General features: G+C 61.3%; 53 protein-coding genes and 1 tRNA gene (1 of these 54 running past the window's edge). 23 read left to right on the top strand and 31 right to left on the bottom strand.

What is annotated here, in order from left to right; all coding sequences use genetic code 11:
• Both LXM96_RS14125 and LXM96_RS14120 read right to left on the bottom strand, forming a co-directional pair.
• A protein-coding gene (locus tag LXM96_RS14125) for an ATP-binding protein (protein WP_239999210.1) crosses the window boundary here: on the bottom strand, positions 1–2,650 show its 5' portion. The gene continues 794 nt to the left of window position 1, outside the view; 2,650 of the gene's 3,444 nt are visible here — the first part of the coding sequence; the start codon lies at positions 2,648–2,650; its stop codon lies off the left edge, out of view.
• Complete coding sequence (locus LXM96_RS14120) at positions 2,650–3,885, bottom strand: metallophosphoesterase family protein (protein WP_239999209.1); 1,236 nt, start codon at positions 3,883–3,885, stop codon at positions 2,650–2,652. Before LXM96_RS14120 ends, LXM96_RS14125 begins: the two co-directional genes overlap by 1 nt.
• 109 nt (positions 3,886–3,994) lie before the next feature.
• On the opposite strand from LXM96_RS14120, the gene LXM96_RS14115 reads away from it, so the two are divergent.
• Positions 3,995–4,981, top strand: coding sequence for an aldo/keto reductase (locus LXM96_RS14115; protein WP_239999208.1), 987 nt, complete (start codon positions 3,995–3,997; stop codon positions 4,979–4,981).
• A 69-nt stretch (positions 4,982–5,050) separates the two neighbouring features.
• Here LXM96_RS14115 and LXM96_RS14110 read toward each other — a convergent pair whose 3' ends face one another.
• From LXM96_RS14110 to clpP, 5 genes are all read right to left on the bottom strand, one after another.
• Positions 5,051–7,246 (bottom strand): esterase-like activity of phytase family protein, encoded by a 2,196-nt coding sequence (locus LXM96_RS14110; RefSeq protein ID WP_239999207.1) that lies wholly within the window; start codon positions 7,244–7,246, stop codon positions 5,051–5,053.
• Positions 7,247–7,410: 164 nt separating this feature from the next.
• Positions 7,411–7,689 carry a DNA-binding protein HupB gene (gene hupB / locus LXM96_RS14105; RefSeq protein ID WP_239999206.1) on the bottom strand — a complete coding sequence of 93 codons (279 nt, stop codon included), beginning with the start codon at positions 7,687–7,689 and terminating at the stop codon, positions 7,411–7,413.
• Positions 7,690–7,890: 201 nt separating this feature from the next.
• A complete protein-coding gene (gene lon, locus LXM96_RS14100) occupies positions 7,891–10,308 on the bottom strand; it encodes an endopeptidase La (protein ID WP_239999205.1) in 2,418 nt (805 codons plus the stop codon).
• Positions 10,309–10,666: 358 nt separating this feature from the next.
• Positions 10,667–11,944 (bottom strand): ATP-dependent Clp protease ATP-binding subunit ClpX, encoded by a 1,278-nt coding sequence (gene clpX / locus LXM96_RS14095; protein ID WP_239999204.1) that lies wholly within the window; start codon positions 11,942–11,944, stop codon positions 10,667–10,669.
• A gap of 271 nt (positions 11,945–12,215) precedes the next feature.
• The gene (gene clpP / locus LXM96_RS14090) at positions 12,216–12,848 is read right to left on the bottom strand and encodes an ATP-dependent Clp endopeptidase proteolytic subunit ClpP (RefSeq protein ID WP_239999203.1); all 633 of its coding nucleotides are present in this window, start codon (positions 12,846–12,848) and stop codon (positions 12,216–12,218) included.
• Between the two features lie 321 nt (positions 12,849–13,169).
• Between clpP and LXM96_RS14085 the strand changes: the two genes are divergently transcribed.
• From LXM96_RS14085 to LXM96_RS14075, 3 genes are all read left to right on the top strand, one after another.
• Entirely contained in the window at positions 13,170–14,423 is a 1,254-nt protein-coding gene (locus LXM96_RS14085; RefSeq protein ID WP_239999202.1) for a GGDEF domain-containing protein, read from the top strand.
• A 104-nt stretch (positions 14,424–14,527) separates the two neighbouring features.
• Positions 14,528–16,285 (top strand): gamma-glutamyltransferase, encoded by a 1,758-nt coding sequence (ggt, locus tag LXM96_RS14080; RefSeq protein ID WP_239999201.1) that lies wholly within the window; start codon positions 14,528–14,530, stop codon positions 16,283–16,285.
• A gap of 46 nt (positions 16,286–16,331) precedes the next feature.
• On the top strand, positions 16,332–17,579 hold the full coding sequence (locus LXM96_RS14075) for a cytochrome P450 (RefSeq protein WP_239999200.1): 1,248 nt from the start codon (positions 16,332–16,334) through the stop codon (positions 17,577–17,579).
• Here the strand turns inward: LXM96_RS14075 and LXM96_RS14070 are convergent, their stop codons facing one another.
• Both LXM96_RS14070 and LXM96_RS14065 read right to left on the bottom strand, forming a co-directional pair.
• A complete protein-coding gene (locus LXM96_RS14070) occupies positions 17,580–17,924 on the bottom strand; it encodes a cupin domain-containing protein (protein WP_239999199.1) in 345 nt (114 codons plus the stop codon).
• 5 nt (positions 17,925–17,929) lie between these two features.
• The gene (locus LXM96_RS14065; RefSeq protein ID WP_239999198.1) at positions 17,930–19,213 is read right to left on the bottom strand and encodes an O-acetylhomoserine aminocarboxypropyltransferase; all 1,284 of its coding nucleotides are present in this window, start codon (positions 19,211–19,213) and stop codon (positions 17,930–17,932) included.
• A 119-nt stretch (positions 19,214–19,332) separates the two neighbouring features.
• On the opposite strand from LXM96_RS14065, the gene LXM96_RS14060 reads away from it, so the two are divergent.
• The gene (locus LXM96_RS14060) at positions 19,333–19,758 is read left to right on the top strand and encodes a DUF6455 family protein (protein WP_239999197.1); all 426 of its coding nucleotides are present in this window, start codon (positions 19,333–19,335) and stop codon (positions 19,756–19,758) included.
• A 6-nt stretch (positions 19,759–19,764) separates the two neighbouring features.
• On the opposite strand, the gene LXM96_RS14055 is transcribed toward LXM96_RS14060, so the two are convergent.
• Positions 19,765–20,193: a CoA-binding protein gene (locus LXM96_RS14055; RefSeq protein ID WP_239999196.1), complete on the bottom strand. Its 429-nt coding sequence runs from the start codon at positions 20,191–20,193 to the stop codon at positions 19,765–19,767.
• 146 nt (positions 20,194–20,339) lie between these two features.
• On the opposite strand from LXM96_RS14055, the gene LXM96_RS14050 reads away from it, so the two are divergent.
• The 5 genes from LXM96_RS14050 (at position 20,340) to argC (ending at position 23,978) form a co-directional block, all read left to right on the top strand.
• Entirely contained in the window at positions 20,340–20,765 is a 426-nt protein-coding gene (locus LXM96_RS14050; protein WP_239999195.1) for a PaaI family thioesterase, read from the top strand.
• 222 nt (positions 20,766–20,987) lie between these two features.
• Positions 20,988–21,452, top strand: coding sequence for a 50S ribosomal protein L13 (rplM, locus tag LXM96_RS14045; RefSeq protein ID WP_239999194.1), 465 nt, complete (start codon positions 20,988–20,990; stop codon positions 21,450–21,452).
• A 2-nt stretch (positions 21,453–21,454) separates the two neighbouring features.
• Positions 21,455–21,922: a 30S ribosomal protein S9 gene (gene rpsI, locus LXM96_RS14040; RefSeq protein WP_239999193.1), complete on the top strand. Its 468-nt coding sequence runs from the start codon at positions 21,455–21,457 to the stop codon at positions 21,920–21,922.
• A 108-nt stretch (positions 21,923–22,030) separates the two neighbouring features.
• A complete protein-coding gene (gene speB, locus LXM96_RS14035; RefSeq protein WP_239999192.1) occupies positions 22,031–22,984 on the top strand; it encodes an agmatinase in 954 nt (317 codons plus the stop codon).
• A 64-nt stretch (positions 22,985–23,048) separates the two neighbouring features.
• Positions 23,049–23,978 (top strand): N-acetyl-gamma-glutamyl-phosphate reductase, encoded by a 930-nt coding sequence (gene argC / locus LXM96_RS14030; RefSeq protein ID WP_239999191.1) that lies wholly within the window; start codon positions 23,049–23,051, stop codon positions 23,976–23,978.
• A gap of 58 nt (positions 23,979–24,036) precedes the next feature.
• Here argC and LXM96_RS14025 read toward each other — a convergent pair whose 3' ends face one another.
• Positions 24,037–25,137, bottom strand: coding sequence for a COX15/CtaA family protein (locus LXM96_RS14025; RefSeq protein ID WP_239999190.1), 1,101 nt, complete (start codon positions 25,135–25,137; stop codon positions 24,037–24,039).
• Between the two features lie 141 nt (positions 25,138–25,278).
• Between LXM96_RS14025 and LXM96_RS14020 the strand changes: the two genes are divergently transcribed.
• Together LXM96_RS14020 and LXM96_RS14015 are read left to right on the top strand one after the other, a co-directional pair.
• Positions 25,279–25,491 carry a DUF2842 domain-containing protein gene (locus LXM96_RS14020; RefSeq protein WP_239999189.1) on the top strand — a complete coding sequence of 71 codons (213 nt, stop codon included), beginning with the start codon at positions 25,279–25,281 and terminating at the stop codon, positions 25,489–25,491.
• Positions 25,492–25,657: 166 nt separating this feature from the next.
• A complete protein-coding gene (locus tag LXM96_RS14015) occupies positions 25,658–26,806 on the top strand; it encodes a GNAT family N-acetyltransferase (RefSeq protein ID WP_239999188.1) in 1,149 nt (382 codons plus the stop codon).
• A gap of 3 nt (positions 26,807–26,809) precedes the next feature.
• On the opposite strand, the gene LXM96_RS14010 is transcribed toward LXM96_RS14015, so the two are convergent.
• Positions 26,810–28,954 carry a GumC family protein gene (locus LXM96_RS14010; RefSeq protein WP_239999187.1) on the bottom strand — a complete coding sequence of 715 codons (2,145 nt, stop codon included), beginning with the start codon at positions 28,952–28,954 and terminating at the stop codon, positions 26,810–26,812.
• A 185-nt stretch (positions 28,955–29,139) separates the two neighbouring features.
• Here LXM96_RS14010 and LXM96_RS14005 point away from each other — a divergent pair, with 185 nt between their 5' ends.
• From LXM96_RS14005 to LXM96_RS13975, 7 genes are all read left to right on the top strand, one after another.
• A complete protein-coding gene (locus tag LXM96_RS14005) occupies positions 29,140–29,688 on the top strand; it encodes a polysaccharide biosynthesis/export family protein (RefSeq protein ID WP_394801966.1) in 549 nt (182 codons plus the stop codon).
• A 5-nt stretch (positions 29,689–29,693) separates the two neighbouring features.
• The gene (locus LXM96_RS14000; protein WP_239999185.1) at positions 29,694–30,839 is read left to right on the top strand and encodes a glycosyltransferase family 4 protein; all 1,146 of its coding nucleotides are present in this window, start codon (positions 29,694–29,696) and stop codon (positions 30,837–30,839) included.
• A 92-nt stretch (positions 30,840–30,931) separates the two neighbouring features.
• Positions 30,932–32,479: an undecaprenyl-phosphate glucose phosphotransferase gene (locus LXM96_RS13995; RefSeq protein WP_239999184.1), complete on the top strand. Its 1,548-nt coding sequence runs from the start codon at positions 30,932–30,934 to the stop codon at positions 32,477–32,479.
• Positions 32,476–33,717 carry an O-antigen ligase family protein gene (locus LXM96_RS13990; protein WP_239999183.1) on the top strand — a complete coding sequence of 414 codons (1,242 nt, stop codon included), beginning with the start codon at positions 32,476–32,478 and terminating at the stop codon, positions 33,715–33,717. The genes LXM96_RS13995 and LXM96_RS13990 overlap by 4 nt, the downstream gene beginning before the upstream one ends.
• Before the next feature lie 31 nt (positions 33,718–33,748).
• Positions 33,749–34,039 (top strand): helix-turn-helix domain-containing protein, encoded by a 291-nt coding sequence (locus LXM96_RS13985; protein ID WP_239999182.1) that lies wholly within the window; start codon positions 33,749–33,751, stop codon positions 34,037–34,039.
• 90 nt (positions 34,040–34,129) lie between these two features.
• The gene (locus tag LXM96_RS13980) at positions 34,130–34,318 is read left to right on the top strand and encodes a hypothetical protein (protein ID WP_239999181.1); all 189 of its coding nucleotides are present in this window, start codon (positions 34,130–34,132) and stop codon (positions 34,316–34,318) included.
• A 178-nt stretch (positions 34,319–34,496) separates the two neighbouring features.
• Positions 34,497–34,829, top strand: a complete 333-nt coding sequence (locus LXM96_RS13975; RefSeq protein WP_239999180.1) for a hypothetical protein — start codon at positions 34,497–34,499, stop codon at positions 34,827–34,829.
• A 60-nt stretch (positions 34,830–34,889) separates the two neighbouring features.
• Here LXM96_RS13975 and LXM96_RS13970 read toward each other — a convergent pair whose 3' ends face one another.
• Positions 34,890–35,990 (bottom strand): AI-2E family transporter, encoded by a 1,101-nt coding sequence (locus LXM96_RS13970; RefSeq protein WP_239999179.1) that lies wholly within the window; start codon positions 35,988–35,990, stop codon positions 34,890–34,892.
• A gap of 94 nt (positions 35,991–36,084) precedes the next feature.
• A complete protein-coding gene (locus LXM96_RS13965; protein ID WP_239999178.1) occupies positions 36,085–36,351 on the bottom strand; it encodes a hypothetical protein in 267 nt (88 codons plus the stop codon).
• 272 nt (positions 36,352–36,623) lie between these two features.
• Here LXM96_RS13965 and LXM96_RS13960 point away from each other — a divergent pair, with 272 nt between their 5' ends.
• The 3 genes from LXM96_RS13960 (at position 36,624) to LXM96_RS21735 (ending at position 40,386) form a co-directional block, all read left to right on the top strand.
• The gene (locus tag LXM96_RS13960; protein ID WP_239999177.1) at positions 36,624–38,894 is read left to right on the top strand and encodes an FdhF/YdeP family oxidoreductase; all 2,271 of its coding nucleotides are present in this window, start codon (positions 36,624–36,626) and stop codon (positions 38,892–38,894) included.
• Positions 38,895–38,968: 74 nt separating this feature from the next.
• A complete protein-coding gene (locus LXM96_RS13955) occupies positions 38,969–40,072 on the top strand; it encodes a helix-turn-helix transcriptional regulator (protein WP_239999176.1) in 1,104 nt (367 codons plus the stop codon).
• Between the two features lie 104 nt (positions 40,073–40,176).
• Positions 40,177–40,386, top strand: coding sequence for a DUF6719 family protein (locus LXM96_RS21735; protein WP_317208251.1), 210 nt, complete (start codon positions 40,177–40,179; stop codon positions 40,384–40,386).
• 107 nt (positions 40,387–40,493) lie between these two features.
• Here LXM96_RS21735 and LXM96_RS13950 read toward each other — a convergent pair whose 3' ends face one another.
• From LXM96_RS13950 to LXM96_RS13895, 12 genes are all read right to left on the bottom strand, one after another.
• On the bottom strand, positions 40,494–41,003 hold the full coding sequence (locus tag LXM96_RS13950) for a DUF6692 family protein (protein WP_239999175.1): 510 nt from the start codon (positions 41,001–41,003) through the stop codon (positions 40,494–40,496).
• A complete protein-coding gene (locus LXM96_RS13945) occupies positions 41,003–41,452 on the bottom strand; it encodes a DUF305 domain-containing protein (RefSeq protein ID WP_239999360.1) in 450 nt (149 codons plus the stop codon). The genes LXM96_RS13950 and LXM96_RS13945 overlap by 1 nt, the downstream gene beginning before the upstream one ends.
• A gap of 32 nt (positions 41,453–41,484) precedes the next feature.
• Positions 41,485–42,231 (bottom strand): c-type cytochrome, encoded by a 747-nt coding sequence (locus LXM96_RS13940; RefSeq protein ID WP_239999174.1) that lies wholly within the window; start codon positions 42,229–42,231, stop codon positions 41,485–41,487.
• A gap of 187 nt (positions 42,232–42,418) precedes the next feature.
• Positions 42,419–42,495: transfer RNA gene (locus LXM96_RS13935), tRNA-Pro, on the bottom strand.
• A gap of 238 nt (positions 42,496–42,733) precedes the next feature.
• The gene (locus tag LXM96_RS13930) at positions 42,734–43,606 is read right to left on the bottom strand and encodes a lipid kinase (protein ID WP_239999173.1); all 873 of its coding nucleotides are present in this window, start codon (positions 43,604–43,606) and stop codon (positions 42,734–42,736) included.
• 605 nt (positions 43,607–44,211) lie between these two features.
• Positions 44,212–44,628 (bottom strand): BA14K family protein, encoded by a 417-nt coding sequence (locus LXM96_RS13925; RefSeq protein ID WP_239999172.1) that lies wholly within the window; start codon positions 44,626–44,628, stop codon positions 44,212–44,214.
• 97 nt (positions 44,629–44,725) lie between these two features.
• Entirely contained in the window at positions 44,726–45,265 is a 540-nt protein-coding gene (locus LXM96_RS13920; RefSeq protein ID WP_239999171.1) for a MerR family transcriptional regulator, read from the bottom strand.
• 143 nt (positions 45,266–45,408) lie between these two features.
• Positions 45,409–45,747 (bottom strand): integration host factor subunit alpha, encoded by a 339-nt coding sequence (locus LXM96_RS13915; RefSeq protein WP_239999170.1) that lies wholly within the window; start codon positions 45,745–45,747, stop codon positions 45,409–45,411.
• A 131-nt stretch (positions 45,748–45,878) separates the two neighbouring features.
• Positions 45,879–46,850 (bottom strand): beta-ketoacyl-ACP synthase III, encoded by a 972-nt coding sequence (locus LXM96_RS13910; protein WP_239999169.1) that lies wholly within the window; start codon positions 46,848–46,850, stop codon positions 45,879–45,881.
• A gap of 18 nt (positions 46,851–46,868) precedes the next feature.
• Positions 46,869–47,915: a phosphate acyltransferase PlsX gene (gene plsX, locus LXM96_RS13905; protein WP_239999168.1), complete on the bottom strand. Its 1,047-nt coding sequence runs from the start codon at positions 47,913–47,915 to the stop codon at positions 46,869–46,871.
• Positions 47,916–48,008: 93 nt separating this feature from the next.
• Complete coding sequence (locus LXM96_RS13900; protein WP_239999167.1) at positions 48,009–48,578, bottom strand: YceD family protein; 570 nt, start codon at positions 48,576–48,578, stop codon at positions 48,009–48,011.
• 8 nt (positions 48,579–48,586) lie between these two features.
• Complete coding sequence (locus tag LXM96_RS13895) at positions 48,587–49,123, bottom strand: ubiquinol-cytochrome C chaperone family protein (protein WP_239999359.1); 537 nt, start codon at positions 49,121–49,123, stop codon at positions 48,587–48,589.
• Positions 49,124–49,352: 229 nt separating this feature from the next.
• Here LXM96_RS13895 and LXM96_RS13890 point away from each other — a divergent pair, with 229 nt between their 5' ends.
• Complete coding sequence (locus tag LXM96_RS13890) at positions 49,353–49,835, top strand: outer membrane protein assembly factor BamE (RefSeq protein ID WP_239999166.1); 483 nt, start codon at positions 49,353–49,355, stop codon at positions 49,833–49,835.
• A gap of 74 nt (positions 49,836–49,909) precedes the next feature.
• Here LXM96_RS13890 and LXM96_RS13885 read toward each other — a convergent pair whose 3' ends face one another.
• From LXM96_RS13885 to LXM96_RS13865, 5 genes are all read right to left on the bottom strand, one after another.
• Complete coding sequence (locus LXM96_RS13885) at positions 49,910–52,048, bottom strand: sodium-translocating pyrophosphatase (protein ID WP_239999165.1); 2,139 nt, start codon at positions 52,046–52,048, stop codon at positions 49,910–49,912.
• Between the two features lie 169 nt (positions 52,049–52,217).
• Positions 52,218–53,441, bottom strand: a complete 1,224-nt coding sequence (locus tag LXM96_RS13880; RefSeq protein ID WP_239999164.1) for an MFS transporter — start codon at positions 53,439–53,441, stop codon at positions 52,218–52,220.
• Positions 53,442–53,477: 36 nt separating this feature from the next.
• Positions 53,478–53,960, bottom strand: a complete 483-nt coding sequence (gene nusB / locus LXM96_RS13875; RefSeq protein ID WP_239999358.1) for a transcription antitermination factor NusB — start codon at positions 53,958–53,960, stop codon at positions 53,478–53,480.
• A gap of 4 nt (positions 53,961–53,964) precedes the next feature.
• Positions 53,965–54,420: a 6,7-dimethyl-8-ribityllumazine synthase gene (gene ribH / locus LXM96_RS13870; protein ID WP_239999163.1), complete on the bottom strand. Its 456-nt coding sequence runs from the start codon at positions 54,418–54,420 to the stop codon at positions 53,965–53,967.
• 187 nt (positions 54,421–54,607) lie between these two features.
• Positions 54,608–54,958: a DUF2200 domain-containing protein gene (locus LXM96_RS13865; RefSeq protein WP_239999162.1), complete on the bottom strand. Its 351-nt coding sequence runs from the start codon at positions 54,956–54,958 to the stop codon at positions 54,608–54,610.
• Positions 54,959–56,105: the final 1,147 nt, after the last annotated feature.

Genomic DNA, 56,105 nt, shown 5'->3' with positions numbered 1-56,105 from the left:
CCCGCGGCAGCTCCTCCACCGGTCTCGAAAGACGCGCTGCAATGTCTTCGGCTTCCGCCGCCAGTTCCTTCTCCTCCGCGCCAAGCCGCGTGAGCGAGAGCGCGACGCGCTCGAGGTCAGCGGAAAGCGCCGCCCTGTGCTTGTTCTCCGCCGTTGCCGCCAACATCCGCTCGTGCATCAGGCCCGTCGCGACATCGGCCGGAACACCGACGAGGTCCGGTGCCACGGAGGCGACAAGCTTCTGGGCCGCCTCCTCAAAGGCTTCCATGTCACGCGCCATGCCGCGAACTCGTCTTTGGCGGTTCTGGCGCTCGTCGAGCAGGTCCGGCACGCTGCGCCACGCCTCAAGTGCTGCAATCGCCATCGCTGGATCGGCATCTTCGGACAAACCGACCGCAACTGCCGCCGCAGCGAACTGTCCGTGCCAGCGGGCGACCTCGTCGAGAAGGGCGAGTTCGCGTTCCGCGAGCCGCGCAACTTCCTCCTCTGCCATGGCCCGCTTGGTTTCGCCGGCGCGGCTGTCGGTCCATTCCTGGCCAATCTCGCCAAGCTTGCGCTCCAGCCCCCGGCCGATCGCGACCGTCGGTAGGGCAACGGCCGCCAGCCCCACGGCATCGGCGAGCGCAAGCAGTGCCGGCCGCGCCTTCTCTTCCTTCAGCCGCAGCGCTTCCAGTTCGTCGCGCAGGAGGTCGATCTCGCGCAGCTGGCGAAAGCCCTCCTCCACAGCCCGGCGCCACTCGATCATCCGCTCGGGAGCGGAGGGGCGGATGCCGGAGGCACGGAAGGCATCTTCGTAATCCGTCAGGGCATCAGACAGTGCGATATCGGCCTGCCTCGCCTCGCCCCGTGCCGTCTTCAGGGCCTGCTCCAGCTCGCCCCTCCGCAGCGTCAGCTGCGCATGCTGGCTGACACGCTCGGCATCCGCCAGCGCCGCATCCGCCAGCCGGTCGGCCTTGGTGATGCCCGCGGCCAGGCGATCGAAGCCTGCGGGCTCCGGAGCCTCCCGAAGGCTCGCCAGCATGCCGTCACGCTCCGATCGGCTCGCCGCAATGTCCTCACGCGAGACGATGCGCCCGGCACCTTCCAGCGCCTCCAGCTGATGCCGGAGCTTCCCGTCTTCCTCTTCCAACGCACCCACACGCGCCGCTGCGGCTTTGGCTTCCCCTTTGACCTCGTCGATCAGCCGGCGATGATTCGAAAGCTCCGCCGCCTCCGGCAGCGGGGCTGACGCCAGTGCGCGGATGTCGGCAACACGCGGATCGAGCCGCCCGACGGCCGCCGCGAGGTCCGCCTCTGCACGGTTCAGCTTGACCTGCAGGGTTTCCGTGCGTTGCAGTTCCGCGAGGTCGGGCTGCAGCGCTGCCAGTTGGTCCGCCCAGGGCTTGGGATCGACCGCGCGCCGCGCTTCGCGGCCCAGCTGCATCCGCCTCAGCGCCTCGTGCTGTTCCTCCATCCGCTCCCGCACATTACGCAGGCTGCGGTCGAGACCGGTCCCCTCCTCCACCAGCGCGCGCAGGCGAGCGAGATCGGCATCCGGTGGCTGACGGCTTTCCAGCTCGGCGGTGCCGGCGAGCCCCAGACCGCGGGCCGCCTTCGCCAGGCGCTGGTCGAACTCCTCCACTTCGGCCCGCACGCGAGCGATATCGACGCGTGCCTTCTCGTAGACGCCCTTATCCGCGTGGGCGGCCATGATGGCGGCGGAGGCCGTAAGCAGCGGATCATTGACGTGAACGGCGGCAATATCGTCGCGCAGGCGCGCCAGATCCGCCTCGCCCCGCCGACGCGCGGCCTCGTTTTCCCGCCGACGCTCCAGGAGCGCGGCGAGCTGTCGCTCGAACTCGGCGGGAAGACCCGCCAGCCACTCGTATTGCGCCAGTTGTTCGCGCTCGCGGTCGATCTCGCGGATGATCGGATCGAGCCGCTGCAGCATGCGCAGCCGGTCGAGCGCACGCCGCGTTTCCTGCCGCTCAGAAAGTACGGCGGCCAATTCCGTTTCAAGCTCCGTCTGTTCGGCGATCAGCTTTTTCCAGTCGCCGGACTTCAGCTCGTTGTCGCGCTCGGCCCGCCGCGCCTCGTCGTGTGCGTCGAGCACCTGGTAGAACAGCCGGTCCTTGGACTTGCGCGGCGCATAGATCGCGTCGGCCTCGGCTTCCAGGCTCTTGCGCATGTCGGCAAGTCCGGTGAGGCCGGAGGCGGCGGAAAACAACAGGCTGCCGATCTCGCCGCCGCTCTTCAGCATGCTTTCGCCGCCGGCCCTGAGCAATGCCGAGTTTAGCCCGAACGCCCGCTCGAAGACATCGCGGCTGAGCGTGCCGAGGAACGGCGTCAGAATATCGTCCGGCAACGCCTCCTCCGCATCCGTCGCGGCCAGAAGCGTGCTCTTGCGACCACGCCGGCGGCGGAAAGCGAGCCGGGCTCCATCGCGCGCTGCGATCGCGGCGCCGACCCTCAAGCTCGCGGGGTCGTGCTGGAAGCTGTACTGGGCGGCGGTGGGGAAGCCGAACAGAAGGTCGGAGATCGCCGACAGTGCGGAGGATTTTCCGGCTTCGTTGGGGCCGTAGATGATGTGCAGTCGCGCATCCGGGCGAAACGCAAGGCTGCGGTCGGTAAGCGCGCCATAGCGCAGGATGTCGAGGCGGTCGAAGCGCACTAGGGGGCGCCTCCCGCACGGCCAAGCAGAAGCTCCCGTGCTTCGGCCAACAGTGTTTCGGCATCCTCGCCCAGCGCCCGGTCCTGTGCGCCGAGGCCGCCGGGAAGCCGGACGGCGATCTCCGCAACCTTCGCCTCCGCCTCTGCCAGAAGCTCCGGCGGAAACGTATCCAGTGACAGCAGTCCGTCGAGCCCCAGGGGGGCGGATGCGCCGGCTGCGACCGTCCTGACGTCCTCGACGCGAACCTCGACCTTCTCCAGCCAGATGTCCTCATGGCAGCGATGGCAGGCGGCCTGCGCCTCGTCGCGAAAATCCTGCGCGCGCGCCAGGAGTTCGCGACGGTGGCGGCTCGTTCCCGCCAGGCGGATGCGCAACGCCAGAGGGCGTCCCTCCATCGCTTCGGCGATGTTTTCCAAGGCCGCCTCGATCCGCCGCAGGATCGCCGGCAGGTCGTCCTCCGGCTCAACCATCACCGTCTTCTCGGCAAAGCGCGCGCTGTCGGTGATGATCCGCTCGAGGCTGATCCGCCGGTCCTCAACGGTCACCACCACTGCCCCTTTGGCACCCTGCTCGCGGATGCTGCGACCTTGCAGGTTGCCGGGAAAGACGACATAGGGGTCCTCTGCCACGACCTCGTGGTCATGCACATGGCCGAGCGCCCAATAGTCGTAACCGCGCGAGCGCAGGTCATCCACCGAACAAGGGGCATAGGGTGCATGCGGCTCGCGCCCCGTCAGGGAGGTGTGCAGCACGCCGATGTTGAACCAGCCGGGCTTTGCCGGCGGATAGGCCAACGCCAGGTTGTCCGTCGCAGATCGCTCGGCAAACCCTTGTCCGTGCAGCGCCACCTTCAGGTGGTCAAGCGTAAAGGTGCCGGCCTTGTTGACGGGAAACTCGCGCACATTCTTCGGCAGGGTGATCGTTTTCGTGATCACACTTTCGGCGTCGTGGTTACCCTTGAGGAGAAAGACCGGGATTTCTGCCCTCTCCAGCCGCGCCACTTCCCGGTTGAAGAAGAGGCCGATCTTGTTGTCCTTCCAGTCGCCGTCATAGACGTCGCCGGCAACCAGCAAGAAATCGACCTGCCTTTCGATCGCCTGATCGACGAGTGCCGTGAAAGCTTTGCGGCTCGCCTCCATGAACAACTCCGCCACCCCAGCGTCTTTCATCGCCAGCCCATGGAAAGGACTGCCGAGGTGGAGGTCTGCAGCATGGACGAAGGAGAAGGAGGACATCGAATCGCTTGCTTTTGTTATGTCACCTGAGCAGGACTTCTAGGCAATTGGCGGGCATGGCGAAAGCACCCACCGGACAGGCCTGTGGATAGGCATCAGGAGGAAGATAATGAGAGAGCATGCATTCGGCCGCGCATCCTTCACCGTGAGCGAGATCGGCTTCGGCGCCTGGCAAATTGGTGGTTCATGGGGTGATGTCAGCGAGGTTGAGGGACGCGCGGCGCTCGATGCCGCGCTCGACGCCGGCGTGACCTTCATCGACACGGCCGATGTCTATGGTGACGGGCGCTCGGAGAGGATCATCCGCAGCGTGCTCGAAGGTCGCGGCGGTAGCCGACCGATGGTAGCAACCAAGGCTGGGCGGCGCCTCAACCCTCACAATGCCGAAGGATACACCAAAGCGAATCTCGAGAGCTTCATCGACCGCAGCCTCACGAACCTCGGCGTCGACAGTCTCGATCTCGTCCAGCTCCACTGCCCACCGACGGAGGTTCTCTACCGACCAGAGGTCTTCGGGGCGCTCGACGAGCTGCGCAAGGCCGGCAAGATCCGCAACTACGGCGTCAGCGTCGAGAAGGTCGAGGAAGCCGTAAAGGCGATCGAGTATCCCGACGTCGTCAGCATCCAGATCATCTACAACATCTTCCGCCAGCGCCCGGCACACCTCTTCTTCAAGGAAGCCAGGCGCAAGAACGTAGCCGTCATCGTCCGCGTCCCGCTTGCGAGCGGCCTGCTGTCCGGCAAGATCACCAAGGATACCCGCTTCGAAGCCGACGACCACCGCCAGTTCAACCGGCATGGGGAAGCCTTCGATGTTGGGGAGACCTTCGCAGGAGTGCCTTTTGAAGTTGGTCTCCAGGCGGTCGAAGAGGTCCGCAAGCTGGTGCCACAAGGCAACGCCATGGCCGCCTTTGCGCTAAAGTGGATCCTAATGAACGAGGCCGTCACTGTCGTTATCCCCGGCGCGCGTAATGCGGAGCAGGCGCGATCCAATGCGGCGGCTGCCGATCTTGCGGCTATCTCCGACGACGTCATGACGGCGACCAAGGAGATCTATGCGCGGCTGGTCGCGCCGCACGTCCACCAGCGCTGGTAAAGCCATAAACTGCGGAAGCAAGAGAAAAGGCCGGGTCTGCCGCCGGCCTTTTCGTTTCATCCATTCGCCTCAGTTCGTGAGGTTGAGTGGGACCTGCCAGAACAGGGTCTCGCCCGAAGAGTCGTCGACCCCGTCATTGTCGGTGACCGCATAAGCCGTGCCGGCGGCGTCGAAGGCAAAGCCTTCCAGCTTATCGACGGCGTAGCCGTTGGTCGCGGCCTTCAGGTCCGGCAGGAAGTCATGAACTTCTTCCTTGGTGACCGTGGGCAGTTCCTCGCCGATCTTGCCGGGCTTCAGGTCGGCGATCGCAACGCGATAGAGCTTCTTCAGCTTGGCATTGTCGCCGATCTGATTGTCGCGCTCGACGATGTAGACGTAATCGCCACGGGCGGTGATTTCCGACAGGCCGATCCAGCCACTCTCTGTCTTTTCGAGCGGATAGCGGACGGCACCCCATTCCTTGGATGAAGGCTTGTAGGAGATCAGCTTGACGCTGCCCTTATCGTCGTCCTTCCACTCGCGCTGGACGGCCATCCAGAGCGTCATGTCATCGCCGGTACCGACGGAGGTGATGCCTTCGAGGCCGAAGCGGGTCTGGCCTGCGAGCAGTTCGACCGGGAAACCGATCTCCGACTTGATCGCGCCCTTGGCATCGACGTTGTAGATGCCGTGGCCGGTGAGTTTGGCCGGGTCGCCTTCGGAGGCTAGCCAGAACCCACCCTTGCCGTCGAGCGCAATGCCTTCGATGTCGAGCTTCTGCGCCGCGGCACCACCGCGGGTCACCGGAAGCGCCGAGGTGATCATGGCCGGCTTCTGGGTCGCATCGATCGTGAAGATCGTCGGCTGCGCGCCGTAGAAGCTGTCGTTGACGGCGTAGAGCGTGCCGGCCTTTTCGGCATCGCCGACGAGACCGGACAGTGCACCCCAGCCGATCGGCGCACCGTCGACCATGGCGGACTGGATCATGGGATAGGCTGCTTCGCCTTCCGCCAGTTCGTAAAGCATGACGTGCGAACGGGCGCCGCCATCTTCACCGAGATCGGCCTCGTTGGAGGTCGCCAGCAGGTTGCGGGCCGGGATGGCGATGGCGCTTTCCGGCGAGATGCCGGAAGGCAGCAGCTGCACCAGTTCCGGCTCGGCGCCGGTGTCCTTGTAGACGGCAACGATCGACGAGCGCTCGGCCATCACGAAGAAATACTTCTGGTCGCCGAAGGTCGCGGCTTCCAGGCCTTCAGGCTCGACGCCCTTCGACTTGGCGCGCTTGTCCGGGAAATGACCGATCTGGGCGATTGCCAGCTCGAGCGACGGGCCGGATTCGTAAAGCACCTTGCCGGTCTTGTCGAAGATCGTGAAGCCGCGCGATCCGCCCTTGTAGTCGCCTTCGTTGGCGATCACGAAACGGTCGTCGTCCAGCCACTTCAGGGCGTCCGGCTCGCGTGCAACAGCTTCCAGCTTGCCGGTGAACTTCAGCGCACCGTCCGACTTGGTGTCGACGCCGTCGAGATCGACCGTGCCGGCGGAGAAGTGGGTCTTCACTTCGCCCGTCTTGCCGTCGATGATGACGATGTGGTTGTTCTCCTGCAGCGTCAGGGCGATTTCGCCGAGGCTGTTGATGGAGACGAATTCCGGCTCCGGATCGTCACCTGCTACATCGGCAAGACCGGTCACGTCGACATGCTTGATCGAACCGCAATCCGCTACGCCGTCTTTCAGCGTGATGATCGCCAGGTCGCCGGCAGGCATCTGCGGGATTTCGCCGTCGTTAAGATCTTCGTCGCGCTCGTTCTCGATCGCGATCGCTGCAAAGCTCTTGTCGCCGGAGATGGCGACCGAGTCGGGCTGTCCACCCAGATCGCAGCTAGCTTCGATCGACTTCGATGCCACATCCACGACAACGAATTTGCCTGACGGCTTCACGAAGCTTTCGGACGTGTTGACAGCAACCAGAACCTTGGAACCGGCAACGGTGACGGACGTCGGTTCGCCATCCATCATCAGCGCGCCGGCAGCCTTTGGCGCGCTGGCATCGGTGATATCGACGAAGCCGATGCCGCCAAGCGGGCTGTCGGAGTAGATCAGCGTGTTACCGTCCTCGGACGCTGTGATGATCTCGGCCGATGTCGGCGTCAGCTTTTCCTCGCCGGTCGGCAGGTTGGAAGCGACGGGGAACGACGCGATACGATTGAAGACCGGCTCGGCGGATGCGGGAAGTGCAGCGGAAGCAAGCAATGCCGCAGTCAGTGCGGCGCGTACGGAAATTCTCATGAGAAACCCTCCTGTCCATGAAGCGAACAAGGGCGCTTGTGCGGCACATGCGTGACAGAGAGATGACACCCCGCTCAGGTTAGGCGCCGCTGAAAAAGAACCGCCACCAGAACGAAAAAAGGCCCGGACAACTCCGGGCCTTCCAAGACGACAAGCGGCAAAGCTTACTTGTTGTTGACTGCGTCCTTCAGGCCCTTGCCGGCCGAGAACTTCGGCACGTTACGTGCCGGGATGTCAACTTCGGCGCCGGTCGACGGATTGCGGCCCTTCGATGCTTCGCGACGGGAAACGGAGAAGCTGCCAAAACCGGCAAGGCGGATATCGCCGCCATTCTTCAGTTCAGACTGAACAGTGTCAAATACAGCATCAACAGCCGAAGCGGCATCACCCTTGGAGAGGCCAGCCTTTTCCGCAACTGCGGCAACCAGTTCATTCTTGTTCATGTTTCCACCCCTTTCAAACGGTATTGAAACGACTCAAGTTAAATCGGGTCCGACATTAAGTCCCCATCGAACCTTCGCAAGTCACAAGCGCTCAGAAAGCCCGAAAAACAAGGGGTCTCGCTTCATTTTCACAAAAAAAGCCGGCTTTTCCGCCGGCTTTTTGGGGATCGTGCCAATTTGGCATGACCGAAAGCACAACCCTTAGTGGGCGATGGTGCTCCCTGTCTCGTCAACTCCTTCAACGGTGGCGACAACCGGCGTCTCGATGGAGCCGTCCCATTCAATGGGTTCAGGCTTGCGGATCAACGCATGCTCAATCACTTCACCCATGCGAGAGACAGGGATGATTTCCATGTTGTTCTTCACATTGTCCGGAATCTCAGCCAGATCCTTGGCGTTCTCTTCCGGGATCAGAACCTTCTTTATGCCACCACGAAGTGCTGCAAGCAGCTTCTCCTTAAGACCGCCGATCGGCAGGACGCGGCCACGCAAAGTGATCTCACCCGTCATAGCGATGTTCTTGTCGACCGGGATCCCGGTCATGATCGAAACGATCGCTGTTGCCATGGCAACACCGGCCGAGGGACCATCCTTCGGTGTCGCACCTTCCGGCACATGCACATGGATGTCGGACTTGTCGAACCGCGGCGGCTCGATGCCGAAGTCGACAGCACGGGAGCGGACATAGGAAGCCGCGGCCGAGATCGATTCCTTCATCACGTCACGCAGGTTGCCGGTCACCGTCATGCGGCCCTTGCCGGGCATCATGACGCCTTCGATCGTCAGCAACTCGCCGCCGACCTCCGTCCAGGCAAGGCCTGTGACGACACCGACCTGATCCTCGCGCTCGGCTTCGCCGTGGCGGAAACGCGGAACACCCAGATAGTCGTGGATGTTGGCGGCCGTCACGTCCACCGTCTTGGTCTTGCCCTTGATGATCTCGGTCACCGCCTTGCGGGCAAGCTTCATCAGTTCGCGCTCGAAGTTACGCACGCCCGCTTCACGGGTGTACTGCTGGATCACCGCCATCAGGGCATCGTCGGAAACCGAAAACTCGTTTGGCTGCAACGCGTGCTCCTTGATCGCCTTCGGCAAAAGGTGACGCTTGGCGATCTCACGCTTTTCGTCCTCCGTGTAACCTGCGATCCGGATGATCTCCATGCGGTCCATCAGCGGTGCCGGGATGTTCAGCGTGTTCGCCGTCGTGATGAACATCACATCCGACAGATCGTATTCGACCTCCAGGTAATGGTCCATGAACGTCGAGTTCTGCGCCGGATCAAGCACTTCCAGAAGAGCCGACGACGGATCGCCGCGATAATCCTGGCCGAGCTTGTCGATCTCGTCGAGAAGGAAGAGCGGGTTGGACTTCTTCGCCTTCTTCATCGACTGGATGACCTTGCCGGGCATCGAGCCAATATAGGTGCGGCGGTGACCGCGGATCTCGGCTTCGTCACGGACGCCACCGAGCGCCATGCGCACGTATTCACGGCCGGTCGCCTTGGCAATCGACTGGGCAAGCGAGGTCTTGCCGACGCCAGGAGGACCGACGAGGCAGAGGATTGGGCCCTTGATCTTCGTAGCCCGTGCCTGAACGGCAAGATACTCGACGATGCGCTCCTTGACCTTTTCCAGGCCGAAGTGATCCTGCTCGAGGATCTTCTCGGCATTGTTGAGGTCGGTCTTGATCTTCGACTTCTTGCTCCACGGGATCGACAGCAGCCAGTCCAGATAGTTGCGCACGACCGTGGCTTCCGCCGACATCGGGCTCATCTGGCGAAGCTTCTTCATTTCGGCATCCGCCTTCTCGCGGGCCTCCTTCGAAAGCTTCGTCTTGGCGATGCGCTCTTCCAGTTCGGCCATCTCGTCACGGCCATCCTCGCCGTCGCCGAGTTCCTTCTGGATCGCCTTCATCTGTTCGTTGAGGTAGTACTCGCGCTGGGTCTTCTCCATCTGGCGCTTGACGCGCGAACGGATGCGCTTTTCCACCTGCAGGACGGAGATCTCGCCCTCCATGAAGCCCAGCGCCTTTTCCAAGCGGCCCTTCACGCTCACCGTTTCCAGCATCTCCTGCTTGTCGGTGATTTTGATAGACAGGTGCGACGCGACCGTGTCGGCCAGCTTGGAATAATCCTCGATCTGGCTTGCGGCGCCAACGACTTCCGGAGAAATCTTCTTGTTGAGCTTCACGTAGTTCTCGAACTCGGAAACCACCGAGCGCGACAGAGCTTCGACCTCAACGACATCTTCGTCCGGCTCATCCAGCACCGATGCCTTGGCCTCATAGAATTCTTCACGGTCGGTGTATTCCGAGACCTTTGCGCGCGCGCGCCCTTCCACGAGAACCTTGACGGTGCCATCGGGCAGTTTCAGCAGTTGCAGGACATTCGCCACCGTGCCGACCTTGTAGATCGCCGAAGGCTCGGGATCATCGTCGCCGGCATTGATCTGGGTGACCAGCATGATCTGCTTGTCCGACCCCATGACCTCTTCCAGCGCACGAATGGACTTCTCGCGTCCAACGAACAGGGGCACAATCATATGTGGGAAGACCACAATGTCACGCAGGGGCAGCACCGGGAAGGTTTCGCCAACTGCGTCAGACGTTGAATTCGTCATTCTTCTTCCTTTCATAATCCCGTTTCCGGGACCCGTCCCAGGCCAAGCTGCCGGGGTATCCACTTGATCCCCAAGTGGAGTGTGACAGTGATGATTTCAAGCCTCTCAAGCCGTGCCGTCCCGGGTGCGGCACCTGTTTGGAGACCAAAACGCGAGTACGCGAGACACGGAAGACTGGGCTTGATCGCGGCGTTCGGCCGGACCCTGCTTCGCCGAATCCTAAACCTTATCCATAACCTCATACCAGCCTTGCGCGAAGCACAACATGCACGTCTGGCGACGTTGATTCGACCAAGGCACTCCCACAACGCAAAAAAGAGGCCCGAGGGCCTCTTTTGCTGAACACATCTGCTTCACGTCAGGCAGAGACGTTCGTTTTTTCTTCCTGGCGATCCGCGTAGATGTAGAGCGGACGGGCACTGCCGTTCACGACGTCGTCCGAAATCACCACCTCGCGCACACCCTCCAGCGCCGGAAGCTCGAACATCGTGTCGAGCAGGATCTTCTCCATGATCGAGCGCAGACCACGGGCACCCGTCTTACGGGTGATCGCCTTGCGTGCAATCCCGCGAAGTGCGTCCTCGTGGAACGTCAGTTCCACGTCTTCCATCTCGAACAGGCGCTGATACTGCTTCACCAGCGCGTTCTTCGGCTCCGACAGGATCTGGATCAGCGCGTCCTCATCGAGGTCTTCGAGCGTCGCCAGAACCGGCAGACGGCCAATGAATTCCGGGATGAGGCCGAACTTGACCAGGTCTTCCGGCTCCAGTTCGCGCAAGACCTCGCCGACTCGGCGATCGTCTTCAGCCTTGACCGTAGCGCCGAAGCCAATCGACGTCTTCTCGCCGCGAGCGGAGATGATCTTGTCGAGCCCGGCGAATGCGCCACCGCAGATGAACAGGATATTGGTCGTGTCCACCTGCAGGAATTCCTGCTGCGGATGCTTGCGACCACCCTGCGGCGGCACGGAAGCCACGGTACCTTCCATGATCTTCAGAAGCGCCTGCTGCACGCCTTCGCCGGAGACATCGCGCGTGATCGAGGGATTGTCAGACTTGCGCGAGATCTTGTCGACTTCGTCGATATAAACGATGCCGCGCTGCGCACGCTCGACGTTGTAGTCCGCCGCCTGCAGGAGCTTCAGGATGATGTTTTCGACGTCTTCACCGACGTAACCGGCTTCGGTGAGCGTCGTGGCATCGGCCATCGTGAAGGGAACATCGATGATGCGGGCCAATGTCTGCGCAAGATAGGTCTTGCCGCAACCGGTCGGCCCGACCAGCATGATATTCGATTTCGCCAGCTCAACGTCGCCGCCCTTGGATGCGTGTGCCAGCCGCTTGTAGTGGTTGTGCACGGCAACCGAAAGGATGCGCTTGGCCTGCTGCTGGCCGATGACGTATTCGTCGAGAACCTTGATGATGTCCTGGGGGGTCGGCACGCCGTCGCGCGACTTCACCATCGAGGACTTGTTCTCTTCGCGGATGATGTCCATGCAGAGTTCAACGCATTCATCGCAGATGAACACTGTCGGCCCGGCAATCAGTTTGCGGACTTCGTGCTGGCTCTTGCCGCAGAACGAACAATAAAGGGTATTCTTGGAGTCGCCGCCGTTGCTGCCGCTGACTTTGCTCATATCACTTTCCTTCCAGCACTCCGCTCTCCCGTCGCCGGGCGCGGTCCACTTAATCGCCGACGCGTGAGCCACACCATAGGACGCGCCGGCTTTGCCTGAGGTACTCTACCGTTCGGACACCTCTCCTGATCGGCGGCAACGAAACCCTCACACAAATGCTATGCAGCAAAGCTCTACACAGCATTAACAGTCACTAATACCGCTTTCCTCTGCCCGTGAAACCCCACCTATTGTAACATAGGGGTGACAGGCGATGGATATCGGCATCCGTTTAAGTCTTCAGGCCGCCTTCGAGTTCCTCGCGCGAGGTGAGGATCTTGTCGATGACGCCCCATTCCTTCGCCTCGTCGGCATCCATGAAGTGGTCACGGTCGAGGGTCTTTTCAACTTCCTCGTAAGTCCGTCCAGTGTGCTTTTCATAGACTTCGTTGAGGCGCCTTTTCATCTTCAATATGTCACGAGCGTGGCGTTCGATGTCCGATGCCTGCCCTTGGAAACCGCCCGAAGGCTGGTGCACCATAATGCGGGAATTCGGTGTCGCGAAGCGCATGCCGTTGGCGCCGGCTGCGAGGAGAAGCGACCCCATGGACGCAGCCTGACCGATGCACAGTGTCGATACTGCGGGCCGGATGAACTGCATGGTGTCGTAGATCGCCATGCCTGCCGTCACTACGCCACCAGGCGAATTGATATAGAGGGCAATCTCCTTCTTCGGGTTCTCCGCCTCCAGGAAGAGAAGCTGCGCGCAGACAAGCGACGCCATGTGATCTTCGACCGGCCCCGTCAAGAAGATGATGCGCTCCTTCAGGAGGCGCGAATAGATGTCGTACGACCGCTCACCGCGATTGGTCTGCTCAACGACCATCGGCACCAGAGCCATGGCAGTATCGACGGGATTTCTCATGTCAGTCCTTTGTCACGCTTTTCCGGAGCCGAAAGGCCCAGAATCAGATGGAATAGGTCAACTCCTACATAGAGTGTCAACACCCGGCACTTCAAGACGGCGGCGGCGTTATCCTTAACTGCGGAAGCTGTATCGCTTCTAACCAACCCTGCCGCTGCATGTCGCCTGCACGGCCGCTCAAACGCCACTCACCACAGCTTTCTCTCGGTATGTGGTGAACCAGATCTGAACGCGGAGCGCGGCCAAACGGCCGCTACGGCAACGCGTCCTTAAACAGTGATGGCTAAAGGTGGCGGCGCAGAGGCTGAAGGGATCTTGAAGATGGACATCTTGACCGGTCTGGTGATCTGGGCGGCACAGGCGGCTACGCTAAGCCTCCTTCTCTTCATATGGTGGATGCGTGACCGCAGCCAGATGTTCAAGTTGAGCTGGAGTGCCGCTTTCGCCCTCCTCGCCACCGGATTGCTGCTGGTGGGCCTGCGAGGGGAAATCGCTACATTCCTGTCGGTCGAGATCGCCAACACGATGCTGCTCGCGTCGATCGGGCTGCTGATCGGCGGCATGCAACAATTCGATGGGAAACGGATAGACCCTTTCATTGCCATTCCTGCCCTGATCTGGGTCGGCGGAATGCTTCTTCCCGTCATCCGCGAGAACTTCAGCGCCAGGGTTATCCTCTACAACGTCGCCGCCAGCATCGGCTTTGCGATATTCATCGCCATCGTCCTGCACGTCCATAGCGGGCGCACCTGGGCGAGACGGTTGCTGGCCGGGGTTCTCGGCATCCACATCGTCTCCAGCCTCACGAATGCGGCCATGGCTGCAGTGTCGGTCGCAACCTCCTTCTCGACCATGCCTTCCCCCGCCTTCGTGCTGCTGCCCGGGGCCTTCTGCTTCGTCGCCGCGGTGCTGACAGGAGCGCAGATGATGACCGAGCGATCCGAGGAACGGCTGAAGGCGCTCGCGTCGACGGATCCGCTGACCGGGATCTTCAATCGGCGCGGCCTGATCGACGAGTTCCAGACAATCCGGACGGCCGTAGAAGAGGAAAAGCCGCTCATCGCCCTGCTGCATTTTGACATAGACAAGTTCAAGGACATCAACGACAGATACGGCCACCAGACAGGCGATGCAGTTCTGATTGCCTTCTCCCGTCTTGCTTCGATATCGCTGGCGCCGCGTGGTGCATTCGGCCGAATGGGGGGCGAGGAATTTGCCTGTGTCCTACGTGTTTCCGACTTGATAGAAGCCGCCACTATCGCGGAAGGGCTGCGGATGACACTGGCCCTGCAAACCATAGCCGCGGGGGAGCACCGCTTCAGCGTCACGGTCAGCGCAGGCATCGCCCTGCAGCCCGCAATCAATGCTGATCTTGACCAGCTTCTAAGTGCCGCCGATCACGCTCTCTACGCGGCCAAGGCGGCCGGCAGGAACCGCACTGCCGTCGAGGACGGTGGTTCGATCACAGTCGTGCCCTCCGCAGCCATGCTGACGCGGCAGGAGATGGCGCTCGAAATCCAGGCAAGCGAACAGGTTGCGGCGCTGCGGCGGTTGACGGTGGTCGGAAACAGCTGAGCGCCTGTCACCTCTTGCCCGCCCGAAGCAGCGCGCCACATCCTCCAAGGATCAACGGTCAGCTCGACCGACCAAAGGTCGGCAGCAAGCGGCGGGAGCGCGACATGACTTCGATGCGCATTTCTGGAATCGTTCTGAGCCTTTTCCTTTCTGCCGCACCACTTTCGGCGCAGCAGGCTTCCGACGCGGTGGCGCCGGAGCGCGCAACCGCCTCTGCGACAGCGAAGCGGGTGGAAGCCGAGCGCTTCCTGGTCGCTGCCGCCAATCCGCTTGCGGCAAAGGCAGGGCAAGAGGTGCTCGCCAAGGGCGGCAACGCGATCGACGCCATGGTGGCGGTGCAGACAGTGCTCGGTCTCGTCGAACCCCAGAGCTCGGGTCTAGGGGGCGGTGCCTTTCTCGTCTACTACGACGCATCCGCCGGCAAGATCACCACATTCGACGGGCGCGAAACGGCCCCGATGGAGGCGACGCCGAAGCTCTTCCTCGACGACCAGGGACAGCCGCTGAAGTTCATGGAGGCGGTCGTCGGCGGGCGCTCGGTCGGAACGCCTGGCACAGTGAAACTGCTGCACGAGGTTCATTCCCGGCTCGGCAAGTCCGAGTGGTCCAGCCTATTCGATCCAGCCATTAAGCTGGCCTCCGAGGGCTTCGAGGTGTCGCCACGGCTGGCCTCGCTCGTCGCAGCAGAAGGCGACAAGCTGAAGACCTATGAGAGCACCACGAGCTACTTCTTCGACGAGGCCGGCGCACCGCTGAAGGTCGGTAGTGTTCTGAAGAACGAGCCCTATGCCGAGACATTGAGAGCGATCGCCGCAGGCGGCGCAGACGCTTTCTACGAGGGCGCCATTGCCGAGGCAATCGTCAAGACGGTACGGGAGGCGACGGGCAACCCAGGCGTCCTCTCGCTCTCGGATCTGCCAAATTATCGCATCAAGGAGCGCGAGGCCGTCTGCATCACTTACAGGGCGCTCGACATCTGCGGCATGGGACCGCCGTCCTCGGGCGGCGTCGCCGTAGGCCAGATACTGGGCGTACTGGAGAACTTCGACCTCCGCGGTCTTGGGCCACGCAACCCGGAAAGCTGGCGGCTGATCGGCGACGCGCAGCGCCTCGCCTTCGCCGATCGCGAGCGCTATCTCGCCGACACCGACTTCGTACCGGCTCCCATCAAAGGTCTGCTTGCAAAGGAGTACCTGTCGGACCGCGCGTCCCTGCTCAATACCGACAAGGCACTTTCTGAGGACGCCGTGACGGCCGGCAAGCCGACCTGGGATCACGCGCTCCTCTTCGGCGACGGCGAAGCGATCGAGCTTCCATCGACCAGCCATTTCGTCATCGTCGACGTGCAGGGCAATGTCGTCTCGATGACGACCACGATCGAGAACGGCTTCGGCTCGCGGCTGATGACGAACGGCTTCCTGCTCAACAACGAGCTGACCGACTTCTCCTTCAAGACCCACAATGCCGGAGTACCGGTCGCCAACCGTGTGGAGCCTGGGAAACGGCCGCGCTCCTCCATGTCGCCGACGATCGTGATGAAGGGCGGCAAGCCACTTCTCGCCATCGGCTCGCCCGGCGGCAGCCAGATCATCGGCTATGTGGCCCAGGCGCTCATTGCCTACATCGACTGGCAGATGCCGGTCGAGGAGATCGTCGCCATGCCGCATCTCGTCAACCGCTTCGGTACCTACGACCTAGAAGCCGGCACCTGGGCGGAAGATCTCGCCGAGCCGCTCAAGGCACTGGGCTACGAGGTGAAGCTCGGCGACATGACCTCCGGTATCCACGTAGTTGAGCTAACGTCAGACGGCCTTGCCGGCAGTGCCGACCCGAGGCGCGAGGGCGTGGCGCTCGGGGAGTAGTCGGACGCTCTTTCAGAGGTTGCGAGATTGCGGTAGGCCTCTGGCCATGACCAATAGGCCCTCCTTCCTCCAAATCGATCCCACCACCCGCCGGGTCTCGCTCATTGGGCGGGACCCCGCCTTCTATGGCGATCCAAACCGCGTCTATGCCGCGCTTCACGAGCGCTGCCCCACGTTTTATTGGGAGGAGCAGAGGCAGTGGTTCTTTACTGGCTATGACCACGTCAACGCACTGCTCCGCGACCGTCGGTTCGGACGGCAGATACTCCACATTGCCAGCCGCGAGGAACTGGGGCTGCCGGAACCGCAGCCGCATCTGGCAAACTTCGACCTTGCCGAACGACATTCGCTGCTTGAGATCGAGCCGCCGGAGCACACGCGGCTCAGGACGCTGGTCAACCGCGCCTTCGTGTCACGGCACATCGAACGGCTGCGGCCGGAGATCGCCGCACTGGCGGAACAACTGATCGACGGGTTCGAGAAGGACGGAAGGACTGAACTCCTTTCCTCCTTTGCCGACATCATTCCAGTGACGATGATCGCGCGGATGATCGGCATTCCCGACGAGATGGGTCCGCAGCTCCTCAAATGGAGCCACGACTATGTCGGTATGTACATGTTCAAGCGAACCCGGGAGGACGAGCTTGCCGCGGACCGATCGGCGCGGGAATTCGCCGACTACGTGAAGACGCTGATTGTAGAGCGCCGGAACGCGCCGCGCGACGATCTGCTGAGCCACATGATCCATACGGAGCACAAGGGGCAATATCTGAGCGAGGACGAGCTGGTCTCCACTACGATCGTGCTCCTCAATGCCGGCCACGAGGCAACCGTCCACCAAATCGGCAATTCCGTGCGCGTCATCCTGGAGAGCGGCCTTTCACCTGCGGAGATGTTTCGCGACGAAGCGACAACGGAGCGGACGGTCGAGGAGACGCTGCGCATCTGCGCTCCCGTCCACATCTTCCAGCGCTGGGCCCTGGAGGACGTCGAGGTGGACGGCGTTTTCCTCAAGCGCGGGGACAAGGTGAGCCTCATTCTCGCCGCCGCCAATCTCGATCCGAACAAGTTCGCCGAGCCGCTGGTCTTCAACCCGGAGCGGCAGGAGGCTCCCCACCTCTCCTTCGGTGCCGGCATCCATTTCTGCATCGGGGCGCCGCTCGCCAGGCTGGAGCTCAATACGGTGCTGCCGATCCTCTTCCGCCGCCTTCCCGGCCTCGGGATGGCCGAGACGCCGCGCGTGAAGGATGTCTATCACTTCTACGGCCTGGAGCGGCTGGATCTGGCCTGGTGATCAGAGCCTGATCACGTAGTCCTTGCGAGTCGTTTCAACGACTTCCCAGGTTCCCTTGAAGCCGGGTCTGAGAACGAGGCGATCGCCCGCGCGGAGGTGGAAGGCTTCGCCTCCCTCCTCCGTAACGACCGAATACCCCCCGAGGATGTGAAAATACTCCCACTCCTCGTAGGTGATCCGCCACTTGCCCGGCGTCGATTCCCAGACGCCGGCATAAAGGCCGCCCTCCGCCTCCTCCAAACTCCAGGTCCGGAACCTCGGATCACCCCAGATCAGCCGGTCGGGCGCCGGAGCACCCTCCTCCGGCTCTATCGACGAAAGGTCAAAGCGGAGAGCGGCAGACATGGCGATCAGATCTTCGCGAGCGACTGCTCGAGGTCGGCGATGATGTCCGACTGGTCCTCGATGCCGATCGACAGTCGCACCACGTCAGGCCCGGCGCCGGCAGCGACCTGCTGTTCTTCCGAGAGTTGGCGGTGCGTGGTCGAGGCCGGATGGATGACTAGCGAGCGGGTGTCCCCGATATTGGCGAGATGCGAGAACATCTGCAATCCCTCGACGAAGGCCTTGCCGGCATCGTAGCCGCTCTTCAGGCCGAAGGTGAAGACGGCACCGGCCCCCTTTGGCGAATAGCGCTTCTGAAGGGCGTTGTTCGGGTCCTCATCAAGGCCCGCATAATTCACCCATGCGACCTTGTCATGCCCCTTCAGCCACTTGGCGACCGCCAAAGCATTGTCGCAATGGCGCTGCATGCGCAGCGGAAGCGTCTCGATGCCCGTCAGGATCATGAAGGCGTTGAAGGGGGAAATCGACGGGCCGAGATCGCGAAGCCCGAGCACGCGGCAGGCGATGGCAAAGGCGATGTTGCCGAATGTCTGGTGCAAAACGACGCCGGCATATTCGGGGCGCGGTTCTGACAGCATCGGATACTGTCCGGATGCGGACCAGTCGAAGGTGCCGCCATCGACGATGATGCCACCCATGGAGTTGCCGTGGCCGCCAAGGAATTTCGTCAATGAATGCACGACGATGTCGGCACCATGCTCGAGCGGCCGTACAAGGTAAGGGCTCGCCATGGTATTGTCGACGATGAGGGGCAGGCCATGGCGATGCGCGACCTCCGCAATCGCCGCGATATCCACGAAGGTTCCACCCGGGTTCGCAAGGCTTTCGATGAAAATGCCTTGGGTACGGTCGTCGATCTGGCTCTCGAAGTTGGCAGGGTCGGCGGGATCAGCCCAGCGCACTTCCCACCCGAAGTTCTTGAACGCGTGCCCAAACTGGTTGATTGAACCGCCGTAAAGCTTTCGGGCGGCAATAAAGTTGTCACCGGGCTTCATGATCGTGTGAAAGATCAGCATCTGCGCCGAGTGGCCCGAAGCGACCGCGAGGGCGGCCGTGCCACCTTCGAGTGCCGCAACGCGCTCCTCCAGGACCGCCTGCGTCGGGTTCATGATGCGGGTGTAGATATTGCCGAACTGCTGCAGGCCGAAGAGAGCCGCCGCATGATCCGCATCATTAAAGACGAAGGAGGTCGTCTGGTAGATCGGCGTCGCGCGCGCCCCCGTCGTCGGATCAGGCTGCGCCCCCGCATGGACTGCCAAGGTCGCAAATCCTGGATTGTCTGTCTTCATGTCTTCCTCCTCCTCATGCGGGCTTTCAGCGTGCCATAACAAAGCTGGTTGGTTGATCCCGATCAAGGAAAATTCGTTTCCGGCAGCTACGCTCGTGGGAAAGAAACGAGGAGTCTGCCATGGGCATGACAACGCGACCACACGAAACGCTCACCTCCCGGTTTCTGCACTGGTGCGCGAAGGCTTGGGAAGCCACCACGGAGGCCGATGTGATCGGCAACCTTGACGACGAGACATTACGTGAGATCGCACGCGACTGTTGCGTCAGCCCCGAGCAGATCCTGCAGTTGGTCAAGGCCGGACCTCACGGCGCCGACGAGATGGTCGCCCTCATGAAGGCGCTGAACATCGACGCCGACGAGGCGTCGCTCGCACATCCCGGCCCGTTCCGGGACATGCAGATCACCTGTACGACCTGCACATCCAAGGAACGGTGCCGCCGTGACCTGGCCCGGCACGCAGCGGATCAAGAGTTCATCCACTACTGCGGCAATGCCGAGCATCTGAACGGAATGCGGGCCGAGCCCCGCTTGCTGGTCTCCTGAGAGACTTCAGGCCAGCAGCCTCGGATATTCGATCGCGGGGCATCGGTTCATCACGACCTTCATGCCCGCGGCCTCCGCCTTGGCGGCGGCCTTGTCGTCGCGCACGGAAAGCTGGCCCCAGATCGCCTTGGGCTTCTGCGGCAGGGCCAGGACCTCGTCCACAATCCCGTCCAGGTACTCGGCGGCACGGAAGACGTCGACCATATCCACCGGCTGCGGAATATCCGCGAGCTTCGCGTAGACCTTCTGGCCTAGAATTTCCTTGCCCGCTTGGCCCGGGTTGACCGGGATGACCTCATAGCCCTTCGAAAGCAGGAAGCGCATGACGCCGTTGCTTGGACGGTCCGAATTCGGAGAAGCACCCAAGAGCGCGATGGTCCTGGTCGTCTTCAGGATGTCGGCGATATAGTCGCTCTCGTAGCGGTCATGGTTCATTGCGATCCTCCATCGTCATCAGCATTACCTAGGTTCAGGAAGCGCGCCGGCCAATGCGTCCCCTCGCGATTTTCGATATCCCGGACTTTTGGCGGAATGTCCCTCCTGCTAGAGCTGCGGCAGCCGGTCCGAGTACGAGGGTATGCATGCAGCCGATCATGACACGCGAAGAAATCCACGAGTTCCTGGACCGAGAGTTCCCTCAGATTCACCTGGATGGCCGGGTACTGGAGATTACCGACGTGCGCCCGGCAGGCCTGACGATGCGTTTCGACCCGGCTGAGCGCCACCTGCGCCCGGGCGCCACTATTTCCGGACCGGCCATGTTCATGCTGGCGGATGTTGCCGCCTACGCCGCGATCCTTGCACATGTCGGTCCCGTGGCTCTCGCGGTCACCACCAGCCTCAACATCAACTTCCTGCGCAAGCCCAGGCTGGCACCACTGTTTTGCGATTGCCGGATCTTGAAGCTCGGGAAACGACTGGCGGTCATCGATGCCGTGGTGACACAACGAAAAGCGGAGGAGCCGGTCTGTCAGGCCACCGCCACCTACTCACTCCCCCCCAGTTAGATTGTGGTATCATAAAACCACATGGCTACTTCCTTGTATTTACTGACTAATTTTTCGTACCGGCCGAACCACCGTTCTTGACGAGGGATGGGAGGTACCGGTATAAGGGCCGCAGATTGCTGATCTTGCGGGTCGGCATTCTTTTTGGCGGCTCGCCGCCAAGCCAAGCAACAAAAAACGCCTCTTGCTTCTCGGCATAGGGATCCAGTGGAAAGATAAACAATGTCTACTTTCGTTCAGAAGCCTGCAGAGGTGGAGAAGAAGTGGGTGATCATCGACGCCGAAGGGCTCGTCGTCGGTCGCCTCGCCACCATCGTCGCTAACCGCCTGCGCGGCAAGCACAAGGCTACCTACACACCTCACGTTGATGACGGCGACAACGTCATCATCATCAACGCCGAGAAGGTCGTCCTCACCGGCAACAAATACAACGACAAGAAGTACTACTGGCACACCGGTTATCCGGGCGGCATCAAGGAGCGCACCGCACGCGCCATCATCGAAGGCCGCTTTCCGGAGCGCGTTGTCGAGAAGGCCGTCGAGCGCATGATCCCGCGCGGCCCGCTTGGCCGTCGCCAGATGAAGAACCTGCGCGTTTACGCCGGCTCGAACCATCCCCATGAAGCCCAGCAGCCGGTCGCTCTCGACGTGGCATCGCTGAACAAGAAGAACGTAAGGAGCGCCTGATAATGGCCGATCTCTCCTCTCTGAAGGATCTCGCTCCGGCGGCCGAAAACCAGGCTCCGGTTCATGTCCGCAAGGTCGACGCACAAGGCCGTTCCTACGCGACCGGCAAGCGCAAGAACGCCGTTGCCCGCGTTTGGGTCAAGGCTGGCTCTGGCAAGATTGTTATCAATGGCCGTGACTTCTCGGCATATTTCGCCCGTCCCGTCCTGCAGATGATCCTGCAGCAGCCGCTGGTTGCCGCTGCCCGTTCGGGCCAGTTCGACATTGTCGCAACCGTCACCGGCGGTGGCCTTTCCGGTCAGGCCGGCGCCGTTCGTCACGGTGTCTCCAAGGCTCTCACCTACTTCGAGCCGGGCCTGCGCCCCGTTCTGAAGAAAGGCGGCTTCCTGACCCGCGACTCGCGCGTCGTCGAGCGTAAGAAGTACGGCAAGGCTAAGGCCCGTCGTTCGTTCCAGTTCTCCAAGCGTTAATCGCTGTCGGATTCGGAATGCAGACAAGGCGGGGCTTCGGCTCCGCCTTTTCTTTTGGCTTCTGCCGCGCAAGACTCCGCTCCAATTCTTTTCAACAGGTTTGCGCCCATGCCCGAAAAGACCATCGACCACGCTTTCACGGCCACAGGCCTCACCTCCGCAGCCACGGACCCCACCTACGCGGGCGCCCTGTCCTTCATGCGCCGGCGGTTCAGCAAGGACATTACTGGCGCCGATACCGTCGTCTGGGGCATCCCCTTCGACGCTGCAACGTCCAATCGGCCCGGCGCCCGCTTCGGACCGCAGGCGATACGGCGAGCCTCCGCGATCTTCGACAATGACCCGCAGTATCCGTTTGGACGGGATCTCTTCGCGCAGATGGCGGTGGTGGATTATGGTGACTGCCTGCTCGACTACGGCAACCATCAGGAAACACCCGCGACCATCGAGCGCGAGGCTGCACGCCTGATTGCTGGCGGTCCCTTCCTGCTGACGCTAGGGGGCGACCACTTCATCACCTGGCCGCTCCTGAAGGCCCATGTCGCCAGGCACGGTCCCCTCGCCCTCGTGCAGTTCGACGCTCACCAGGACACCTGGTTTGACGACAACCGCCGCATCGACCACGGCTCCTTCGTCGCCCGTGCGGCCCGCGAGGGCCTGATCGACACCGGCCGCTCGATCCAGGTCGGCATCCGGACCCATGCGCCGGAGGACTGCGGCATCCGCATCGTCTATGGACACGAGGTTGAGGAGACGGACGCCGAGCAGATCGCCGAGACAATTCTGGCTCATACGCAGGGTAGCCCTGCCTACCTAACCTTCGACATCGATTGCCTCGATCCGGCTTTCGCGCCCGGCACCGGAACGCCGGTTGCTGGCGGGCCGTCGAGCGCAAAGATCCTGTCGGTGCTGCGCCGGTTGCAGGGGCTAGACATCCGCGGAGCCGACGTCGTGGAAGTCGCGCCTGCCTACGACCACGCCGATGTCACCGCCATTGCTGGGGCTACGGTCGCCATGTATATGCTTGGGCTGCGGGCCGAGCGACTTGCCGAAGGGCGCTGAAACAGCCGGTGGACGCGCACAGGTTCGACCCCACGGCGACTGAACAGACGACAGGACTGACAAGATGGCGAAGATCTTCATCGACGGCGAACACGGCACAACGGGCCTGCAGATCCGCACGCGTCTGGCGGCTCGCCGCGACGTGGAGCTTCTATCGATTCCGGAGGCTGAGCGGCGCAATACCGCGATGCGCGAGGACCTGCTGAACAGCGCCGACATCGCGATCCTCTGCCTGCCCGATGATGCTTCGCGCGAAGCCGTCGCCATGCTTTCCGGTAACAACAAGGTGCGGGTGATCGACACCTCGACCGCCTATCGCGTTGATCCCGCCTGGGCCTATGGTTTCGCCGAAATGGACAAGGCACAGGCGGCAAAGATCCGGGATGCCCGCTTCGTCGCCAATCCCGGCTGCTATCCCACGGGCGCAATTGGTCTAATCCGTCCGCTGCGGGCAGCAGGGATTGTTCCCGATGGCTATCCGGTCAGCGTCAACGCGGTCTCCGGCTATACCGGCGGCGGAAAGCAGATGATTGCCCAAATGGAAGACCAGGGCCGGGAAGACGCAATCAAAGCCAGTCACTTCCTCTATGGGCTGACGCTCAAGCACAAGCATGTCCCGGAGATGCAGGTGCACGGTCTCCTTGACCGGTCCCCTATGTTCTCTCCCTCCGTCGGCCGCTTCCCGCAGGGGATGATCGTCCAGGTCCCCCTCTTTCTCCAGGACCTCAAGAACGGCTTCACGCGCGAGAGCATCCATAAGGCGCTCGTGGCGCATTATGCAGGACAGGACGTCGTCGAGGTCATTGGGCTGGAAGAAACCAAATCCTTGGGTCGCATAGATGCCGAAGAACTCGCGGGCAAAGACACGATGAAGCTCTTCGTCTTCGGCAGCGCCGGCGGGGAGCACGTCAACCTGGTGGCCGTGCTCGACAATCTCGGCAAGGGCGCCTCGGGTGCTGCCGTGCAAAACATGGACATCATGCTGTCGGCCTGATCGGGTGAGGCCAAGGGCGTAAATGCGAAAAGGCCGCTCCTGCAGCCTTTTCGCATTTTCATGTCCTGACTTCCACCGACACCTCTTGCGGGTACTCCCCGATAAAGCCGCGCCAGTGCGCTACGGCGAAACCGAGGACGATCAGAGCCATGCCCTGGTGCAGGAGGGCGGTGTGCAGGTGCACCTGGGACAGCAGTGTGACGATCCCGATAAGCGCCTGGATGAGGATCAATCCGAGCAGCACGACGGAGCGGCGTGCGTGGGTGGTTGCCGGAGCATCCCGCAGCATTGTCACCATATGCCACAGAGCGACCAGCAGCAGGGTGTACGCTCCCATGCGGTGAGCGAACTGCACGGTCTTGGGGTTCTCGAAGAGGTTGATCCACCAGGGCTGCTGCACGAACAGCCCGCCCGGCACGAGAGCGCCGTCCATCATCGGCCAAGTGTTGTAGCTCAGCCCCGCATCCAGGCCGGCAACCAGCGCGCCGAGGTAGATCTGCACCAGACAGAGCACCGCCAGCAGAATTGCGCCCGCCTTTCCTCGCCCGGCCGCGACCGGATGGCCGCTGTGGTGAGAGAGGCCGCGCATGATCCAGACGCAGGCGCCAAAGATCACACAGGCAATGGTCAGGTGCACTGCCAGCCGGTACTGCGAAACGCTGGTCAGCTTGCTCAGCCCCGAAGAGACCATCCACCACCCGATAAAGCCCTGGAAGCCGCCCAGTGCCAGAACCCCCACAAGCGGCCGGCGGATGCGTGACTCGATCTTTCCCGTCAGCCAGAAGTAAAGAAGCGGCAGGGCGAAGACGATGCCGATCGCGCGGGCCAGGAAGCGGTGCGCCCATTCCCACCAGAAGATTTCCTTGAACTCCTCGAGCGTCATCCCCTTGTTGATCTGCTCGTATTGCGGAATGCGCTTGTAGAGTTCGAATTCCTCCTGCCACTCCTCAGCGGAAAGCGGCGGGATCGCCCCATGGATCGGCTTCCATTCCGTAATCGACAGCCCCGAATCCGTGAGGCGTGTTGCACCGCCCACCATGACGAGACAGAACAGGGTGAAGATGACCACTCCAAGCCAGATCCGCACGAGCTTGCGGTCGCGCCCTCGCCGACGCGTATGACTTAGGATTTCGGCTGTGGTTACATTTGCCACTGACATCGCTGCTCCTGAAAGGGCGAAGGCTGCTGGGAGATCCGTGCAGACGGGCGTTGATTTGCCCTAGGCACCCGTGCAAAACAACCCCCAGCGCTTTGCGGCATGCGGTCGCGGCCATTTGCCCCTCAGCCGGGAGGAACGACGATGCCGCCAAGGGTACGGAGCTTTATCGGGACGTTCATGATCATCTTCCTGGTGATCATCTACGCGCTCTTGGCAACGACGGTCGCAACGCTGACCTTGGCCAACTACCCATGGTGGGTTCACCTTCTTTACTTCTTTTTCTCCGGCCTCCTTTGGATTCTTCCTGCGATGCTGATCATCAAGTGGATGGCCGGGCCGCGAAAGCAGCGGTGAGCGGACTTTAATCTTCCTTAACTACGCCCGCGAAAGTCTTCATGGCTCCTCTGTCGTGAACTTGACGTTCACCTGCATCGTCTATGTTTGTAGCCAGAAGAGGTAGACGAACATGCTCGCTCGCAACATGCACCCGGCTGTCGATTTGGAAGGACGAGCGCCCTCCATGCCGTTTGCTTTAAGTAGGGTCACCTTCGATGTCCTCTATTCGCCGAGACTCGTGGAGGCGGAATGGCGTTCTCTGGAGGCTTTGCCTCGCAACTCGCTCAATCAGAGCTTCGACTGGTGTACCGCGTGGTGGCGAACACGGGGCCTGTCACCGCTGATTCTCCGGGGCGAGATCGCCGGACGTCCCGTCATGCTCATGCCGCTGCAGGTCACCTCGCGGTTCGGCCTTCGAACAGCCCGTTTTCCCGGTCAACGCTTCAATAATGTCAATACGGGCATTTTCAGCTCGGACTTTCCCCACCTCAGCGGGCGCGATCTCGCCAGCTTCACCCATTCCATCAGGACGTGCCTGGCGAAACATGCCGACATTCTCGTGCTAGACGGCCTACCGGATGTCTGGAATGGGAGCCAAAATCCCTTCGTTGCCCTCGCCACGAGCCAGAATCCGAATCCCTCCTTTCAGCTTCCGCTCCGGCCCTCCATGGAGGAAACGATCGCGCAGCTGCACGCAAAAACCCGCCGAAAACGCCACAGGAGCCAGCGTCGTCGACTGGACGCAATCGGTGGCTTCTCCCACTATTGTCCTGTTGAAGCCCGCGAGCAGCATGTCCTCCTCGATCTGTTCTTCCAGCAGAAGGCGGAGCGGTTCGCCGCATTCGGTCTTCCCAATGTCTTTCATCCTCCGGAGGTTCAGGAGTTCTTTCACAGCCTGATAGATCACTCTGGGGGGGAGCGCGACTATATGCTGCGGATGCACGCCCTGCGGCTGCACGGTGTGAATGAGGGTACGATGGTTGCCATCAGCGGACTGTCCCGCAAAGGTGGCCATCTCCTTTGCCAGTTCGGCTCCATCGACGATAAGCTGTGCCCGGATGCAAGCCCTGGCGAACTCCTGTTTTGGCTCATGATCGAGCAGGCTTGTCAGGAGGGAGGCAGCGTCTTCGATTTCGGCGTGGGTGACCAACCCTATAAACACAGTTGGTGCCCGCAGCGGACCCTGACCCAGGACATGATGCTGGCGATTACGCCGAAAGGACGGACTGCGATGCCCGTCCTCAAGCGCTTTGCTCGTCTGCGGCTTGCCATCAAAGGTGACCGGAGGCTTTACGCGGCAATCCAGAAAGTCCGCGCGGCCGTCCGGCTCTAACGGTCAGGCAGCTTTGCGCCGCTCCTGCCCGGCTGCCATGATCAGAAGATTCTTGTAGCCCGAAGCGGCCAATTGCTGCACCAGATCGCCAACATGCGGCTCGTCGTGGCGGGAAACAGAGAGGATGATCTCCGTTCCGGGATGCCCACCCAACCGCTCAAGGCTCTGAACCTGAGCCGCACCGCACTCCACGAGCACAAGATCGTAGGCATCGACCAAGGCGTCGACGATGATCCGCAAGCGATCTGCAGCACGCATCGCCGTGGCCGCATCCGCCGTTCCCTGCGGTACGATATGGGCGTCCGAAAGGCGGTCGGAGTGGATCGCATCACCGAAGGCGGTTTGACCGGCGAGGAGATCGGTGATGCCGGGAAGCGCCTCATCCGTCATCAGCTTGCTGGGGCAGCCGGAGGAGGTGAGGTCCAGCAGGATCACGGAATTGCCACGCTCGGCCACCTCCCGCGCGAGGATGACGCTCGCGGTTGAACCCGCGTCGCCACTGGGAGACAGGATGAAGGCACAGGGAATACCGTGTCGCACGAGGGTCCCAGCGACGCCTCCGATTGCAAAGGTCTCGTCCTTGGCAACCACCTCGGCTGCAGCTTCCAACGAGTGCTGCTGGGCGGAGAGGAAGGAGGTGGTCGCCGCAAGGTCGATGGGATCGGCAGCCTCCGTGGCGGCGTCAGCGGGCGCCGGATGCTTCTGCGTTCGGTGCGCACTCACTTCAGTGGCAGGCTGAACGGGCGCCCCCACCGGCCGCAGGGCGCGGCCGGAGAACAATGCTGCGACCATGATGGCGACCGCGCTCAGGATTAGGCTTGCAAGTGCGGCGATGATGACGATCGGCAACACTTTGGGGAAATAGGGTTCGGACGGCTCGAAGGCGCTGGAAATGATCCGAGCATCGGCCGGCGCAGCATTGGGATCTGCACGCGATGCCGCCTCCCGATAGCGGGCGAGATAGGTTTCCAGAAGCTGGCGTTGCGCTGTCGCTTCTCGTTCAAGTGCCCGCAGCCCCACCTCCTCGCCACCGGCCCTGGCTGATGCTGCTTTCAACTCGTTGAGCTGCTGTATCAACTGGCGTTCTCGGATGCGCGAAACTTCCGCCTCGCTATCGAGACTGGCAAGGATCTTTCGTGTCTCGTTGCTGATCTGCTGGCGGACTCCCGCCAGTTGGGCACGCAGTCCCTTCAATCTCGGATGATTGTCAAGCAGTACGATCGACTGCTCCGCGACCTGCGCCTGCACGCTGGCTTCCGTTTCCCGCAACCGCTGGATGACCTGGGATCCGACCACTTCCGCAAGAGTGTCGGACTCCCGCCCTGCCTCGACTGCGGTTCGTACGTTCTCGGCCCGCGCCTCGGCATTCGCGCGCTCCGCCCGCACACGGGCTAGCTCTGTCGAGATGTTGTTTAACTGCTGCGACGTAAAGCTGCTGTTGTCGGTCGTCTGAAACAGGCCTGCAGAGGCGCGGTAGTCAGCAACCTTGGCTTCCGCCTCGCGCACCTTTGCCGTCAGCGTCGCGATTTCCGGCTCCAGCCATTTCGTCACTTCCGAGTTGGTATCAAGCTTGGCGCCACTTTGAAGCTTAAGATAGACCTCTGCTATCCGGTTGGGGACCGAGCCCGCCAGCTTGGGATCTTCCGAGGAAAATTCCACCACGATGACGCGGGAGTTCTCTACTGTATAGACCTGCAACCTCTCCCTGAACTCCTTGATGATCCGATCCTCCGGTGCAAGATCCAAAGGGTCCTGCTTCAGACCGAGGAGAACCATGGGATTTGGCAGTAACGGCTGAGCCTGAGGGTTGAATTCGTCCGTCTCGTCCAGGCGAAGATCGGCGACAACCTGGCGGACCAGGTCTGCGGACCGGAGCAGCTCGGCTTGGCTCGATATATTAAGCGCATCAAGGACTGGATCATTTCCGCCAGCAGGCGCCGCTGCGTTGGAAAGATTGGGAGATCGTGACTCGATCAGTATCCGCGTTTCGCCCTTGTAGAGTGGCGTCATCATGGTGGTCGCGACCAAGGCTGCGCCAGCAGCGATCAGCACGACGCTACCGACCCGCCGACGGCGCTCCCAAACAGCCGACACGAGCCGGCCCAGATCGATGTCCACGTCCTGATTGCTGCCCATTACGACCGACATCCGAAGCTCCGCACACGAGAAATCAGCGTGATCGTAAAGCGGTATGGTAAGCCAAGCGTTAATATCGCTAAGCTTCGACCTCAACTCCTGAGAGCTTTACCAGGAATTAACCCTGATGGATCAATAAAACATCGACTTGAAGCCGGAGCCTGCCGCGAATGATCTTCGCCCGCCGACAACGCCTGATGATGCTGGCCCTCGCCTTGATGGGTGGCGGGACCGCCGCCTGCTCCACACATCCACCCCTGCCCAAAGGCCTCCAGCAGTCTGCAGTCCAGCCCTACCGGCTCGACAGTGGCGACCGCCTGAGGATCACCGTCTATGACCAGGCGGGACTTTCGAACACCTATGCCGTCGACCAGGCTGGCTATATTGCCTTTCCGTTGATCGGGCAGGTCGCAGCCCGTGGCCAAACGCTGCCGGCACTGGAGGGTGCAATCGCGGCCCGGCTCAAGCAGGGCTACCTGCGCGATCCCGATGTCACGATCGAGGTTGACCGATATCGGCCTGTGTTCGTCATGGGCGAGGTTGGCCGGCCCGGTCAGTATTCCTACGTGCCGGGCATGACGGCCCAAAATGCGATCGCGATCGCCGGCGGGTTTACCCCTCGTGGCAACAGGCGCGACATCGACGTCACCCGCAAGGTCAATGGCCGCCCTGTTACCGGACGCGCTCCCATCTCAAGTCCCGTCCTTGCCGGCGACACCATCTACGTCCGGGAACGGCTGTTCTAACGGCCATGGCAGATGAGAGAAAGCTGCGGATCCTGCATTGCTTCAGGTCTCCCGTCGGGGGGATATTTCGCCATGTCCGCGATTTGGTCGAGGAGCATCGGGCCGCCGGCCATGATGTCGGCATCCTCTGTGACAGCTTGACGGGCGGCGCGCATGAGGAGCGGCTTTTTGACAGCATTCAGCCACATCTATCGCTGGGGCTCATACGCATCCCCATGCGTCGCGCCATTGCACCCTCGGATCTTTCCGCGCTTTACAAAAGCTACCAACACATAAAGAGCCTGCAGCCGGACATTCTGCACGGACATGGCGCCAAAGGCGGCATGCTGACGCGTCTGATCGGCTCAGCTCTACGGGCAAACAGGTCACGCGTAGCCCGTCTCTATTCACCCCATGGCGGCAGTCTTCACTTCGACCGTTCAAGCCTCGCAGGCCAAGCGGTGCTGCGCCTTGAGCGGCTTCAGGAGCGGTATACGGACGCGCTTGTGTTCGTGTGCGAATATGAGAGACGCACCTACGAAGCCAAGGTGGGGACGCCGACAGCTCGCTGGCGCGTCATTCTAAACGGCGTCAAAGAATGGGAGTTCGAGCCGGTAGCCTCCGCAACCGATGCTGCGGACTTTCTCTACATCGGCATGATGCGAGACCTCAAGGGTCCGGATGTCTTCATTGACGCCTTCGTCCGCGCCGAACAACTGCTGGGACGTCCCCTTAAAGCCCTGATGGTTGGCGATGGTCCGGATCGTGACCGTTACGATGCAACGATAAGGGAACGTGGGATCGGGGCGCGCATCCGTATGCTCCCCGCGATGCCAGCCCGGGATGCTTTCGCGATGGCTCGCACGGTCGTTGTTCCGTCACGCGCAGAGGCCATGCCTTACATCGTCATCGAAGCGCTTGCCGCACAAAAGCCCGTAGTCGCCTCACGCGTCGGCGGGATTCCAGAAATTCTGGGCGCCGAAAGCAAGGCACTGGCCGCCCCCGGGGATGCACAGAATTTGGCGAAGATCATGGTTGCCGCTGAAAGTGAACCGGACTGGCAGAATCGTGTCATGCCCAAACCCGATACGTTTCGCGCAGTTTTCTCTAGCGCTGCCATGGCCGACAGCATGCTCGACCTTTACCGAAGCCTCCTCACGGACCGCTCCTAAAGGTTTCTTAGCAGTTTCCTGCTAGTCAGCTCAGATCGAAGGAACCGAGCGCGGCGCGGGATTCTCTTGGCTGCCGCAAGAGGACCAGAGGGATGACCGACGCCGGCATGAAAGGCCAGCTAGACCTGGAAGCCCTGCGGCGCAGCGTTTCCGCGTCGCCGCCCGAGGAATCCGGCGAGCCCTCTGCCTCAGTCCTAAACCCCTTCGCGCTCCAGATCGCCAATCAATTTCGCGACGAGAACACATCGCCCGCACTGTTCATTGGAAAGATCCGGCTGCTTGAGTTCATCTCGTTGATCGCGCTTAACCTCCTCGCCGCCGTCATCTTGGTCGCGCCGCATGAGACTGACCTTTTCGCCCGCCTCGGCGTGGCTATACTGGGCGCCGCGGCCACTGTTCTTGCCCTACAAGTGGTAGATGCCTACCAGATCCCGATGTTGCGCATTCCGGCGCGTAGCCGGCGGAGGATGACGGCGGCCTGGGCAATTGGCTTTTCCGCCTCCGCCGCCGCCCTGTATATGGTCGAACAACACACGCTTTCGTTCACGGGGTATGTGGTCTGGTTCGGCGCGATCGCGTTGTTTCTGCTTGCCGAGCGCCAGTTGATTGCTATCGGCATTCGGCACTGGGCGCGCAACGGCATCCTCGAGCGCCGTGCCATCATCGTGGGCGGCGGCGAACCTGCCAAGCAGCTCGTGCGGGCACTCGAGCAGCAGCCCGACAACGACATCCGCATCTGCGGCATCTTCGACGACCGGGGCTCCGGCCGCTCTCCGCCTGTCGTGGCGGGGTATCCGAAACTCGGGACTTTCGGGGAGCTTGTCGAATTCGCCAGACGTGCGCGCGTGGACATGCTGATCATCGCCCTGCCGGCCTCCGCAGAGGCGCGGATCCTGCAGCTTTTGCGTAAACTTTGGGTTCTTCCTGTCGATATCCGCCTCGCCGCTCATGCAAATCATCTGCGCTTTCGCCCGCGCTCTTATTCGCACGTCGGCGCCGTACCGATGTTCGATATCTTCGATAAGCCGTTGCGGGACTGGGACTCGGTGGCCAAGCGGACGTTCGACATCGTCTTTTCGTTGCTTTCGCTCACGTTGATATGGCCCGTGATGCTAATGGCCGCCATCGCAGTGAAGGCCACGTCGAAAGGGCCCGTTCTCTTTGTGCAGAAACGTCACGGCTTCAACAACGAGGTGATCGACGTTCTGAAGTTCCGCTCGATGTTTACCGAGCTGTCGGATCCAACCGCCAAGAAAGCGGTCACGAAGAATGATCCGCGGGTCACCCCCGTCGGGCGCTTCCTGCGGCGGTCGTCCATCGACGAGCTTCCCCAGCTCTTCAATGTTCTGAGGGGGGAGCTTTCTCTCGTCGGGCCGCGACCGCACTCGATCCACGCACAAACGGGCGACCGCAGATATGTTGATGTGGTGGAAAGCTATTTCGCCCGCCACCGGGTCAAGCCCGGCGTCACCGGCTGGGCGCAGATTAACGGATTGCGCGGAGAGCTCGATACGGACGAGAAGATCCGGATGCGCACCGCCTATGACCTGCAATACATTGAAAACTGGTCCTTGCTGTTCGACCTGAAGATCCTGTGCTTGACGCCATTCCGGCTGCTGAATGCGGAAAACGCCTATTGACTGCGGTTGCTGACGATCACTGGGGCTTCAAGCCAAAACTTGCGGCTGTAACGCTGCTAGGCTCGGCCATGATCGCACTTGGCGTGTTTTCATCCGGTTTCGTGATGTCGGAGCCCGCCCCTTACGAGATGATCATGGCGGTCCAGATCGGGGTCTGGTTCCTGCTCGGGCTTACAATGTCGCGGACCGTTGGCCTCCTGCTCGCCATGCTGCTGGTGTTCAATGTCGGGGGTTTGCTCGCGATCATCGTGATGAAGGACATGACGGGGGCTCCTCTTTATGCGGCTGTCTCCATCTTTCTTGCGCTGACGTCTGTGTTCATCGCGGCCGTCGTGGAAGGTCGCCACCAGCGCCTCTCGCTCATCTTCAAGTCGTGGGTTGCCGCTGCCATCATCACGGCCCTTCTCGGCATCCTCGGCTATTTTCATGCCTTCCCGGGCGCAGCCGCCTTTACCCGCTACGACCGCGCCATGGGCGCTTTCCAGGATCCCAACGTCTTCGGTCCCTATCTGATCGCGCCGATCCTCTACCTCATGCACCGGCTGTTGACGGGGGAACTCATCCGCTCGCCCTTGCCGATCCTTGGCCTGCTCGTGCTCGTGCTCGGCGTATTTCTGTCATTTTCCCGCGCGGCCTGGGGCCTGCTTGCCTTCAGTGGGCTGATGCTGATCGTTATCATGCTGCTCAAGGAGCGTACGCCCGCGTTTCGAATGAGAATTTTGGTCCTTTCCGTGACGGCGCTGCTGCTGCTGGGAGTCGCGCTCGCGATCGCTTTGCAATCGGAGCAGGTCTCCAATCTGTTCACGACGCGCGCGAAGCTGGTCCAGGACTACGACGGCGCCCGCATGGGGCGGTTCGAGCGACACAAGATCGGCTTTCTCTTGTCCATGGAACGCCCGCTCGGCATCGGGCCGATGGCGCTTGGCAAAATGTATGGGGAGGACGAACATAACATCTGGTTGAAATCCCTGACCACGTATGGCTGGCTTGGGTTCGTGACATACCTCGTCATGATCTGCTCGACCTTGGCGTTGGGTTTCCGCTATCTCCTGCGCGAAAGGCCCTGGCAGCCATTCCTGATGATCAGCTGGATCGTCATCCTTGGCCACTGCCTGATCGGCAACGTTATCGACACCGATCACTGGCGCCATTTTTACCTCCTTCTCGGTATCGTATGGGGATGTGTCGCTCTAGAGCAGCGCCACCAGCGCCGACACGGCCACGAGCGCGCAGCTTGACTTCGGTTTCGGCTGCGCCAAATGAGCGGACATGCTGACAGGACAACAACTGCGCGCCGGGCGCGCCATGATCGGGCTTTCGGTAGACGACCTCGCCGAAGTGACCGGTCTCTCGATCCACGACATCACGACAGCCGAGAGTTCAAACTCCAGCGATCAAACGGTGGCGGAGCGGCTTCGACTGGCGCTGGAGCACAAGGGCATTCTCTTTCTCTCAGCGGGTGAGGACAATCCGGGCGCAGGCCCAGGCGTCCGCTTGCGCACCTATGGTGCCGACGACGGCATCCGGCCACAGGAGCTCAATTCCACCAACGACGGCTGAACCACCGGCGGACAAACAATCTTCATCTTCTTCCGGAACTTCCTGCTCGCTTCCGCGTTCTGGCGAGATACTGCGTATCGGGGGTGAGAGATGAGCGAACATTTTGACGTCGAGCAAATTCCCGACGTTGGCCTGCGGAAGGTCTGGAGCGTGAGTGAGTTTGCAAAGCGTTACCGCCTGAAGCGCGAAGAGGAAGATCGGCTGGTGAAGCTGCTGGGCGCTTTTGCAACGGAGCAGGAACTCCTTATGAATGCGTCTCGAGCTCCGCGCTTCCGCTGAACATCGTTTTCTTCGTTGGAACTACCTCAAAAGGCTGCCCAAGGCGGCCTTTGTTCGTCCCGTCTGAGGCTACTTCTAATTCACTGAATTCGAGGGAACAGCAGGAACCACTTCTTCAACCAGGCGTTCATGACATCACGAAAATCGCGCGACCGTCGGCGTCGCTACGGGGGATACCATGCTGAACCTTCTCACCCGATCTGCAATCACGGTCGCTCTTGCAATCGCCTCGATCGGCACAAGCGCTCCGGTCACCAGTGCACAGGATCTGGAACTTCGTATCGGGCCTGACGGTGTCCGTCCTGTTATCCGCGATCGAGATCGCGACCGGCGGGATCGCCGGCGCGACGATTGCAACCCCCGCGAGGCTCTCTCGATCGCACGCAGCGAAGGCTTTCGTCGGGCCGAGGTCACGCGCGTTACCCGACGCAGCGTAACTGTCGAGGGCATGACACGTCGCGGGCCCGATCGCATCGTTTTTGCCAATGTCCGTGGCTGCCCTGAAATCTAGACTTCGGCTACCGGACAGTCTTCTCGCCAACCAACTAGCCCTGCCACCGGCAGGGCTTTTTTATTGCTGAGCGGAGGCGATGGGCGGTTGTTCATCCTCCTGACCGGGCAATGACACATCTTCGTCCAGAGTTTCTTGGATCCAGAGCTTCTTGATAGTGACAAAGACCACGACGAGCAGCGGCATGGCAAACACGGCGCCAAGCGGTCCGAGCAGAAGCGCAAAACCCACCACCGCGAATATCGTCAAAGCAGGCGGCACCTTCACCATCCGCTGCTGGATCATCGGCGTAATCAGGTTACCCTCGATCTGCTGAATGATCACGTAGAGCCCGACAACCCACAGCGCCGTGACAGGGTCTTCCGCAAAGGCGGTCGCCACGGCGGGAATGGCCCCCAGAATTGGTCCGAGGATCGGAATGAACTCGAACAAGCCTGCGATCAGGCCAAGCGCAAGCGCCGAGGGAACACCGAGGTACCATAGACCCGCTGCAGAAAGCGCCCCTACCAGCAGCATTCCGAGCAACTGACCAAGAAGCCACAGCCGAAGCGAGGCTCCGATAACTTCGAGGGTCTCGCGGGCCTCTTGCCGGCTCGAGCGTGGAAAGAGGAGAAGCAAGCCACGCTGGTAGATACCGGGATCAGCAGCAAGATAAATTCCAGCCACGAAGACGATCAAGAGATCGCTCACAACGCCGAGTGCGGTTGAGGAGATGCCGGCAAAGTTCGAGAGAAAGGAGGCTTGCGCCACCGCCTCCTCGATCTGCTGCATCAGCGCATCTTGCGGATTGTCTATTCCGAACCGCTCGGCCACCATCTGCACAAGGTCGGGAAGGCGCTGCACCAGCTCTGAAAACTGCATGCGAACCTGCGATCCGAGAAGCAGGCCGAAGCCGACGACGAGTGCCAGGATGACGATGGTGGCGCCGATAAGGGACGCCGTTGCCGGCAAGGGCGTGTGATCTTCGATCACATCGGACAGGGCCCGGATCAGCATTCCGAACAGCATTGCGCCGAATGCGAGCAGAAGAAGGTGGGTCAGGCTCCAGATCAAGAATGCTGCTGCCGCAACGCCCGCCATGAGCAGCAGAAGGCGAAATATGGAGCCCCAAGAGAGCGCCTGATACCCGCTTACTGCGGGCTCTTTCCTTTCGTCCGACATTCCGCCTTCTCATTGTAGTCTGGAGGAAGCCGTGGGGAAATCCGGACGCCCAGCCATGTGCGCGCCCGGAGCTTCGGCAAGCAGCACAAGCGCTCTAGTCGCGAGGCATGTTGTCTTTCCATTCCCGGCCATAGGTCGGGCTTGGCGTTCCGGATGTGTGCGACTTGCTGCTGCGCATGTTGTCGACGTGGCTATGCTTCTCATCTCGCTCCCCACCGCCACCGGAAACCCGACTGACGGGCGGATTGGTTGGCGCCCCATCGGGGCGCGGGTCCTGCTTTTCCGGTATAGGCTTGGTGCGATCCTCATGGCTTGCGCCGGGACCGCCCCAGCGGACAGTATTTGGATGTTTCTCTGGCATGTTGTCGCTCCCGCTGATGATTGTTTTCAGGCTGAAGAGGCCCCGGCACGGCCGGTCGGCTAGCGCCGGTACGATCACAACCCCCCAATGAACCAAAAGTTTCCCCGGGGTGTTAGGCGCGCGTCCCGCGGCCACAGCGGTCAAGGATTGCGCGGGGCGCTATCTGGAACTTCATCATGCCCCGCGTGTTGCCTGTTCAGCAGAACGCGAATGGGCGGTGAACCGCTCAAGCTGGTCAACCAAACGCTCGTTACGCATCCAAGGGGAGCTCAATGTCGAAGGATGAGACTGTACATTATGATGGTCCGGCAGGGGGTTGGGGCTCGGCGAAGGGCATCGCACGCATCTTTGCGAAGGAACTGAATTCGCCGACTGTGGTCGAGACGCTCCGCCGGCAAAACAAACCGGGCGGCTTCATGTGCGTCTCCTGCGCTTGGACGAAGCCAGCCAATCATCATCCCCTGGAATTCTGCGAAAACGGCGCGAAGGCTACCCTGTGGGAGCTGACGACCCGTCGCTGTACCCCCGATTTCTTTGCCAAGCACACGGTCACGGAGCTGCGCGGTTGGAAGGATCACGACCTTGAACAGGAAGGGCGCCTCACCCATCCGATGCGATATGATCGTGACAGCGACCACTATGTCCCCTGCTCCTGGGATGAAGCCTTCTCCGCCATTGGCAAAGAACTGAAGGCGCTCGATCCGAAGTCCGTGGTCTTCTACATATCCGGTCGCGCAAGCTTGGAAACCTCGTATCTCTACGCGCTTTTCGCCAGGCTCTACGGCCACAACAACCTGCCAGACAGCTCCAACATGTGCCATGAGACGACCTCGGTGGGGCTCAAGAAAGTGATCGGTGCCTCCGTAGGCACCTCAGTATTTCAGGATTTCTCCACCTGCGATGCCATCTTCTTCTTCGGTCAGAACACCGGCTCCAACAGCCCCCGCTTCCTGCATCCGCTACAAGAAGCCGTGAAGCGCGGCTGCAAGATCGTCACCTTCAATCCGGTCCGCGAAAAGGGGCTGGAGACGATGATCAATCCACAGAGCCCGACGGAAATGCTGACCGGCAAGGAGACACAGATTTCCTGCCAGTACCATCAGGTGAAGACAGGCGGCGATATCGCTGCGATCTTGGGCATGTGCAAGCATGTTTTTGCCAATGATGACGAGGCCAAGCGACAGGGCCACGCGGTCATCGACCGCGATTTCGTCGAGCAGCACACCAACGGCTTCGACGCCTTCGAAGAGAAGGTCCGCGCCACCAGCTGGGACGATATCGAGCGGGAATCCGGGCTCGATCGGGCGGCATTGGAGGCCGCCGGCCAGGTCTATGTCGATGCCGAGCGGGTTATCGGCATCTACGGCATGGGGCTGACACAGCAGGTCGGCGGCTTCGAGAGCATCGCCATGCTCGTCAACATGCTTCTGCTCAAAGGCAATATCGGCCGGGACGGAACCGGAATTTCTCCCGTTCGCGGCCATTCCAACGTGCAGGGGCAGCGGACTGTCGGTATCTCGGAAAAGCCGAAGCTCGTCCCGCTCGACAAGCTCGCCTCCATGTTCGATTTCGACCCGCCGCGCGAGAAGGGCGTCAATACAGTCGAGGCCTGTGAAGGTATTCTTGACGGCAGCATCCGCGGCTTCGTCAGCCTCGGCGGCAACTTTGTCCGCGCAATCCCCGACCACGACGCCATGGAGGCAGCCTGGACAAAGATGCGCTTGACGGTGCAGATCGCCACCAAGCTCAACCGCAGCCACCTGATCAACGGCGAGGTTGCCTATCTCCTCCCCTGCCTCGGACGCAGTGAGGAGGACATGCAGGAGGGAGGGCCGCAGACGGTTTCGATGGAAGACAGCCTCAGCTGCATCCACGGCTCTGTTGGCAAGCACAAGCCGGCAAGCGAGCACCTTCTGTCGGAGTTGGCGATCGTCGCCAGCCTTGCAAAGGCGACGCTTCCTCCCAATCCGAAGGTAAAGTGGGACGAATGGCGAGGTGACTATGGGAAGGTTCGCGATCTGATTGAGGAGACTTATCCAGACAAGTTCCACGACTTCAACAAGCGCCTGTTTACACCCGGCGGCTTCTATAGAGGCAACAGTGCGCGCGAGCGCATCTGGAAAACGGAGAGCGGCAAGGCCGAGTTTACGGTGCCGGAGGCGCTTTCCGCCGCGGGCTTCGAAGATCGCGAGGGACGCTACCGCCTGATGACGCTGCGCAGCAACGACCAGTTCAACACGACCATCTACGGCTACAGCGACCGCCTGAGGGGCATCGAAGGGACGCGCGACGTCCTCTTGATCAACCCGAAGGAGATGGAAAAGCTTGGCCTGCAGGAAGGCCAGGTTGTCGGGTTGCAGACGGATGTCGACGACGGCCGCGAGCGCAAGGTGGGTGGGCTGAAGGTCCTGCCCTTCCAACTGCCGGACGGCTGCGTTGCCGGCTACTATCCGGAGCTCAACCCGCTGATCCCGCTTTCACATCACGAGAAGCTGTCGCAGACGCCGGCTGCGAAGGCCGTGCCGGTCAGGATCATCACCTGACCGGATGACCTTCGCCTCCTTGCCCGAGTTGCGAAATGCCGCTACGCTGATCTCAACGTTACCTGAGCTTGGCAATGGCGCTCGAAGGGCTGCAAGATCGAATCTATGAAGCTGCCTTCTTTCCAAACCTGTGGCCACGGGTGCTTGACGAATTGGCCAGCCAGATCGGAGCGCAAGGAGCCTTACTCGCCAACATCAGCAGTGCCGCTAGCCCTTGGATCGCTAGTGAAGGGGTCACCGATCTCTACAGGGACTTCTTTGAGGACGGTTGGGCTTACGAGAATGCCAAGACGGCAGCTTTAAGCACTAAAACGCATTCTGGTTTTCTCAGTGACGCCCTTTCCCTCGGTGAGGATTGGATGGCACAACAAGACGTCTACCGAGATTTCTACTGGAAGCGTGGCTTTGGATTCGCAGCAGGCACTGTCATTCGACTGCCAAGTGGAGACTTGGTCGGCATCTCGCTTGAAAAGAAGCGTAATCTAGGACCTGTGCTTCAAAAGGACCTGGATCTCCTCAACAGCTACCGTCCTCATCTGTCAAAAGCAGTTCTCCTTGGGGGATGCTTACCGACCGCACATGTGGAGGCAGTGTTGCACGCTATGCAAGTTGCAGGCTTTGCAGCGGCTGCGATACGAGATGATGGCAAAGTCGTTGGAGGTAACGGACTATTTGATGCACTCGTTCCTACAGTTGTCACGATAGGCAACGACAGGCTGCGGTTTCGAAATGCTTCTGCAGATCAGTTCTTGATGACGGTGATTGAAGCCGGACGAACAAGAACTTGGGGACGGCAGAGGCAGCATGCCTCCAGTTTCCCACTGGCTGGCACGTCTGACTCGCCTCCAGCCATCGTGCAAGTAGTTCCTGTGACCGGATCTGCGCGCGATATGTTCTTGCGCACCGCCTTCTTTCTACTGGTCAAACTTGTGCGCCCTCAAGTGATCTCCCCACCTGTCGACGTGATACAAGGTTTGTTCAAATTAACTGCAGCTGAAGCCAAGATTGCCCAGAGTTTGATTAGGGGTGAAACCATCCAGACTGCTTCGAGGCGTCATAGAATTAGTGTGGAAACAGTCCGCTCACATGTGAAGTCCATTCTTTCCAAGTCCGGCTTCGCTAGGCAGACGGCCTTCGTGGCAGCAGTCGCCGCAAGCTCCTCTCTTTCGTCCTCCTAGTCGGTTATTCCGCCTGTACCTCACCCATTTGGGGGATGCTAGGGCTCGAGCCTCATGGCTAGATCGCCTAGCGTCCGCTGGGGACGATATGAAGAGGTTGCGACATGCAATATCGCATTATAGCATTGTCTGTGTTCGTTATTCTAGCTGGCTGCCAAACGGTGCTGAAGACGGAGCCGGCTGCAGGAAGGCTGTCGACCGGTCAGAAGGTATTGGTGGACGATGGCTCCTGCCCTCCAGGCCAAGTCAAGCAAGTCACCGGCTCGGTGCCAGGAAAGCCAAGACAGAAGGAATGTGTGCCGATGCCGGACTAGACGAGGTCACCCATCAGGTTAATCCCGACGCGCCTGATGGGGCCCATCTCTGGGCTATCCGGAGATATGTCCACGCAGGAATGGCAACCTTTCCAAGACCTCGGACGTCAGGCTGGCCTTGCGCAGCGGTAGTATCCGCGATAGCCAACCTTCATATCTTGCCCGATCTCGAAGACCATCTTCGCCTCCTCTCCATCACCTTGAGGAGCAATTGCGAGACGGATGTCTCCCGCTGTCATGTTGATTGAGTCTTCCGCCCGTGTCGTCTGCATCTCGATGAGATGGCCGTTGAGTTTCACCACGCCGGACGCAGGCTCATCGTTGCTGTCGGCGCGCAAGGCAGCAACCGGTTGGCCGAAGCTCGTATAATGAAAGGAACAGGTGGCAGGGCCGCCGAGAACCTTTTGCATCTCAGCATCCACCATGGTTGCGGGATCAAGCGCGCCGATTACGGCATTGGCGATCGCCGCGCTTGCCGGCACGACCGTCGCCACCTGATGGCCGCTGCGCGGATCCAGCACGTCGTCGGCAACGTCATCGCCGCAGGCGCTCAGAAGCGTGGCTGCCGCGACGAGAGCGGCAAGAGCAATAGGAAGATTCGTGCTGTTCTCCATCATCAGTCGCGCGCCTCCAGATCTTCGATCAGATATTTCATCTCCGAGATCTCCCGCTCCTGTGCCTCGATAATCTCGTCAGCGAGCTTGCGCACGCGCGGATCTGAGATCTGGGCGCGCTCGCTGGTCATGATTGCGATCGAGTGGTGAGGGATCATGGCGCTCATGTACTCTGCATCGTCGACGGTCGCCTGACCACGGACGAGCCAGAGCGACAGGGCAAAGACGGCGACAGAGCCGCCGAAGATTGCCATGTTGAGCATCTTGTTCTTGTACATGCCCAGCATGAAGCCAAGCATGATGACCGACATCGTCGCGCCCATGACCAAGGCCATCCATGCACGCGTTTCGCTCCACAGCACGTGCTCCCAGGCATAGGTATTGAGATACATCAGGCCGTACATGACGACCGTCGAGGTGGCGATCATGGCGGCGAAGCGCCAGTAGGACATGCCCATCGGTTAAGTCTCTCCTGTCTTCTTGCTTACTGATCCGCCGATGGCTGCTGCGGTACGGGATTGACCACACCTTCCGGCCGTGACGGATTGGCGGCATCGGGTGCAGAAGCGTCCGTACCACCGGTCGGCGCGCTCTCCTCGCCGGCCACCGGCCCGCTTTGCATGCCACTCTGTCCACCATCGCTCGTCGCCTCTTGCGGCCGAGCTGCAGCATCACCGGGATCGGATGCGCCCTCCTCTTCGCCTGATCCGCCATCTCCGGCTGCGGCATATTCTTCCGGCGTCATGGCCGGCAGTTGTTTGACGAAGGCTGCGATTTCCCACAGGCGCTCGTCTGGATGCGTCGGGCCGAAGGCCGGCATACCGGTCATCTTGGCGCCGTGCTTGACGAGCCAGAAGACCTCGTTCGCCTCCCACTCCGCTGCCGCTTCCACAAGATGCGGCGGACGCGGGCGCATCCCGCTTGCCCATTCGTCACGCTCGACGCCCGGGCCGGCGTGACAGTGCTGGCACATTTCCTTGTAGGGCTGCGCTCCCGCGGCCGCCATCGCAGCCGTCAGTTCCGGCACGTCTTCTTCATCGGCATGCGACCGAATGGAGTTGTGGAAGGTGGTATCGAAGATCCATCGGGTCAACGAGGTGTGCTCCTCGGTCGCTGCGATGTTGTAGCTCCCTGAATAGGCGACAAAGACGGTCACCCCGCCAATCACGGCGAGCGTTGCCACCACCCCGCCGACGAATGCGGTTGCCGCCGATTTCTCCGGTTTAGCCATTCTTCCCTCCGTTTGTTCAGAGGGTAAAATGCCAGCGTCGCCGATTGTTCCAGCACCTGTCTGCTGCTACCGCTGCTCCCAATGCTTTTCCTTAAGGAGGGCCGGCGATGACAGGCGTGTCGCCAACGAAAAAGCCAGCTGAATTGCTTCAGCTGGCTTGGGAATCAGCGACCTGCGTCGCCCGAAATGGTCGGAATGGCGGGATTCGAACCCACGACCCCTTGACCCCCAGTCAAGTGCGCTACCTGGCTGCGCTACATTCCGTCACGCCCGATAAAGGGCAAAGACCCCTTAGACTTTCGCTGATTTCAGCGCAAGAGGGGCGGCATCAAAAACGGGGATGACGCTGCAAAATGCGCCTCCCGCGCAGTACGAGGGAGCAATGGCCTGATGCTAGGGATGTTCGGACTGGTCGGTTGAAGAACGCGCCGCCTTCTCGATATCTACAACGTCGTCTGACGACAATCCCGTCATGGACCTCCATGCGCAATAGCCCCAGCCATCAGGGCGTGAAAACCGAGATGGCCTCTTCGCGGATCCCGAAGGTCACGGGTGTTTCGGTCTTTATCTCCCCGTCAAGGTTCACCGGCTGCGGCCTGCTGGTTCGCAGCGTCAAGCCCTTGGTCGAGAACACGCGAACATCCCGCCAGTCGCCATGGGTGCCTTTGCGAAGGCTCGGGAGCAGCGCAAGGAGCCTCCACCAATGATCAACCTCGAGACTGTAGAAATCCAACATGCCGTCCGTGGCCGTGGCATCGGCATGAACCGTCATCCCTCCTCCGTAGAACCGGCCATTGCCGACAGCAACCTGCATGGTCCTCAGTTCCTCGACTTCGCCATCATGCTCCAGTGTCGCGGTGAACAGCCGGGAACCTGCGAGCAACCGCGCGGCAACAACTCCGTAGCCGAGTTTGCCCCATCGTTTCTTGGCTTTTTCCGTCAGAGATCTTGCAAGATCCACGCTAAAGCCGACGCTGGCGACGTTGAAGAACGGGTGCCCGTTCGCTTCGCCGAGGTCGATCTTTCTGGTGTTGCCCCTCGCGATCACTTCGACAGCTCCGGCCAAGTCCTGCGGAAGGGCGATCGTACGGGCGAAATCATTGGCGGTGCCCAAGGGCAGAACGCCGAGTGGCAAGTCCGTCTTCAGCAGTCCGGGCGCGGCGTTGTTCAAGCTTCCGTCACCACCTCCCACGATTACACTGTCGATGGAGGCCGCGTATTCTTCGATGGCATGCGAAGTCGTACCACCATAACCGGGAGGCAGTTCCACAAAGCTTAGCCCGGAAAGCTGCAGTAATCGTCTTACCTCGGGCAGGCTCTCGTTTCCCCTTCGGGAACGGGGGTTGACCAGCAACAAAGCCGGTTTGGCTGTCATCTGCGGCTCCTGAGGAGATGTAAGCGGACGAGAAACGTCCAGGGTCTATTCAGATAGGACGCGCGCTCCCGTCCGCAATGAGGAGTGCGCGAGGTATGGTCAACGCTCATGGTCGAAAAGCGCGCGCCGGATGATCTATGTCTGCCGATGAAAGCTGACGGATCGAGAGTCCACGCCACGTCAGTACTTCCACCTCGGTAGGCAGAGACGGCCTTGCCAATGGCTCGATCCGCACCAGACGCTGTGCCAGGTCCCCGGCTGTGCTAGGTCCCCTCGCTCTATCGGGCGGACAATTCTAGCGACGCGCTCTCAGTGGCAGCTGAGTAATCCCGGCCATAGGACTGGCGAAAGTTTCGCCGCGCATCTCTCTCGAGCTCCAGCGCGGCAAGGACTGGGAATAATCCATCCGGATAAGTGCCGGTGGCCGGGTCAGGTTGGCGCCTGATGTCGCGGCTCGTCTTCTTGTTCCATATCATCTGTGCCCCCCTCCATCTGCGTCGATCAACGACGCAGCCCTCCTCGGGTTCCACTCTCGCATACCAAAGTAACATTTTTACTTCCGCGGCGAATGTGGCGAAGGCCGGCGTCAAGCCGGCCCTGTCCCATCAGTAGTAAGGCGAACGGCAGGATCTACGCGGCCCGTTGTAGGGCTGGAACGTGTTGTCCGAAGCCCGGTAGGACCGGTAGCGATCGTAGCACCAGCGGACATGCGCATTCCCGCCACCGTAGTAACGCGGCTGCTGTGCAGACAGCGCGCCACCAATGATGGCACCGGCAGCGAGACCACCGATGATGGCGCCGGCATTGCTGTTGCGGTGGCGTCGATAGTGGCGGTGACCATAGTGCCTATGGTGGCCCCGCCAGTGACGGTGACCGCGCCAGCGATGCCCGCGGCGGTGATCCACCTCCTGCACCTGCGATGCCTCGACCTTCGGTGCCGAGATTGACGGGAATGCGTGTGCAGGCACGATCCCGGTGAACGCTGTCGCTAGCGAAATAAGAACGACTGCAAGCTTTTTCATGATTTCCTCACCTCTTGTCTGTCTCTTCCGGGACAGATGGTCAGGTTTTTTTCCTGAACCAGAGGTGAATGCACGAAGGTTTATTGCGTTCCTCGGCTCACCGTACTTGATCCAGCAGCCGCTTGCACTCGAGGAGGTCAAAAAGTGCCTCCTGCAAAAGTGCCCGGTCTTCCTTGCCGATACTGCTCTTCCCGATCTGAACATCCGGGGCATCCTCGTCGCCGCTTCCGCCGAAGCCGAAGAACCGCCCGCTAGGCTTTGCCTTCGGCCGCCCGACGACCTGGTCTTCCTCAATCCCACCACCCATCTTTGGTTCAGTGGGGTTCTGGCTGCTGGCTGCAACGATCGCATCCATGGTGGCCAGATCGCCCGATGCGATTGCCGCCACGAACTTGTTGCCGTTCGTTTTAAGAAGCTTTTGCACGCCCTTGATCGTATAGCCGTGATCGTAGAGCAGATGCCGAATACCTTTCAGCAGATCGACATCTTCGGGCCGGTAATAGCGACGTCCGCCGCCCCGCTTCATCGGCTTGATTTGCGGAAAGCGCGTTTCCCAAAAACGCAGAACGTGCTGCGGAAGATCGAGATCCTCGGCAACCTCACTGATGGTGCGGAAAGCGTCTGGGCCTTTGTCCAACTTCGTCTCCAGGGAGCAAGCTCACGCGTGGCTATGGGCCGAGCCGCGGCGGCACCCAATGTGCCGGACACGAATCATGGTATATTTCAGCGCTCTAATGACGGCAATTCAAGTGGGCGCGCAGGAAGCTAACAGCAAATGTGCTAGGCTGCAGGTGCAGCTGCCTTCTGCTTCAGCTTGCGGGTATTGTGCGCCCGCAGTATCCGCTGCTTGAGGACGTTTGAAGCCTTGAAGGTCATCACCTTCCGCGGCGAGATCGGCACTTCCTCGCCCGTTTTGGGATTGCGGCCGATGCGTTCGTTCTTGGAGCGAACTTGGAAGGTCGCAAAGGACGACAGCTTCACGGTTTCACCGCGCACAATCGCGTTGCAGATCTCGTCGATGATCGTTTCAACCAGTTCGGCCGATTCAGTTCGCGAAAGACCTACCTTTCGGAATACCGATTCCGCCAGATCCGCCCGTGTCACTGTTTTTCCGGCCATGATCCCCGCCTGGTTCATCAACGTTCCATAAGCCGCCGAAGAGTATTTTGGTTAAGAGGCAGGGTCAAGCACTACTGTAAAAACAGGAGCTTCGGGGCATGTGCTAAAATGGGACGCGGTTCGCGCAGATACTACCAACGGATCAGCAGCGCGCCCCAGGTAAACCCGCCACCCATTGCCTCGAGCATCACGAGGTCGCCCTGTTTGATGCGTCCGTCATCAAGCGCAACGGAGAGCGCCAGCGGAATGGAGGCCGCCGAGGTATTCCCGTGCAGGTCTACAGTAACCACCACCTTTTCATTCGGGATACCGAGCTTCTTGGCAGAGCCTTCGATGATCCGGCGGTTCGCCTGATGCGGCACCAGCCAGTCAAGGCTTTCCGCTGTTGTGCCAGTCGCGTCGAAGGCAGCTTCAATCACGTCCGTGATCATGCCGACGGCATGTTTGAAAACCTCCCGACCTTCCATCCGCAAGTGGCCAACGGTACCGGTCGTGGATGGACCGCCGTCGACGTAGAGCTTCTCCTTGTGCGATCCGTCCGAGCGAAGATGCGCCGTCAGGATGCCGCGATCCGCAACCGTTCCCTCCCCTTCGGCAGCCTCGAGCACCAGCGCGCCGGCACCATCGCCAAACAGCACGCAGGTGGTGCGGTCCTTCCAGTCGAGGATTCGCGAGAATGTTTCGGCTCCGATCACGAGCACACGCTTGGCCATGCCGCCGCGGATATACATATCAGCCGTGGCCATGGCGTAGACGAATCCGGAGCAGACGGCTTGCATGTCGAAGGCGAAGCCGTGTGTCATCCCGAGCCGCTTCTGGATGTTCACCGCCGTCGCCGGAAAGGTATTGTCGGGCGTCGAGGTGGCAACCAGGATGAAGTCGATATCGTCCGGCGTCAGGCCTGCACGGTTCAATGCGGCACGGGCGGCCTCTTCGCCAAGCGAGGCTGTCGTTTCGCCCTCGCCCGCGATGTAGCGCTGGCGGATGCCGGTTCGTTGAACGATCCATTCGTCCGACGTTTCCACAATGCCCTCGAGCTCGCGATTTGGCACCACGCGCTTGGGGAGGGCCGCCCCGTAACCGCGAACCACTGAACGGATCATTCTGTTTACATCCTGTTGTCAGGCTGCCTCTGGGCCAGCCGGAGGCTGGCGTCGGGCATGGTAAGTGTTGAGATCCTGGATGATCTTCTCGGTCAGTCGGTTACGCGCCATGTCGTACCCAACGTCGATCGCCGCCGCAAAACCTTCGGCGTCGGCGCCGCCATGGCTCTTGATGACGATGCCATTGAGGCCGAGGAAAACGCCGCCGTTCACCTTGCGCGGATCCATCTTCTCGCGCAAGCGATCGAAGGCGCCCTTGGCGAAGAGGTAGCCGATCTTTGCCACCAGCGTGCGAGACATTGCCTCGCGCAGAAGCTGGGAGATCTGCCGGGCGGTTCCTTCGGCGGCCTTGAGTGCGATGTTGCCGGTGAAACCTTCGGTCACCACCACGTCCACGGTGCCTTTGCCGATGTCGTCTCCCTCGACGAAGCCGTGATAGGAGATGGTTGCGAGGTTGGCCTCGCGAATGAGCCGGCCGGCCTCCTTGACCTCCTCCAAACCCTTGACCTCTTCCACCCCTACGTTGAGGAGGCCAACGGTTGGGCGATCGACTTCAAAGAGCGCACGCGCCATGGCGCCGCCCATCAGAGCGAAGTCCATCAACTGCTGGGCGTCGGCGCCGATCGTCGCTCCGATATCGAGGACGATGCTCTCGCCCTTCAGTGTCGGCCAGATTCCGGCTATCGCGGGGCGTTCGATATGCGCCATGGGACGTAAGCAGAACTTCGCCATTGCCATCAGGGCCCCGGTGTTTCCGGCAGAAACGGCGACATCCGCTTCCCCAACTTTGACCGCTTCAATGGCGCGCCACATGGTTGACACGTATCGGCCGCGGCGCAGAGCAGCACTCGGCTTCTCGTCCATCGAGACCGCCAGTTCGCAGTCATGGAAAACCGACCGCTCCCGTAGCTTCGGATATTTGCTGAGATACTGCTCGCACTCAGCCTTCAGGCCGAACAGCACGAAGCTTACGTCCGGATGTCGTTCCAGCGCCTTGGCTGCACCGGGGATGACGACTTCAGGACCGAAATCGCCGCCCATGACATCGAGAGAAATTTTGATCACGCGTCCCTGATCCTTTCGTTCGCCTAGGGGCGAAATCGAGGCCAAAATAGTGGTTCCGGCCGTGCTTACAACCCAATCAAGGCGATTTCCATCCTAGTCGTTCTTTTTCCAGTCCTTCAACGCCGCGAAGGGTGAAGGGGGGGCGGCTTCCTCTGTCGGATCGTCTTCGACATGATCAGTGAAACCGACGCCAGGCTTGCGGGGATAGGGATCGATCGCGAGTGCCACGGCCTCAGCCACGACCTCGCCGGCATCGATGGTGTCACCGGTGAAGGTTTCGGGAGCATCGGGCCCTTCCGGGTCGAGCACCATTTCGGCGCTGTCGCTCAAGACCATTCGCGCAAGCTTCGATCCCTCGGGGACGAACACCTGCTCAAAGGTTTCCTGGATCTTAGAGGAGACAGGCTCCAGCGTCACGACGCAGGCTTGCTCGATTTCTGCTTCCACGTGACCCTTGATTCGCACCCCATCCTTCTTCCAGCGCGCTATTTGCATCTCAGATTTCAGGGCGTGGACGGCTGTTATTTTCCAAAGCTGCGCCAGCCCTTCCCTTTCAGTCGGTCCAGCCTCGAGGTGAACCGTCACCGGATTGGCGGAGACATGACCTACCCGCACGGGATAGGAGAATGGTGGCTTCGCACCTTGTTCGCGAACAGGCTTCATTTGATACCTCACTTCTGCGGAGCTGGGACGGCAACCGCACCCCTGGCAACGTCATCCTCGTCAAGCGCCGCCAGCTCACCTTCGGCAAAGATCATCCATTTCGCCAGATCCATCATAGGGTCGGCAGGCGTGACGTCCGGATGAATGTTTCGCGCGAGGGCGCGGGCGAGGCCTTCCTGGTCGCGCGCATCCAAAGCGGCGGCATAGGCTTCCAGCCGTCCATAGAACATTCCTGCCAGCTTCTTCATCCGCTTCGGGACACTTGTATCCCCCACCCCCAGTTCCCGGATGGAGTGGTCGATGTCCTGGAAGAAGGCGTCGATGATCTCCTGTGCAAGTTCCTGCCCGCTGACGCCCGAGCGAGCGGTGCGCCGAAAGAACAGGATCATCACGACCGACAGCATCTCAAAACGCCCCATGACCGTGTCGGGCACCCCAAGATCGCTATAGAAGGAAGGATTGCGCGCACCAGATGTCAACGCCGCATACTGGCGGTCGACGATCGGCTGATTGCGCTTATTCTTCCTGAACAGGCCAAAGATCATAAGAAGTCTCACAGTTAGCCGCCACATGTTGCATGGAGGCGAAAGCTGGTTTACCGAAGCATGCGCGAATTGCAACGTCGTTACAGCCTGCTGCACGATGCCGCCTCATCCTTGACTAGCCGGAAACCCATCTTCCCCGGAATAGCCATAATGATGTGGACAGCAGGGAGCGGCGAAGGCCGAAATCGGAAATCTCGGGTAGCCTGAAGAGGCAGCAACAAGGTCTGAAATGAAGTTCTTGAGCAGAACCGCGGCAGCGGCCATCATCGCATCGGTAGCTGTTACCGGCTGCACCTCCATGGATATTGGCCAGACCCTCTATAATGGCTATGTGCTGGATGAGGAGTCGCTCGCACTTATTCCGGTCGGATCAAGCCGCGAACAGGTGTTGCTGACGATGGGCACCCCGTCCACCACCGCAACGTTCGATTCGGAGGTTCTCTACTACATCTCGCAGAAGCGGGAACGCCCCGTGGCCTTCATGAAGCCTCGGCTGGTGGAGCAGACGGTTCTCGCCATCTACTTCGACAAGGACGGCGTGGTGGAACGCAAGGCGAACTACACGCTCCAGGATGGCAAGGTGTTTGACACGATTTCGCGTACCACGCCAACGGGTGGTCGCGACCTGACTTTCCTGCAGCAGCTCCTCTCGGGCGGTGCCACAGGCAACCGCAACGCGGCCCAGAACCTGTTCCAGAACCTCGGTCGCTAAGACCCTAGATGCCTCATCGAAAAGCCCGCGAACTGACGGAGTTCGCGGGCTTTTCCCTTTTCTGCTTTGCCAAGTCAGCCGGCCAGAACCGCCAGGAGCAGCAGAGCGACGATATTGGTGATCTTGATCGCCGGGTTCACAGCGGGACCGGCCGTGTCCTTGTAGGGGTCCCCGACCGTATCGCCGGTGACGGAGGCCTTGTGGGCGTCCGACCCCTTCATGTGGCGATGCCCATCCTTGTCGACGAAGCCGTCCTCGAAGCTCTTCTTGGCATTGTCCCAGGCGCCGCCACCGGATGTCATGGAGATGGCGACGAAAAGGCCGTTGACAATGACGCCGAGCAGAGAGGCACCGAGTGCGGCAAAGGCGGAAGCCTTGGAGCCGGAGATCAGCAGGACGCCGAAATAGACGACGAGCGGCGCCAGCACCGGCAGCAATGATGGCACGATCATCTCGCGGATCGCCGCTTTGGTGAGAATGTCCACGGCGCGCCCGTAGTCCGGCTTTACCGTCCCCTGAATGATGCCGGCATTTTCGCGGAACTGCCTGCGCACCTCCTCAACAATCGAACCGGCGGCACGCCCCACGGCTGTCATGGCGATGCCGCCGAAGAGATAGGGGATGAGACCACCGAAAATCAGACCGGCGACGACATAAGGGTTGGAGAGACTGAAGGAGATGTCGCCGATACCTTCAAAATACGGGTATCGTTCCGCATTGGCTGCGAAGTATGCCAGGTCATTGGAATACGCGGCGAAAAGCACCAGGGCACCCAGCCCGGCCGAGCCGATGGCATAGCCCTTCGTTACGGCTTTGGTCGTGTTGCCGACGGCATCGAGTGCATCGGTGGACTTGCGCACGTCCGACGGTAGGCCGGACATTTCTGCAATGCCGCCGGCGTTGTCGGTGACCGGACCGAAGGCGTCCAGCGCCACGATCATGCCGGCAAGCCCGAGCATGGTGGTGACGGCAATGGCCGTGCCGAAGAGCCCGGCTAGCTGGAAGGTGGCGATGATCCCGGCAACAATGACGATCGCCGGCAGTGCAGTTGATTCCAGCGACACGGCCAGGCCTTGGATGACGTTGGTGCCATGGCCGGTGACGGAGGCCTGGGCGATCGAGTTGACCGGGCGCTTGTTGGTACCGGTGTAGTATTCGGTGATGACGACGATTAGGGCCGTCACGACGAGGCCGAGAATGCCGCAGATGAAGAGGTTTAACCCGGTGATCTCCATGCCGGCGACGGTGCCGATCGTGCCCCAGCCGACCGTAACAGCGGTTGCTGCGGCAAGGCCGAGGATCGACAGCGCGCCGGTGACGATCAGGCCCTTGTAGAGCGCGCCCATGATCGAGCCGTTGGTGCCGAGCTTGACGAAGAAGGTGCCGATGATCGAGGTGACGATGCAGGCGGCGCAGATGGCGAGCGGATAGATCATCACGCTTTCCAGCACCGGCGCGCCGGCAAAGAAGATCGCGCCGAGCACCATGGTGGCGACGACGGAAACGGCATAGGTTTCGAAAAGGTCGGCGGCCATGCCCGCGCAGTCGCCGACATTGTCGCCGACGTTGTCGGCAATGGTGGCCGGATTGCGCGGATCGTCCTCCGGGATGCCCGCTTCCACCTTGCCGACGAGGTCGCCGCCGACATCGGCGCCCTTGGTGAAGATGCCGCCGCCGAGGCGGGCGAAGATCGAGATGAGCGAGGCGCCGAAGCCGAGCGCCACGAGCGCGTCGATCACTTCGCGCGATCCGGTTTCGTGGCCAAGGCCTGCGGTGAGGATCCAGAAGTAGATCGAAACGCCGAGAAGCGCGAGGCCGGCGACCAGCATGCCGGTGATGGCGCCGGACTTGAAGGCAATGTCGAGGCCCGCCGAAAGGCTTTGCGACGCAGCTTGCGCGGTGCGGACATTGGCGCGTACCGAGACGTGCATGCCGATGAAGCCCGCCGCCCCCGACAGCACTGCGCCGATGACGAAGCCGATGGCAGCCGTCCCGGAAAGGAGCAGCCAGGTCAAAACCGTCACCACCGCACCAACGATGGCGATGGTCATGTACTGCCGGGTCAGATAGGCCTGCGCCCCTTCCCGGATATAGCCTGCGATTTCCTGCATTCGGGCATTGCCCTGATCAGCGGCCAGGACGCTTCTCGTTGCCCATATGGCGTAGGCAACAGACAGAAGGCCGCACACGATCACACCGAGAATTACGGTCATTCGCTTCTTCCTCTCCCTTTCACCGGCAGGAAAAGTCCCCCGGCCATGAACGGCAACCACCTCCCCTCCCAAGGAAACCAAGGGTTGCCATGCGGAGGGAGATTGCCCGGCAGGAGGAGCCGGCGTCAAGAGCCAGAAAAGTGGGAGGTCCTACGGCGTCCGGCAGGCCTCAGGCGGGTTTCGCCGCCCGGCCCTTGCGCATCAGGAGGAGGACAAGGACGAGGCAGAGGATCGTCACGGGCCAGATGACAAGGTTCATGGCTTCCCAGCCCCAAGCGGTGAAGACCTTGCCGGAGGAGAAGGAGGAGAGCGCGACCGTGCCGAAGAGGATGATGTCGTGAAAGCCCTGCACCTTGTCGGCTTCATGCGGGCGGTAGCTGGAAGCGACGATTGCCGTGGAACCGATGAAGCCGAAGTTCCAGCCGATGCCGAGCAGCACCAGCGCACCCCAGAAATTCCACAGCTCGATGCCTGCGTGGGCAACGACGGCGCAGCCCATGAGAATCACCAGGCCGGCGGCGACGATCTTCTCCGTGCCGAAGCGGGTGATCAGCATGCCGGTGAAGAAGCTCGGGGCGAACATGGCGAGCACGTGCCACTGGATGCCGAGGGTCGCGAGCTCGGTGGAGAAGCCGCAGCCGATCACCATGGCAAGCGGCGCGCCGGTCATCATGAAGGTCATCAACGCGTAGGATCCAATGCCGCAGATCATGCCAGTCATGAAACGCTGGGTGAGCACGATCTCGCGCAGCGGCCGGGCCGGTGCGTCGCCTGCAGCCTTCGCCCCCGCTTCCGGCAGCTTCAGCATCATCAGGATGGCGATGGCCGCGAGATTGAGCGGAATCAGTGCGACAAAGGCGCCGGCAAACGTGACGGGGAAAAAGAGGTCCTTGGCCCAGATGGCAAGCTGCGGCCCGAGGATAGCGGAGACGATGCCGGCGGCGAGGATCCATGAGATGGCGCGCGGCTTGTAGAAGCTGGGTGACGCATCGGCCGCGGCAAAGCGGATCTTCTGGGTGAAGCCGCCGGAGACGCCGACGAGAAGCAGGCCGAGCGCGAAGAGCCAGAAGTCCTGGCGAAAGAGCGCACCGGCGGCAAGCGCGGCACCGGTTGCGCCGGTGAGCGCCCCCAGCATAAAGCCTGCCCGACGGCCGACGAAGCGGGCGGCGATCGCCACGGCGACGGCGCCGAGTGCCACGCCGATGTTGAAGCCCGTGAGCGGTGCGGTGGCGAGCGACTTGTCGTCACCCAGCATCTGGTAGGTGGCAAGCCCGCCGAGCGCGAAGGTCAGCGGCGGGGCCGAGCCCAGGAGCGCCTGGACGGCGGAGAGCAGGAAGACGTTGCGGCGGGCGGCCTGGACCTGCCCCTGAAGCCCCTCGACGCTGCCTTCCATCGTCCCCGCCCTTCCCTGGCTATTTTCTTCGGCGCGCTACTTGGCGGCGCTCTGGCTGCGGACCTGCTTGGCGATCCGGTCGAGCACCGCGTTCACGATCTTCGGCTCCTCGCCTTCGAAGAAGGCCTGGGCGATCTCGACGTATTCGGTGACGATCACCGGGATCGGCACGTCCTTGCGCTCGAGGATCTCGAAGGTGCCGGCGCGCAGGATGGCGCGCAGTGTGGAATCGAGGCGCGACAGCGGCCAGTCTTCCTGCAGCGCACCGCGCACCACCGGATCGATCTTCACCTGGTCGCGCACGACGCCCGAAACGATCGAGCGGAACCAGGAGGCGTCCGCCTTCAGGTAGGTGTCGCCGTCGAGCTCCTGGCCGAGGCGATGGGTCTCGTATTCGGCGACCACTTCCAGCACGCCGGCGCCGCCGACGTCCATCTGGTAGAGCGCCTGCACGGCGGCGAGACGGGCAGCACCCCGCTGGTTGGCGGGTTTGACCGCCGGCTTGTCTGCATTCGTCATCGGATCAACCATTCAGCTTCTCGCGAAGCGCAATCATCGTCAGCGCCGCACGTGCGGCAAAGCCGCCCTTGTCCTTGTCGGAGCGGCGGACACGAGCCCAGGCCTGCTCTTCGTTTTCAACCGTCATGATGCCGTTGCCGATCGCAAGCGATTCCGAGACGGCAAGATCCATCAGGCCACGGGAGGATTCGTTGGCGACGATATCGAAGTGGTAGGTCTCGCCGCGGATCACCATGCCGAGCGCGACGAACCCGTCATACTCCGCGCCGCCATTTTCCGACGCATCGAGCGCCATGGCAATCGCCGGCGGGATTTCCAGCGCGCCGGGCACCGTCACCACGTCCCAGGTCGCACCCGCCTCCTTCAGCGCCGCGGTTGCCCCGTCGAGGAGCGCATCGGCCATGTCGTCGTAGAAACGGGCCTCGACGATCAGGAGATGGGGCTTGGACGTGTCGGACATCAAAAATTCCTTCGGGCAAAGGGGCTGCGTCGGCATTGCATGCGGGATGGCGCGGGACAAACCACGCTGTTGCGGGGAAGGCAAGCACTTTTCCCGCATGGCTGTTTCCCGAATCGGGCTGCGGGAGGGTTCAATGGCGACGAACGGGTCTTCCGGCGCACCGGCATCCAGACAGAAGGATCAACCGCTATCGCCGCAGGATCTTCTCCATCGGCCTGCCCTTGGCCAATTCGTCGATCAGCTTGTCCAGGTAGCGGATCTCGCGCATGGTCGGCTCTTCGATCTCCTCGACGCGGACGCCGCAGACGACGCCCTTGACGAGGCTGCGTGCAGGGTTCATCGCCGGAGCCCTGGCAAAGAAATCCTCAAACGAAGTACCCGCCTCCAGTTCCGTCTTCAGGCTTTCGCGGTCATGGCCGGTCAGCCAGCAGATGATCTCCTCGACTTCCGCGCCGGTTCGGCCCTTCCGTTCTGCCTTAGTCACGTAGAGCGGATAGACGCTTGCGACGCTGACGCCATAGATCCTGTGTCCGGCCATGCTGTCTTCCTCCAAAGCGTTTCTTTTCAGACGCCAACGTGACTGAGGTCCGGAGATTAGCCGACGTTCGCAGTTCTTGTCTTCGGGTTTCAACTCGTTCGGCGGAGGATGACGAGCAGACACAATCCCCCCTTGGCGATCTCGGTTTTTCAAAATCGGCCGGGGCGCTGAAAGCTGCCTCGTAAGATAATTTTAAGTGGCACCTCACAGCGCCCCGTTCGGCGGTTTGTGCCCGCGACTCCGGTCTCTCTGCCTAGGTCTTCGAGGCGGTGCTCGTCTGGCCTTCCGGAGCACGGGCGGATCCTTGGGGACGAGCCCGAGGACTTTACCGCCAACACTCCGGCGCCTTCGCCGAACGCTCGTCGTGACGACGGACACATCGTCCGGCGACACCATCCCCGTCGCCCCCCATGTGTGCCGCACAGGCACGCCCGGCGCGCTGTTCGGGCATCAGAAGCAGGTGGCCGGTCCGAAACCATCCCGCTTCCCCCGTGTCGCCGGAGGGAGACCATTTTCCGCGGACCCCGATGATGAAGGTGCACGTCGTCCCTCCACCACCAGCGCCGGCCCCACCTCGCCAGGACGCCTCCTGGTGTATCCGCGGCGGGACGGGGAGAGTGTAGGCACAGGTTTGGGGGAGGTGAATCTGGAAGGGGTTAAGTGGTTGATATTTGGTGGGCGGGGGTGCGGTTTTTAGGATGAAGGCGTGAGGCTCAAGGCCTCCGTCGTCATCCTCGGCCTTGACCCGAGGATCCAGGCGCAAGCGAAACCAGTTCGATTGACTTGCGGCGGCCACGAGGTCGCCGGCACACCCGCTTCGCGAAGAAGGGCTTGGTTTTGGATCCTCGGGTCAGGCCCGAGGATGACGAAAGTGGATCAATGGCGAAGCCGGGAACGAGAAGCACCAAGGTGGAGTGTTTGGTGGTGGATGCCGCCGAAGATGATGCATCACTTGAGTCGGCTTTGCGCCGATACCGTTGAAAAAGTCGGCGTTGCTGTCGGTGCAAAGTTCTGATTCACTCCTTCTAGGGATTTAGGAGGGTGTGCCGATGATGGGCGAGCGGACGGTAGCGCAGGAAGCGTTGTTTTACGGGTTCAGCATCGAGCGGCACGTCCCGGCGAACCATCTTCTCCGATCTATCGACCG

The sequence above is a fragment of the Rhizobium halophilum genome, from assembly GCF_021648825.1.
In the GTDB taxonomy this organism is placed as follows: Bacteria; Pseudomonadota; Alphaproteobacteria; order Rhizobiales; family Rhizobiaceae; genus Neorhizobium; species Neorhizobium halophilum.
The sequence above is the reverse complement of the archived record's forward strand: the minus strand, read 5'-3'. Positions and strand labels throughout refer to the sequence as shown.

Excerpts from the sequence above, each read along its gene's own strand:
- LXM96_RS14120 (WP_239999209.1), bottom strand. The coding sequence starts at position 3,885 with ATGTCCTCCTTCTCCTTCGTCCATGCTGCAGACCTCCACCTCGGCAGT.
- LXM96_RS14115 (WP_239999208.1), top strand. The coding sequence starts at position 3,995 with ATGAGAGAGCATGCATTCGGCCGCGCATCCTTCACCGTGAGCGAGATC.
- LXM96_RS14110 (WP_239999207.1), bottom strand. The coding sequence starts at position 7,246 with ATGAGAATTTCCGTACGCGCCGCACTGACTGCGGCATTGCTTGCTTCC.
- hupB (WP_239999206.1), bottom strand. The coding sequence starts at position 7,689 with ATGAACAAGAATGAACTGGTTGCCGCAGTTGCGGAAAAGGCTGGCCTC.
- lon (WP_239999205.1), bottom strand. The coding sequence starts at position 10,308 with ATGACGAATTCAACGTCTGACGCAGTTGGCGAAACCTTCCCGGTGCTG.
- clpX (WP_239999204.1), bottom strand. The coding sequence starts at position 11,944 with ATGAGCAAAGTCAGCGGCAGCAACGGCGGCGACTCCAAGAATACCCTT.
- clpP (WP_239999203.1), bottom strand. The coding sequence starts at position 12,848 with ATGAGAAATCCCGTCGATACTGCCATGGCTCTGGTGCCGATGGTCGTT.
- LXM96_RS14085 (WP_239999202.1), top strand. The coding sequence starts at position 13,170 with ATGGACATCTTGACCGGTCTGGTGATCTGGGCGGCACAGGCGGCTACG.
- ggt (WP_239999201.1), top strand. The coding sequence starts at position 14,528 with ATGACTTCGATGCGCATTTCTGGAATCGTTCTGAGCCTTTTCCTTTCT.
- LXM96_RS14075 (WP_239999200.1), top strand. The coding sequence starts at position 16,332 with ATGACCAATAGGCCCTCCTTCCTCCAAATCGATCCCACCACCCGCCGG.
- LXM96_RS14070 (WP_239999199.1), bottom strand. The coding sequence starts at position 17,924 with ATGTCTGCCGCTCTCCGCTTTGACCTTTCGTCGATAGAGCCGGAGGAG.
- LXM96_RS14065 (WP_239999198.1), bottom strand. The coding sequence starts at position 19,213 with ATGAAGACAGACAATCCAGGATTTGCGACCTTGGCAGTCCATGCGGGG.
- LXM96_RS14060 (WP_239999197.1), top strand. The coding sequence starts at position 19,333 with ATGGGCATGACAACGCGACCACACGAAACGCTCACCTCCCGGTTTCTG.
- LXM96_RS14055 (WP_239999196.1), bottom strand. The coding sequence starts at position 20,193 with ATGAACCATGACCGCTACGAGAGCGACTATATCGCCGACATCCTGAAG.
- LXM96_RS14050 (WP_239999195.1), top strand. The coding sequence starts at position 20,340 with ATGCAGCCGATCATGACACGCGAAGAAATCCACGAGTTCCTGGACCGA.
- rplM (WP_239999194.1), top strand. The coding sequence starts at position 20,988 with ATGTCTACTTTCGTTCAGAAGCCTGCAGAGGTGGAGAAGAAGTGGGTG.
- rpsI (WP_239999193.1), top strand. The coding sequence starts at position 21,455 with ATGGCCGATCTCTCCTCTCTGAAGGATCTCGCTCCGGCGGCCGAAAAC.
- speB (WP_239999192.1), top strand. The coding sequence starts at position 22,031 with ATGCCCGAAAAGACCATCGACCACGCTTTCACGGCCACAGGCCTCACC.
- argC (WP_239999191.1), top strand. The coding sequence starts at position 23,049 with ATGGCGAAGATCTTCATCGACGGCGAACACGGCACAACGGGCCTGCAG.
- LXM96_RS14025 (WP_239999190.1), bottom strand. The coding sequence starts at position 25,137 with ATGTCAGTGGCAAATGTAACCACAGCCGAAATCCTAAGTCATACGCGT.
- LXM96_RS14020 (WP_239999189.1), top strand. The coding sequence starts at position 25,279 with ATGCCGCCAAGGGTACGGAGCTTTATCGGGACGTTCATGATCATCTTC.
- LXM96_RS14015 (WP_239999188.1), top strand. The coding sequence starts at position 25,658 with ATGCCGTTTGCTTTAAGTAGGGTCACCTTCGATGTCCTCTATTCGCCG.
- LXM96_RS14010 (WP_239999187.1), bottom strand. The coding sequence starts at position 28,954 with ATGTCGGTCGTAATGGGCAGCAATCAGGACGTGGACATCGATCTGGGC.
- LXM96_RS14005 (WP_394801966.1), top strand. The coding sequence starts at position 29,140 with ATGATGCTGGCCCTCGCCTTGATGGGTGGCGGGACCGCCGCCTGCTCC.
- LXM96_RS14000 (WP_239999185.1), top strand. The coding sequence starts at position 29,694 with ATGGCAGATGAGAGAAAGCTGCGGATCCTGCATTGCTTCAGGTCTCCC.
- LXM96_RS13995 (WP_239999184.1), top strand. The coding sequence starts at position 30,932 with ATGACCGACGCCGGCATGAAAGGCCAGCTAGACCTGGAAGCCCTGCGG.
- LXM96_RS13985 (WP_239999182.1), top strand. The coding sequence starts at position 33,749 with ATGCTGACAGGACAACAACTGCGCGCCGGGCGCGCCATGATCGGGCTT.
- LXM96_RS13980 (WP_239999181.1), top strand. The coding sequence starts at position 34,130 with ATGAGCGAACATTTTGACGTCGAGCAAATTCCCGACGTTGGCCTGCGG.
- LXM96_RS13975 (WP_239999180.1), top strand. The coding sequence starts at position 34,497 with ATGCTGAACCTTCTCACCCGATCTGCAATCACGGTCGCTCTTGCAATC.
- LXM96_RS13970 (WP_239999179.1), bottom strand. The coding sequence starts at position 35,990 with ATGTCGGACGAAAGGAAAGAGCCCGCAGTAAGCGGGTATCAGGCGCTC.
- LXM96_RS13965 (WP_239999178.1), bottom strand. The coding sequence starts at position 36,351 with ATGCCAGAGAAACATCCAAATACTGTCCGCTGGGGCGGTCCCGGCGCA.
- LXM96_RS13960 (WP_239999177.1), top strand. The coding sequence starts at position 36,624 with ATGTCGAAGGATGAGACTGTACATTATGATGGTCCGGCAGGGGGTTGG.
- LXM96_RS13955 (WP_239999176.1), top strand. The coding sequence starts at position 38,969 with ATGGCGCTCGAAGGGCTGCAAGATCGAATCTATGAAGCTGCCTTCTTT.
- LXM96_RS21735 (WP_317208251.1), top strand. The coding sequence starts at position 40,177 with ATGCAATATCGCATTATAGCATTGTCTGTGTTCGTTATTCTAGCTGGC.
- LXM96_RS13950 (WP_239999175.1), bottom strand. The coding sequence starts at position 41,003 with ATGATGGAGAACAGCACGAATCTTCCTATTGCTCTTGCCGCTCTCGTC.
- LXM96_RS13945 (WP_239999360.1), bottom strand. The coding sequence starts at position 41,452 with ATGTCCTACTGGCGCTTCGCCGCCATGATCGCCACCTCGACGGTCGTC.
- LXM96_RS13940 (WP_239999174.1), bottom strand. The coding sequence starts at position 42,231 with ATGGCTAAACCGGAGAAATCGGCGGCAACCGCATTCGTCGGCGGGGTG.
- LXM96_RS13930 (WP_239999173.1), bottom strand. The coding sequence starts at position 43,606 with ATGACAGCCAAACCGGCTTTGTTGCTGGTCAACCCCCGTTCCCGAAGG.
- LXM96_RS13925 (WP_239999172.1), bottom strand. The coding sequence starts at position 44,628 with ATGAAAAAGCTTGCAGTCGTTCTTATTTCGCTAGCGACAGCGTTCACC.
- LXM96_RS13915 (WP_239999170.1), bottom strand. The coding sequence starts at position 45,747 with ATGGCCGGAAAAACAGTGACACGGGCGGATCTGGCGGAATCGGTATTC.
- LXM96_RS13910 (WP_239999169.1), bottom strand. The coding sequence starts at position 46,850 with ATGATCCGTTCAGTGGTTCGCGGTTACGGGGCGGCCCTCCCCAAGCGC.
- LXM96_RS13900 (WP_239999167.1), bottom strand. The coding sequence starts at position 48,578 with ATGAAGCCTGTTCGCGAACAAGGTGCGAAGCCACCATTCTCCTATCCC.
- LXM96_RS13895 (WP_239999359.1), bottom strand. The coding sequence starts at position 49,123 with ATGATCTTTGGCCTGTTCAGGAAGAATAAGCGCAATCAGCCGATCGTC.
- LXM96_RS13890 (WP_239999166.1), top strand. The coding sequence starts at position 49,353 with ATGAAGTTCTTGAGCAGAACCGCGGCAGCGGCCATCATCGCATCGGTA.
- LXM96_RS13885 (WP_239999165.1), bottom strand. The coding sequence starts at position 52,048 with ATGACCGTAATTCTCGGTGTGATCGTGTGCGGCCTTCTGTCTGTTGCC.
- LXM96_RS13880 (WP_239999164.1), bottom strand. The coding sequence starts at position 53,441 with ATGGAAGGCAGCGTCGAGGGGCTTCAGGGGCAGGTCCAGGCCGCCCGC.
- nusB (WP_239999358.1), bottom strand. The coding sequence starts at position 53,960 with ATGACGAATGCAGACAAGCCGGCGGTCAAACCCGCCAACCAGCGGGGT.
- ribH (WP_239999163.1), bottom strand. The coding sequence starts at position 54,420 with ATGTCCGACACGTCCAAGCCCCATCTCCTGATCGTCGAGGCCCGTTTC.
- LXM96_RS13865 (WP_239999162.1), bottom strand. The coding sequence starts at position 54,958 with ATGGCCGGACACAGGATCTATGGCGTCAGCGTCGCAAGCGTCTATCCG.